This window comes from Streptomyces sp. CA-250714 (assembly GCF_050936705.1).
Lineage (GTDB): Bacteria > Actinomycetota > Actinomycetes > Streptomycetales > Streptomycetaceae > Streptomyces.
Genome location: NZ_JBNJMI010000002.1, coordinates 1356929 through 1412715 on the forward strand (window position 1 = coordinate 1356929; position 55787 = coordinate 1412715).

At 71.5% G+C, this 55787-nt stretch carries 48 protein-coding genes (2 of these 48 running past the window's edge); 18 read left to right on the forward strand and 30 right to left on the reverse strand.

Annotated elements, in window-relative coordinates; all coding sequences use genetic code 11:
- On the forward strand, positions 1–1385 hold the 3' portion of the coding sequence (locus tag ACQEU8_RS24985) for a glycoside hydrolase family 65 protein (protein ID WP_433104777.1). The gene continues 967 nt to the left of window position 1, outside the view; the window shows 1385 of its 2352 coding nt (coding positions 968–2352); the start codon falls outside the window, past its left edge; its stop codon occupies positions 1383–1385.
- 82 nt (positions 1386–1467) lie between these two features.
- On the opposite strand, the gene ACQEU8_RS24990 is transcribed toward ACQEU8_RS24985, so the two are convergent.
- Positions 1468–2730, reverse strand: coding sequence for an acyl-CoA dehydrogenase family protein (locus ACQEU8_RS24990; protein WP_433104779.1), 1263 nt, complete (start codon positions 2728–2730; stop codon positions 1468–1470).
- Positions 2731–2737: 7 nt separating this feature from the next.
- Positions 2738–3760: a phosphotransferase family protein gene (locus tag ACQEU8_RS24995; protein WP_433104781.1), complete on the reverse strand. Its 1023-nt coding sequence runs from the start codon at positions 3758–3760 to the stop codon at positions 2738–2740.
- 233 nt (positions 3761–3993) lie between these two features.
- Between ACQEU8_RS24995 and ACQEU8_RS25000 the strand changes: the two genes are divergently transcribed.
- Entirely contained in the window at positions 3994–4143 is a 150-nt protein-coding gene (locus ACQEU8_RS25000; RefSeq protein ID WP_433104783.1) for a hypothetical protein, read from the forward strand.
- Positions 4144–4179: 36 nt separating this feature from the next.
- Here the strand turns inward: ACQEU8_RS25000 and ACQEU8_RS25005 are convergent, their stop codons facing one another.
- The 4 genes from ACQEU8_RS25005 to ACQEU8_RS25020 all read right to left on the reverse strand — a co-directional run bounded on the left by ACQEU8_RS25005 (position 4180) and on the right by ACQEU8_RS25020 (position 6054).
- Positions 4180–4707, reverse strand: coding sequence for a gluconokinase (locus ACQEU8_RS25005; RefSeq protein WP_433104785.1), 528 nt, complete (start codon positions 4705–4707; stop codon positions 4180–4182).
- A complete protein-coding gene (locus tag ACQEU8_RS25010) occupies positions 4704–5033 on the reverse strand; it encodes a DUF202 domain-containing protein (RefSeq protein ID WP_433104787.1) in 330 nt (109 codons plus the stop codon). The genes ACQEU8_RS25005 and ACQEU8_RS25010 overlap by 4 nt, the downstream gene beginning before the upstream one ends.
- 29 nt (positions 5034–5062) lie before the next feature.
- The gene (locus ACQEU8_RS25015) at positions 5063–5461 is read right to left on the reverse strand and encodes a YidH family protein (protein ID WP_433104789.1); all 399 of its coding nucleotides are present in this window, start codon (positions 5459–5461) and stop codon (positions 5063–5065) included.
- Positions 5462–5529: 68 nt separating this feature from the next.
- Positions 5530–6054, reverse strand: a complete 525-nt coding sequence (locus ACQEU8_RS25020) for an NUDIX domain-containing protein (protein WP_433104791.1) — start codon at positions 6052–6054, stop codon at positions 5530–5532.
- Positions 6055–6168: 114 nt separating this feature from the next.
- Here ACQEU8_RS25020 and ACQEU8_RS25025 point away from each other — a divergent pair, with 114 nt between their 5' ends.
- The gene (locus tag ACQEU8_RS25025) at positions 6169–7824 is read left to right on the forward strand and encodes an FAD-binding dehydrogenase (RefSeq protein WP_433104793.1); all 1656 of its coding nucleotides are present in this window, start codon (positions 6169–6171) and stop codon (positions 7822–7824) included.
- Between the two features lie 31 nt (positions 7825–7855).
- On the opposite strand, the gene ACQEU8_RS25030 is transcribed toward ACQEU8_RS25025, so the two are convergent.
- The 4 genes from ACQEU8_RS25030 to ACQEU8_RS25045 form a co-directional block, all read right to left on the reverse strand.
- Entirely contained in the window at positions 7856–8824 is a 969-nt protein-coding gene (locus ACQEU8_RS25030; RefSeq protein ID WP_433108693.1) for an NADPH:quinone oxidoreductase family protein, read from the reverse strand.
- Between the two features lie 109 nt (positions 8825–8933).
- The gene (locus tag ACQEU8_RS25035; RefSeq protein ID WP_433108695.1) at positions 8934–9539 is read right to left on the reverse strand and encodes a TetR/AcrR family transcriptional regulator; all 606 of its coding nucleotides are present in this window, start codon (positions 9537–9539) and stop codon (positions 8934–8936) included.
- Positions 9540–9623: 84 nt separating this feature from the next.
- Positions 9624–11327, reverse strand: a complete 1704-nt coding sequence (locus ACQEU8_RS25040) for an AMP-binding protein (protein ID WP_433104795.1) — start codon at positions 11325–11327, stop codon at positions 9624–9626.
- The gene (locus ACQEU8_RS25045) at positions 11324–12145 is read right to left on the reverse strand and encodes an SDR family oxidoreductase (protein ID WP_433104797.1); all 822 of its coding nucleotides are present in this window, start codon (positions 12143–12145) and stop codon (positions 11324–11326) included. Before ACQEU8_RS25045 ends, ACQEU8_RS25040 begins: the two co-directional genes overlap by 4 nt.
- 446 nt (positions 12146–12591) lie before the next feature.
- Between ACQEU8_RS25045 and ACQEU8_RS25050 the strand changes: the two genes are divergently transcribed.
- Together ACQEU8_RS25050 and ACQEU8_RS25055 are read left to right on the forward strand one after the other, a co-directional pair.
- Entirely contained in the window at positions 12592–13164 is a 573-nt protein-coding gene (locus tag ACQEU8_RS25050; protein ID WP_433104799.1) for a hypothetical protein, read from the forward strand.
- 240 nt (positions 13165–13404) lie between these two features.
- Positions 13405–13869, forward strand: coding sequence for a MaoC family dehydratase (locus tag ACQEU8_RS25055; protein WP_433104801.1), 465 nt, complete (start codon positions 13405–13407; stop codon positions 13867–13869).
- Here ACQEU8_RS25055 and ACQEU8_RS25060 read toward each other — a convergent pair.
- From ACQEU8_RS25060 to ACQEU8_RS25080, 5 genes are all read right to left on the reverse strand, one after another.
- Positions 13850–14485 (reverse strand): TetR/AcrR family transcriptional regulator, encoded by a 636-nt coding sequence (locus ACQEU8_RS25060; RefSeq protein WP_433104803.1) that lies wholly within the window; start codon positions 14483–14485, stop codon positions 13850–13852. The two genes, ACQEU8_RS25055 and ACQEU8_RS25060, sit on opposite strands and share 20 nt — an antisense overlap.
- Positions 14486–14576: 91 nt before the next feature.
- A complete protein-coding gene (locus tag ACQEU8_RS25065; protein WP_433104805.1) occupies positions 14577–15662 on the reverse strand; it encodes a zinc-binding dehydrogenase in 1086 nt (361 codons plus the stop codon).
- A gap of 58 nt (positions 15663–15720) precedes the next feature.
- Positions 15721–17139 carry an aldehyde dehydrogenase family protein gene (locus tag ACQEU8_RS25070; RefSeq protein ID WP_433104807.1) on the reverse strand — a complete coding sequence of 473 codons (1419 nt, stop codon included), beginning with the start codon at positions 17137–17139 and terminating at the stop codon, positions 15721–15723.
- A 189-nt stretch (positions 17140–17328) separates the two neighbouring features.
- Positions 17329–18576: an IS110 family transposase gene (locus tag ACQEU8_RS25075; protein ID WP_433104809.1), complete on the reverse strand. Its 1248-nt coding sequence runs from the start codon at positions 18574–18576 to the stop codon at positions 17329–17331.
- Positions 18577–19144: 568 nt separating this feature from the next.
- Positions 19145–20293 carry an RNA-guided endonuclease InsQ/TnpB family protein gene (locus ACQEU8_RS25080; RefSeq protein ID WP_433104811.1) on the reverse strand — a complete coding sequence of 383 codons (1149 nt, stop codon included), beginning with the start codon at positions 20291–20293 and terminating at the stop codon, positions 19145–19147.
- A 304-nt stretch (positions 20294–20597) separates the two neighbouring features.
- Between ACQEU8_RS25080 and hmgA the strand changes: the two genes are divergently transcribed.
- Positions 20598–21968: a homogentisate 1,2-dioxygenase gene (gene hmgA / locus ACQEU8_RS25085; protein ID WP_433104813.1), complete on the forward strand. Its 1371-nt coding sequence runs from the start codon at positions 20598–20600 to the stop codon at positions 21966–21968.
- An 82-nt stretch (positions 21969–22050) separates the two neighbouring features.
- Complete coding sequence (locus ACQEU8_RS25090) at positions 22051–22812, forward strand: GntR family transcriptional regulator (RefSeq protein WP_433104815.1); 762 nt, start codon at positions 22051–22053, stop codon at positions 22810–22812.
- 124 nt (positions 22813–22936) lie between these two features.
- Here ACQEU8_RS25090 and ACQEU8_RS25095 read toward each other — a convergent pair whose 3' ends face one another.
- Positions 22937–23203: a hypothetical protein gene (locus ACQEU8_RS25095; RefSeq protein WP_433104817.1), complete on the reverse strand. Its 267-nt coding sequence runs from the start codon at positions 23201–23203 to the stop codon at positions 22937–22939.
- Positions 23204–23499: 296 nt separating this feature from the next.
- Between ACQEU8_RS25095 and ACQEU8_RS25100 the strand changes: the two genes are divergently transcribed.
- Complete coding sequence (locus tag ACQEU8_RS25100; protein ID WP_433104819.1) at positions 23500–24714, forward strand: DUF5925 domain-containing protein; 1215 nt, start codon at positions 23500–23502, stop codon at positions 24712–24714.
- A gap of 131 nt (positions 24715–24845) precedes the next feature.
- Complete coding sequence (locus ACQEU8_RS25105; protein ID WP_433104821.1) at positions 24846–25472, forward strand: hypothetical protein; 627 nt, start codon at positions 24846–24848, stop codon at positions 25470–25472.
- 94 nt (positions 25473–25566) lie between these two features.
- Here ACQEU8_RS25105 and ACQEU8_RS25110 read toward each other — a convergent pair whose 3' ends face one another.
- Positions 25567–25959: a GntR family transcriptional regulator gene (locus tag ACQEU8_RS25110; RefSeq protein ID WP_433104823.1), complete on the reverse strand. Its 393-nt coding sequence runs from the start codon at positions 25957–25959 to the stop codon at positions 25567–25569.
- A 95-nt stretch (positions 25960–26054) separates the two neighbouring features.
- Between ACQEU8_RS25110 and ACQEU8_RS25115 the strand changes: the two genes are divergently transcribed.
- A complete protein-coding gene (locus ACQEU8_RS25115) occupies positions 26055–26987 on the forward strand; it encodes a GNAT family N-acetyltransferase (RefSeq protein ID WP_433104825.1) in 933 nt (310 codons plus the stop codon).
- A gap of 62 nt (positions 26988–27049) precedes the next feature.
- Here the strand turns inward: ACQEU8_RS25115 and ACQEU8_RS25120 are convergent, their stop codons facing one another.
- Entirely contained in the window at positions 27050–28246 is a 1197-nt protein-coding gene (locus ACQEU8_RS25120; protein ID WP_433104827.1) for a MarP family serine protease, read from the reverse strand.
- A 469-nt stretch (positions 28247–28715) separates the two neighbouring features.
- Here ACQEU8_RS25120 and ACQEU8_RS25125 point away from each other — a divergent pair, with 469 nt between their 5' ends.
- The gene (locus tag ACQEU8_RS25125; protein WP_433104830.1) at positions 28716–29705 is read left to right on the forward strand and encodes a lytic polysaccharide monooxygenase auxiliary activity family 9 protein; all 990 of its coding nucleotides are present in this window, start codon (positions 28716–28718) and stop codon (positions 29703–29705) included.
- A 156-nt stretch (positions 29706–29861) separates the two neighbouring features.
- Positions 29862–30509 carry a pyridoxamine 5'-phosphate oxidase family protein gene (locus ACQEU8_RS25130; protein WP_433104832.1) on the forward strand — a complete coding sequence of 216 codons (648 nt, stop codon included), beginning with the start codon at positions 29862–29864 and terminating at the stop codon, positions 30507–30509.
- 34 nt (positions 30510–30543) lie between these two features.
- Here ACQEU8_RS25130 and ACQEU8_RS25135 read toward each other — a convergent pair whose 3' ends face one another.
- Entirely contained in the window at positions 30544–31425 is an 882-nt protein-coding gene (locus ACQEU8_RS25135; RefSeq protein ID WP_433104834.1) for an alpha/beta fold hydrolase, read from the reverse strand.
- A gap of 289 nt (positions 31426–31714) precedes the next feature.
- Here ACQEU8_RS25135 and ACQEU8_RS25140 point away from each other — a divergent pair, with 289 nt between their 5' ends.
- Entirely contained in the window at positions 31715–34033 is a 2319-nt protein-coding gene (locus ACQEU8_RS25140) for a heavy metal translocating P-type ATPase (protein WP_433104836.1), read from the forward strand.
- A gap of 107 nt (positions 34034–34140) precedes the next feature.
- Here ACQEU8_RS25140 and ACQEU8_RS25145 read toward each other — a convergent pair whose 3' ends face one another.
- The 4 genes from ACQEU8_RS25145 to ACQEU8_RS25160 form a co-directional block, all read right to left on the reverse strand.
- A complete protein-coding gene (locus tag ACQEU8_RS25145; RefSeq protein WP_433104838.1) occupies positions 34141–35916 on the reverse strand; it encodes an ankyrin repeat domain-containing protein in 1776 nt (591 codons plus the stop codon).
- Positions 35917–35980: 64 nt separating this feature from the next.
- Positions 35981–37000 (reverse strand): DNA polymerase Y family protein, encoded by a 1020-nt coding sequence (locus ACQEU8_RS25150; RefSeq protein ID WP_433104840.1) that lies wholly within the window; start codon positions 36998–37000, stop codon positions 35981–35983.
- Positions 36997–40482: a DNA polymerase III subunit alpha gene (locus ACQEU8_RS25155; protein WP_433104842.1), complete on the reverse strand. Its 3486-nt coding sequence runs from the start codon at positions 40480–40482 to the stop codon at positions 36997–36999. The genes ACQEU8_RS25150 and ACQEU8_RS25155 overlap by 4 nt, the downstream gene beginning before the upstream one ends.
- Positions 40483–41116: 634 nt before the next feature.
- Entirely contained in the window at positions 41117–41881 is a 765-nt protein-coding gene (locus ACQEU8_RS25160) for an SDR family NAD(P)-dependent oxidoreductase (protein ID WP_433104844.1), read from the reverse strand.
- A gap of 128 nt (positions 41882–42009) precedes the next feature.
- Between ACQEU8_RS25160 and ACQEU8_RS25165 the strand changes: the two genes are divergently transcribed.
- Together ACQEU8_RS25165 and ACQEU8_RS25170 are read left to right on the forward strand one after the other, a co-directional pair.
- Positions 42010–42720 (forward strand): TetR/AcrR family transcriptional regulator, encoded by a 711-nt coding sequence (locus tag ACQEU8_RS25165; RefSeq protein WP_433104846.1) that lies wholly within the window; start codon positions 42010–42012, stop codon positions 42718–42720.
- A gap of 125 nt (positions 42721–42845) precedes the next feature.
- Positions 42846–43874, forward strand: coding sequence for an aspartate-semialdehyde dehydrogenase (locus ACQEU8_RS25170; RefSeq protein WP_433104848.1), 1029 nt, complete (start codon positions 42846–42848; stop codon positions 43872–43874).
- 187 nt (positions 43875–44061) lie between these two features.
- On the opposite strand, the gene ACQEU8_RS25175 is transcribed toward ACQEU8_RS25170, so the two are convergent.
- Positions 44062–45105 carry a S1 family peptidase gene (locus tag ACQEU8_RS25175; protein WP_433108697.1) on the reverse strand — a complete coding sequence of 348 codons (1044 nt, stop codon included), beginning with the start codon at positions 45103–45105 and terminating at the stop codon, positions 44062–44064.
- 597 nt (positions 45106–45702) lie between these two features.
- On the reverse strand, positions 45703–46617 hold the full coding sequence (locus ACQEU8_RS25180) for a S1 family peptidase (RefSeq protein WP_433104850.1): 915 nt from the start codon (positions 46615–46617) through the stop codon (positions 45703–45705).
- Positions 46618–47094: 477 nt separating this feature from the next.
- Between ACQEU8_RS25180 and ACQEU8_RS25185 the strand changes: the two genes are divergently transcribed.
- Positions 47095–47553, forward strand: coding sequence for a cell division protein SepF (locus ACQEU8_RS25185; protein ID WP_433104852.1), 459 nt, complete (start codon positions 47095–47097; stop codon positions 47551–47553).
- A gap of 57 nt (positions 47554–47610) precedes the next feature.
- On the opposite strand, the gene ACQEU8_RS25190 is transcribed toward ACQEU8_RS25185, so the two are convergent.
- Positions 47611–48795 carry an acyl-CoA dehydrogenase family protein gene (locus ACQEU8_RS25190; protein ID WP_433104854.1) on the reverse strand — a complete coding sequence of 395 codons (1185 nt, stop codon included), beginning with the start codon at positions 48793–48795 and terminating at the stop codon, positions 47611–47613.
- Positions 48796–48875: 80 nt separating this feature from the next.
- On the reverse strand, positions 48876–50516 hold the full coding sequence (locus tag ACQEU8_RS25195; RefSeq protein WP_433104856.1) for an MFS transporter: 1641 nt from the start codon (positions 50514–50516) through the stop codon (positions 48876–48878).
- Positions 50517–50844: 328 nt separating this feature from the next.
- On the opposite strand from ACQEU8_RS25195, the gene ACQEU8_RS25200 reads away from it, so the two are divergent.
- Complete coding sequence (locus tag ACQEU8_RS25200; RefSeq protein WP_433104858.1) at positions 50845–52008, forward strand: glycosyltransferase family 39 protein; 1164 nt, start codon at positions 50845–50847, stop codon at positions 52006–52008.
- 268 nt (positions 52009–52276) lie between these two features.
- Complete coding sequence (locus ACQEU8_RS25205) at positions 52277–53185, forward strand: phosphatase PAP2 family protein (protein WP_433104860.1); 909 nt, start codon at positions 52277–52279, stop codon at positions 53183–53185.
- 42 nt (positions 53186–53227) lie between these two features.
- On the opposite strand, the gene ACQEU8_RS25210 is transcribed toward ACQEU8_RS25205, so the two are convergent.
- The 3 genes from ACQEU8_RS25210 to ACQEU8_RS25220 form a co-directional block, all read right to left on the reverse strand.
- Complete coding sequence (locus ACQEU8_RS25210; RefSeq protein WP_433104862.1) at positions 53228–53443, reverse strand: I78 family peptidase inhibitor; 216 nt, start codon at positions 53441–53443, stop codon at positions 53228–53230.
- Positions 53444–53716: 273 nt separating this feature from the next.
- Positions 53717–54703 (reverse strand): helix-turn-helix transcriptional regulator, encoded by a 987-nt coding sequence (locus ACQEU8_RS25215; protein WP_433104864.1) that lies wholly within the window; start codon positions 54701–54703, stop codon positions 53717–53719.
- A gap of 95 nt (positions 54704–54798) precedes the next feature.
- Positions 54799–55787, reverse strand: partial view of a hypothetical protein gene (locus ACQEU8_RS25220; protein WP_433104866.1) — the 3' portion only. Its footprint extends 13 nt past the window's final position; the window shows 989 of its 1002 coding nt (coding positions 14–1002); the start codon falls outside the window, past its right edge; its stop codon occupies positions 54799–54801.

Sequence of the window (55787 nt, forward strand, 5' to 3'; positions counted from 1 at the left end):
TCCAGCAGGCGGTGCGTTTCGCGCTCTTCCACGTCCTTCAGGCGGGCGCGCGGGCCGAGAAACGCGCCATCCCCTCCAAGGGCCTGACCGGTTCCGGCTACGACGGCCACTCCTTCTGGGACAGCGAGCAGTTCGTGCTGCCGGTGCTCACCTACACCTCGCCCGACTCGGTCGCCGAGGCGCTGCGCTGGCGGCAGGAGACACTGCCCGCCGCACGCGACCGGGCACGCCAACTCGGCCTGCGCGGGGCTGCCTTCCCCTGGCGGACCATCGACGGCTCGGAATGCTCCGCGTACTGGCCTGCCGGTACCGCGGCCTTCCATGTCAACGCGGACATCGCGGACGCCGTCGTACGGTACGTGGCGGCCACCGACGACGTGGAGTTCGAGCGGGAGACGGCGGTGGAGATCCTGGTGGAGACCGCCCGGCTGTGGCACTCGCTGGGCCACCACGACCACCACGGCACCTTCCACTTCGACGGCGTCACGGGCCCTGACGAGTACAGCGCCGTCGCGGACGACAACCTCTACACCAATCTGATGGCGCAGCAGAACCTGCGCGCCGCCGCCGAGGTCGTGGAGCGGTACACCGAGGAGGCGGCCGCGCTGGGGGTGGACGACGAGGAGGCGGCAGCCTGGCGGGACGCGGCGGACGCGGTGGCCATACCGTTCAACGAGACGCTGCAGGTCCACGAGCAGTCGGCCGGCTTCACCGGGCACCAGATGTGGGACTTCGCCTCGACGGGGCCCGACCAGTATCCGCTGATGCTGCACTACCCGTACTTCGATCTGTACCGCAAGCAGGTCATCAAACAGGCCGACCTGGTGCTGGCCCTCTACAAGCGCGGTGACGCCTTCGACGCGGAGGAGAAGGCCCGCAACTTCGCCTACTACGAGCAGATGACCGTCCGCGACTCCTCCCTCTCCGCGTGCTGCCAGGCCGTGATGGCCGCCGAGGTCGGCCATCTGCGGCTCGCCTACGACTATGTGGGCGAGGCCGCGCTGATGGACCTGGAGGATCTGGAGAGCAACACCAGGGACGGGCTGCACATTGCCTCGCTGGCCGGCGCCTGGATCGCGCTGGTCGCCGGGTTCGGCGGGATGCGGCTGCGGCGCGGCATTCTGGACTTCTCCCCCTTGCTGCCGGAACAGCTGAGCCGGCTGGCCTTCACGGTGCAGGTGCGGGGGCGGCGGCTGCGGGTGGAGCTGGAGGGCACGACGGCCACCTACACGTTGCTGGAGGGCGAGGCGCTGGAGCTGTGCCATTGCGGGAGGCGCTTCACGGTGTCCTGCGGGGCGCCGCAGTCGCACCAGATGCGCCGCCCGCCGCCCCGCCCCGAGCCGTCCCCGCCGCCCGGCCGCCGGCCCGTTCGTCGCCCCGAGTAACGGCTGCGCTTGGGCAGTCTGCTCCCCCAAGCTCTTCGAGCAGGGGGTACCCCCAGGGCGCAGGGTGGGCAAGCGCAGCCCTCTATGCCGGGTACCCGGAATGGCGCTTCAGCTCGCGGCGGGCCAGCGAACGCTGGTGGACCTCGTCCGGGCCGTCGGCCAGTCGCAGCGTCCGCGCTGAGGCCCACAGGTGGGCGAGGGGGAAGTCCTGGGAGACTCCACCGGCGCCGTGCAGCTGGATCGCGTCATCGATGATCCGCACCACCGCGCGGGGGGTGGCGATCTTGATGGCCTGGATCTCGGTGTGCGCGCCCCGGTTGCCGACGGTGTCCATCAGCCACGCCGTCTTCAGCACCAGCAGCCGCAACTGCTCGACCTGCACCCGCGCGTCGGCGATCCACTCCTGCACCACGCCCTGCCGGGCCAGCGGCTTGCCGAAGGCCGTACGGTCCAGCGCCCGCCGGCACATCAGCTCAATGGCCCGCTCGGCCATCCCGATCAGCCTCATGCAGTGGTGGATCCGGCCGGGGCCGAGCCGGGCCTGTGCGATGGCGAAGCCGCCGCCCTCCTCGCCGACGAGGTTGGCCACCGGAACGCGTACGTCGTGGAAGACCACCTCGGCGTGGCCGCCGTGGCTGTGATCCTCGTAGCCGTAGACGGACATCGCGCGGCGCACCTCCACGCCGGGTGTGTCGCGTGGGACCAGCACCATGGACTGCTGGCGGCGCACGTCGTCGCCGTCCGGGTCGGTCTTCCCCATGACGATGAAGATGGCGCAATCCGGGTGCATGGCGCCGGAGATGTACCACTTGCGGCCGGTGATGACATAGGATCCCCCACTCTCGGCTCCGCTCGAGCGGGAGGTGCCCCCACCGTCCCGCCGGATACGGGTACCGATGTTGGTGGCGTCCGAGGAGGCCACCTCCGGCTCGGTCATCGCGAAGGCCGACCGGATCTCGCCCGCCAGCAGCGGCTCCAGCCAGCGCGCACGCTGCTCGGCCGAGCCGAACTGGGCCAGCACCTCCATGTTCCCGGTGTCCGGGGCCGCGCAGTTGAGCGCGGTCGGCGCCAACTCCGGGCTGCGCCCGGTGATCTCGGCCAGCGGCGCGTACTGGAGGTTGGTGAGCCCGGCGCCGTACTCCTCGTCCGGCAAGAAGAGATTCCACAGCCCCAACTTCCTTGCCGTGGCCTTCAGTTCCTCAAGCACCGGCACGGTGGACCAGGGCGAGTCCTGCGCGGCGCGCTGCTCCTCGGCCACCTGCTCGGCCGGGTACACGTGCTCGTCCATGAAGGCGAGCAGCCGCTCGCGCAGTTCCTCGGTACGCGCGTCGTATGCGAAGTCCATCTGCTGCTCAGCCCTTCCGCAAAGTGGTGAGTCCGTTGTCGATGAAGACCGGCACCAGCTCGCCGATCCGGTCGAAGCCCGCGCCGACGGTCTGGCCGAGCGTGAAGCGGTAGTGGATGCCCTCGAGGATCACGGCGAGCTTGAAGTAGGCGAACGCGGTGTACCAGTTGATCCGCGACACATCGCGGCCCGACAGCTCGGCGTACCGCTCGATCAGCTCGGCCGCCGTGGGGTGGCCGGGCGCCCCGCTGGTGGTGCTGACCGGTGAGTCGGGCACGTCCTGGCGCTCGCTGTACATCGCCAGCAGCCCGAGGTCGGTCAGCGGGTCGCCGAGGGTGGACATCTCCCAGTCCAGCACCGCCGCGACCTGGTCGTCCGCGTCCACCAGTACGTTGTCCAGGCGGAAGTCGCCGTGCACGACAGTGGGCCGCCCGGAGTCGGGCAGCGTCTCGCCGAGCGCGGTGCGCAACTCGTCGATACCGGACAGCTCCCGGCTGCGGGACGCCTCCAACTGCTTGCTCCAGCGCCGCAACTGCCGCTCCAGAAACCCTTCCGGCCGCCCGAAATCGCCCAGCCCCACCGCCTCCGGATCGACAGCGTGCAGCGCCACCAGCGTGTCGGGCAGCGCCAGTACGACCTCGCGGGTGCGCTCAGGGCCGAGCGGGGCCAGCTCCTCGGCCGTGCGGTACGGGGTGCCGTCGACGTGCTCCATCACATAGAACGGGGCACCGATCACGTCCGGGTCCTGGCACAGCAGCACGGTTCCCGGCACCGGCACGGCGGTGTCGCGCAGCGCGCTGATGACGCGGTGCTCGCGGGCCATGTCGTGCGCGGTGGCCAGTACGTGACCCAGCGGCGGACGCCGCACCACCCACCGTCCGGCCCCATCCGTGACCCGGTATGTCAGATTCGACCGGCCCCCTTGCACGACCTGGGCGCTCAGCGGTCCCCGTATCAGCCCCGGACACTCCCGCTCCAGGTGCGCGGCCAGCCGCGCCAGATCGAGACCGGGCGGATTCTGTTCGCTCATCGTGCGCGCTCCTTCGCCATCCATCGCCCTGATCATGCCGACTAGTCGGTATGCGCGTCCAGGGGTTGCCCCCGCCCCTTTCCGCGCGGACCTCTTTCCCGCCATGCCCCGCGTTTCCGGGCGCCCCGCTCTCCGTCCGGATTGACCCGTATGCGGCGGGCTCGATGTGCGATGCACCGCTTTCCGCCCGAAGTCCGATGACACATCTGCCGGTCGCGCCCTAGCCTCGGGGCATGCCCATGGGTGACAACGAGCCGCTGTTCGTACGCGACGAGCGCTCCAGGAACGGCTATGTCCTCAACCACCGCAACCCCTCAGCCCTCGCACTGATCATCGTTCTCACGGTCGGCGTGCTGATCCTGACCGCCGTCGCGCTCGGCTGACCCGGCCCGTGCGCCCGCGCCCTCCCGGCGCAGCCCTCAGCGGACCCCCGCGTGCGCCAGCGCGCTCCGCACCGTGGCGCGGGTCTCGTCCGGCGTTCCCGCGACGGAAACGGTGACCCCCCGCTCGTCCCGGCCGAGCGGCTCCAGTGCGTCGAACTGCGAACGCAGCAGACTCGGCGGCATGAAGTGTCCCTTGCGCCGGGCCAGTCGTGCGGCGATCAGCTCGTAGGAGCCCTCCAGATGTACGAAGAACAGCAGCGGGGACGCCCGGCGCAGCCGCTCGCGGTAGCGGTGCTTGAGCGCCGAGCAGACCAGCACGGCACCGCTGTCGGCTGACCGGTCCAGCCAGTCGGCCATCGCGTCCAGCCAGGGCGCCCGGTCCTCGTCGTCCAGCGGGACACCGGCGGACATCTTCTCGATGTTCCGCTCGGGGTGGAAGTCGTCAGCGTCGGCGAACGGCAGGTCCAGCACCTCCGCCAGCCACTCGCCGACGGTGCTCTTGCCGGACCCGGAGACGCCCATCACGACGACGAGCGGACCCGGAGCGCTCCCCCGGCTGTTCACAGCAGCATCATCCCTCCCACGCCGATCAGAACCAGCACACAGACCAGCGTCCCGATGGTCTCGGCAGCACCCATCGTCTCCGGCCGGGCCCGCGAGAGCAGACCGATCCGCCGGTGGGCCGTGATCAGCAGGCCGACCCAGGCCAGCGCTCCGAGACCGGCGGCCACCCGGGCGAGGCCCGACGGCTCAGCGAGCGCCACCCGCGCCGCCAGCGCCACGGAGACGGCGCAGGTCAGAGTCGTACGGCGCCAGGCCAGCCAGGTTCGCTCCGGCTGCGCGCCCGGATCGCGGGGCGTACCGTCCGGGTCGCACGGCGGCCCGCCCACGCTCGCCCCGCCGGCCGTCGACCGGCCCGTCACCGGCCCGCCAGGCCGAGCACGACGAGGGCGATGACCAGCAGCGCCGCGAACGCAGTGCCGCTCGCCAGCAGCACCGGGAAGCGCGATGCCGGCAGGTCCTCACCGCGGCGCATGGCACGCTCACAGCGCACCCAGTGGTTCACGGCGCGGAAGGCGCACAGCGCCGCACCGGCCAGCAGCACGATCGCGACGCCCGTCCGCACGCCCCAGCGCAGGTCCGTCAGGAACTGGTCGACCGCGATCCCGCCCGCCACCAGGGCCAGTGCGGTGCGGATCCAGGCGAGGAAGGTGCGCTCGTTGGCCAGCGAGAAGCGGTAGTCGGGCGTAGTGCCCTCGTCCCTGAGCCGCTGGGGGGCGAACCACAGCCGTAGGGTCGCCGAGATCCGGTCGAGCATGGCTCAACCGTACGCCGTGACCTGCGGCGCTCTTCCGGTGGGACACCGAGGCGCCGTCCGGTGGGCCCTCACAGCGCCGAGAGGCGGCGATGGCATTCCAACCCGTCCGGGACGACCTTTCCCTCCGCCGCCCAGCCGTCCAGCCGCCGCTCCAGCTCGTCCTCCGGGAGGAAGTCCCACCACTCGACCTCCTCGGGCTGCGGCTGGACTGGCAGCGTGCACACCACCTCGTACACCTGGAGAAACCAGGAGAACTCCGGCGTCTCGAAGAGGAACTTCAGCCGCCGCTCGGGCTGCGGCAGCCCGCTCACGCCCAGCTCCTCCTCGGCCTCCCGGAGCGCCGCCGTGTCGTACTGCTCGCCCGCGCCCACCACACCGCCCACCACGACGTCGTACATCCCGGGGAAGATCAGCTTGGTGGGGGTACGGCGGTGTACGAAGATCCGGCCCGTTGCGTCGCGCACCCGGATGGAGGTGCTGCGGTGCCGCAGCCGCTTCGCGTAGACCTCGCCGCGCAGCCGCTGTCCGACGACCCGGTCCTGCTCGTCCACGATGTCCAGCAGCTCGTCCGCCGAACGCCCCTGATCCGTCATACGCCCATCCAAGCACCACCGTTGACACGGACGGCTCCGCAGGGGTGTCCGACGGCCCGGCCGAAGGTTACTCTCCGGTCACCGGTCGGGTGCAGCTGTACGAAAGGTGGGAGCATGGCGTACGACGCCGATGTGATCGTGGTCGGAGCCGGGCTGGCGGGCCTCGCCGCGACGGCCGAACTCGCCGACGCCGGGCGGCGCGTCATCCTCCTCGACCAGGAGCCCGAGCAGGCACTCGGCGGCCAGGCGCACTGGTCCTTCGGCGGCCTCTTCTTCGTCGACTCCCCCGAACAGCGCCGACTGCGCATCAAGGACAGCCACGAGCTGGCCTGGCAGGACTGGCTCGGCACGGCCGGCTTCGACCGCCCGGAGGACCACTGGCCGCGCCGCTGGGCCGAGGCGTATGTGAACTTCGCCGCCGGGGAGAAGCGGTCCTGGCTGCGCTCGCAGGGGCTGAAGCTGTTCCCCGTGGTCGGCTGGGCCGAGCGCGGCGGCTACGACGCGGGCGGCCACGGCAACTCGGTGCCCCGCTTCCACATCACCTGGGGCACCGGGCCAGGGCTCGTCGAGCCGTTCGAGCGCCGGGTGCGCGCGGGCGTGGCGCGGGGCCTGGTGGAGCTGCGCTTCCGGCACCGCGTCACCGGGCTGTCGCGTACGGCCGGGGCGGTGGACACCGTCACCGGCGAGGTGCTGGTGCCCAGCGACGCGCGGCGCGGTACGGCCAGCAGCCGGGAGGCCACCAGCGCTTTCGAACTCCGCGCGCAGGCCGTGATCGTCACCTCCGGAGGTATCGGCGGCAATCACGAACTGGTCCGCGCAAACTGGCCCGAACGGCTGGGCACTCCGCCCCGGAAGCTGCTCTCCGGCGTCCCGGCACATGTGGACGGGCTGATGCTCGGCATCACGGAGCAGGCGGGCGGCCGGCTCATCAACCGCGACCGGATGTGGCACTACACCGAGGGCATCGAGAACTGGAACCCCATCTGGGACCGGCACGGCATCCGCATCCTGCCCGGCCCCTCCTCGCTGTGGCTGGATGCCACCGGACAGCGGCTGCCGGTCCCGCTCTTCCCCGGCTTCGACACGCTGGGCACCCTCGACCACATCATGCGGACCGGCCACGGCTACACCTGGTTCGTACTGAGCCAGAAGATCATCGAGAAGGAGTTCACGCTCTCCGGGTCCGAGCAGAATCCGGATCTGACCGGACGGTCGGTACGGGATGTTCTCGGCCGGGCACGCAAGGGCGCGCCAGGGCCGGTACAGGCGTTCATGGACAACGGCGTCGACTTCGTGATCGAGCGCGATGTCGCCGCGCTGGCCCGCCGGATGAACGAACTGACCGGGGACAAGCTGATCGAGGCCGACGCGCTGCGGCGGGAGATCGCCGCGCGGGACCGCGAGATCCGCAACCCGTTCGGCAAGGACCTCCAGATCACCGCGATCCACGGCGCCCGGCGCTATCTGGGCGACCGGCTGATCCGCGTCGCGACCCCGCACCGCCTGCTCGACCCCGCCGCCGGTCCGCTGATCGCCGTACGCCTCAACATCCTGACCCGGAAGACGCTGGGCGGGCTGGAGACGGATCTGTCCTCCCGCGTACTCACGGAAGGCGGGGAGCCTCTGCCCGGCGTCTACGCGGCAGGCGAGGCCGCCGGTTTCGGCGGCGGTGGCGTGCACGGCTACCGCTCCCTGGAGGGCACCTTCCTGGGCGGCTGCCTCTTCTCGGGCCGCACGGCGGGGAGGGCGGCGGCGCGGGCGGTCGCCTGACGTATCAGCCGACCGCCGGGCTGAGCCCCTGTCAGCCCACCGTCACCACCACGCGCCCCGTGGTCACCCCGTCGAAGACCCGCTGGACGGCGTCCGCTGCGCCGTCCAGCGCCACCCGCTCGCTCACCAGCGGCCTGACAGCGCCTTCCGCGGCGAGTCGGGTCAGCTCCTCATGGCAGCGGTCCACAGCCGACGGCTCCTTCTGCGCGTAGAGCCCCCAATGCAGCCCGAGGATCGAGTAGTTCTTCACCAGCGCGTGGTTGAGCCCCGGCGTGGGCACCGCGCCACTGGCGAAGCCGACGACCACGATGCGTCCCTCGAAGGCGACGCACTTGGCGGACGCCGCGTAGGCGTCACCCCCCACCGGGTCGTACACCACGTCGGCGCCCTTGCCGCCGGTGGCCTCCTTCACGGCGGCGACGACATCGTCGCTGCGCCGGTCGATGACCACGTCGCAGCCCAGTTCGCGGGCGACCCGCGCCTTCGCCTCGCCGCCGACGACGCCCAGCACCCGCGCTCCGGCGGCCTTGCCGAGCTGGACAGCGGCGCTGCCGACGCCGCCCGCCGCGGCGTGCACCAGCAGGGTCTCGCCCTTCTGCAGGCGGGCGCGCCGGTGCAGCCCGAACCAGCCGGTCTGGTAGCCGATGTGCAGCGCGGCGGCCTCCGCGTCGTCCAGTGCCTCCGGGGCGGGCCGCGCGCTCTCCTCGCTGATGACGGCCAGTTCGCCGAAGGCGCCGCAGGGCAGCACGGGCTGCCCCAGCACCCGCTCCCCCGCGCGGGGTCCGCCGACGATCTCGCCGCACAGCTCCACTCCGGGGGTGAACGGCAGCGGCGGGCGGATCTGGTACTCGCCCCGGCACAGCATGGCGTCCGGATAGTTGACGTTTCCGGCCCGCACCCGCACCAGCAGCTGCCCGGGGCCCTGCTCAGGCTCGGGTATCTCCTCCAGCCGCATCACGTCACGCGGTTCGCCGTTGGTATGAACACGCCATGCCTGCACGGGGGTTCCTTTCATGCCGAACGTTGTGGTTGAGCTTGTCGCTGATTCCGCCGGACCCTCGCCGTCGTGCTTGCGCGCCGTCGCGGCGGGATTGGATGCGGGAGCGGGCTCATGGCCGGAGCGCCCGCAGCAGCAGGTCGGCCAGGTGGTCGGCTACTTGTTGGGGGGTGAGTGGGCCATCGGGTCGGTACCAGCTGCTGAGGTGGTGGACGGAGCCGAAGTGGTAGTCCACGACGAGATCGGCGGGCGTGGCGTCGCTGAACACCCCGGCGCGCTGGCCCTCTTCGATCAGGGCGCGGAACCTCTCGTGGTAGCGGCGCCGCTCCGCGCGCACCTGCTTCTGCTTCTCGGACGAGAGCTGGTGCATGGAGCGGAGGAAGATCATGGCGTCGTCGAGGTTGTCGATGGTCGTCACGACGACGTCGGCGGCGGCCGCGCGCAGCCGCTCCTCGACGGGTGCCTCGCGCTCGGCGAACAGATCGAGGCGTTCCTGCTGGAGCCGCAGCAGGCGGCCGTAGATCTCGTGCAGCAGATCGTCCTTGGAGCCGAAGTAGTGGTAGAGGGCGCCCTTGGTGACGCCTGCCGCCTCCACGATGTCCTGTACGGACGTGCGGTCGTAGCCCCGCTCGGCGAACAGGCGGGTGGCGGCCGCCAGCAGCCGCTGCGGTACGGGCGCGGGGGTGTCGCCGCCCCAGCCGTCGTCCTGACGGCTCATCATGCCCGGCATGTCCCAACGCGTCCCATGTCCCGCCGAATCGGCCTTGGTCGTCATGGCCGCCACCTGCCTCTCACTCCTCGTTCATCGGCCGACGTCGCCCGGCCGACTCCGATCCTCGTTCATCTGCCGGGAACGTAGCTCCCGTCGCAGGATCTTCCCACTGGTGGTCTTGGGGAGCTCCCGGAGGATCTCCACCTCGCGGGGGTATTTGTAGGCGGCCAGCCGCTCCTCGCAGTACGCGCTCAGTTCGTGAGGCGCGGCATCGGTGCCCTCGCGCAGGCTGACGTACGCCTTGACGGTCTCGCCCCGGTACTCGTGCGGGACGCCGACCACCGCGGCCTCGCGGACGGCGGGGTGCGCGTACAGCACGTCCTCGACCTCGCGGGGCCAGACCTTGAACCCGGAGGCGTTGATCATGTCCTTCTTGCGGTCGACGACATACAGCCAGCCGTCCTCGTCCATGAACCCGATGTCGCCGGTGCGCAGTTCACCGTCGGGCAGCGCGGCGGCCGTCTCCGCGGGCCGCCGCCAGTAGCCGGGCACGACCTGCGGGCCGCGTACCGCGATCTCGCCCTGCTCTCCGAGGGGCACCGGCACCCCCGCCTCGTCCAGGATGCGCACGACCGTGTCCGGGCCCGGCACACCCACCGCGAGGGTGCCGGACTCCGGGTCGACCGGCGCCTGTCTCCCGGGCGGTACGGAGGCACACGGCGCCGAGCACTCGGTGAGCCCGTAGCCGTTGCCGATGTAAGGGCCGAAGGCGGCGCGGAACTTCTCCACCAGCGCGGGCGGCAGCGGTGCGCCGCCGGAGGAGATGTGCCGGAACGAGGCGAAGTGCTCGCGGGTCGCACCCGGGTGTGCGGCCAGCGCCATGAACGCGGTGGACGGGCCGACGGTGTAGGCGGGGCGGTGCTCCAGGAAGGCGTCGAGGACGACGCCCGCCTCGAAGCGGTAGGCGAGCGCCAACGTGCCCTTGTTGACGATGCATCCGCACAGCTGCACCACCATCCCGGTGATGTGGAACAGCGGCGCCAGCGCGAAGATGCAGGAGCCCTCCGGCAGGCCGTGGCCGACGCGCTGCCGCTCGGCGTTGAAGGCGAGGTTGGCGTGCGTGTTCATGGCGCCCTTGGGGGAGCCGCTGGTGCCGGAGGTGTAGCTGATCAGCGCGATCTCCTCGGCAGCGGGCTCACGTCCGGCGGGGGCCGGTGCGCCGGTGCGTGCGACGGCGAGCAGATCCTGCGCGTCGTGGGCGGGCGCACACCGCTCGAATCCGAGTACGCGGGCGTCGTCGCGGTTCTGCAGGTCGAGTTCACAGGCCGTCAGTACGGTGTGCACGGTGCTGCCGGCCACAGTGGCGCGCAGCCGGTCCTCCCAAGCTCGGTCGGAGCACACCAGGACGGCGACTTCCGCGTCCTCGAGGACGTGCGCGACCTCGCGTTCCTTGTACATCGGGTTGACGGGCACCACCGTGGCCCCCGCCTTCCACGCGCCCAGCAGCGCGAGCACGTAGTGCGGCGTGTTCTGGAGCATGAGGGCGAGCCGGTCGCCCTTCTCCAGGCCCCGTTCGGCGAGATGGGCGGCGACGGCGTCGGAGAGCGCGTCGGTCTCGGCGTAGCTGAGCCGGCCGTCGAAGTAGGCGAGCGCCGTGCGGTCCGGCACCTCACGGGCAGCGGCGCGGAAGGCGTGCAGCACCGTCTCGGGCGGTGTGACGGGCGCGCGTTGGGCTGCGTTGAGCTGGGCCAGCCAGGGCTTGTCCTCGTACGTGACCGCGGCTGCCGACGTCATGCCGGCTCCCCCTCCCGCGCACCCTCCGGGCCGGGCCGTGCGCCTTCGAGCCCGTCGTGCGCCCGGCGCTCGACCTTCTGCTGGAGGTGGTTCATGGCGCTCAGCCAGTTGTCCGTGCCGCTGGCGCGCGCCGTGTAGTGGCCCTGGGTGGTGGCGTGCGGCAGAACGAGGAAACGCCCCTCGGCGAACGCGGCGAACAGCGCGTCGGCAACAGCCTCGGGGGCGATGGCGCCCGGCCGCAGCACCACGTCACCCGCGGTGCCGGTGGCCTCCAGCATGTCGGTCCGTACGCCCTCCGGGCAGATGGCGTGCACGTCCACGCCACGGTGCCGGTAGGTGACCGACAGCCACTCGGCGAAGGCGAGTGCCGCGTGCTTGGTGACGCTGTAGGACGCAGCGCCGACCATCGTCAGCAGCCCGGCCGCCGAGACGGTGGACACGAAACGGCCCCGCCCGCGCTCCAGCCAGCCGGGCAGCAGTGCACGCGCCGCGCGTACGTGTGCCATGACGTTGACGTCCCAGGCCGCGTTCCACTGGGCGTCGGGGCTCTCGGGACCGCCCTGGGTGCCGACGCCGGCGTTGGCGCAGAACGTGTCGACAGCGCCGCCCAGCGCCTCGCTCGCGGGGGCCACGACGGTTGCGGCGTCGCCCGGTACGGCGATGCCGCCGATCTCCTCGGCCACGGCGCGGGCCCGGCCGGGGTCGAGGTCGTTGACGACGACCCGCGCGCCCTCGGCGGCGAATCTGCGGGCGAGGGCCGCCCCTATGCCACCACCGGCTCCGGTGACGACAACGGCACTGTCGCGCAAGGACTCCATCAGCTGCGCCTCCACTCTCGGGTTCGTGCGGCTGCGTCCCCGTTCGGTGCGTACGGCGGAACGGCCCCGCCGGATCCAGCACCCGCCCGGCAGACTAACCAGTCGGTATGTCATTTCGGAAGGGGTGGCGGAGGAACCCCGGAACCGCCCCGACGCCCCCCAGGACCGGGGCCCGGGAACGCGTGCGGCGCGAGGCTCGTTCCTCTGTTGTGTGCGGCGCGCGGCGTCGCGTATGCGTGACAGGTGGAGAGCCCGGAAGCGACTGCGGCCGATGAGGCGTGAAACCGACCCTTACAGGAATAGAGGGCCACATCCGGGGTAATCCGCCACGCCGAAGCAAGTGCGCGCTCGCCGCGCGAAAAAGCATCGCCGGAGACGGATCCGAAGTGCGGGGTGGTACGTCACATCCCCGACGACACGGGTCCTCTCCGCCGGAGGTGGGATGATTGGCCGGTTTCAGAGCGCTCGCCCGACAAGTCCGTGACCCAGACAGAGACCCGTCCCAACGACGACAGGCACTGCGCAAGTGCCTGGAGCGGTTCGCCCCTTACGGCCACCGCGCAACCTGGCAACACCTGTGCAGGAACGCCGGGTTCCATCCCGACGACCGCGAACCCGACCCCGCGCTGCTCGTCTCGGCGCTCGAAGAGCTGGAGGAGGCACGCGCGGTCTGGCTCGACTACGAGTCCGAAGTCGCGGCCCGCCGCAAACGGGAGAAGCGCAAGGGGATCAGACAGCCGACCGCGCTCGACGAATGGCACCGCAGAACGTGGGGCGGCAGGTCGCTGATGCACTGCGATCCGGCCCAACCGCCGACCCCCCGGCTGGCCGAGGTGCTGCGCCGCATGATCGCCATGACGGACGACGCGTACGAGACCCCACCGCAACGCCGCGGTCTGCGGATGGACCGGGGCGTACGGACGGAGATCCGTACCGACGGCACCGGCCGCCGCAACCCACACCGCCAAGGCACAGGCTCCCGCCTGGGCTTCAGCAACCCACTCCCCTCCCAGGGCTGAGACCAAGCCCCGAAAGGGGCGCGGGGAACTGCGCGCCAAGCCACAACGAACGTGCAAACGGCCGCCGGGCAGCAACCCCTACGGCGGGCTGCCGCTCCCAGGCGGGGCCCGCACGAACTCAGGGGTGGCGCAGCGCCGCAGGCAACTGGCATGCTGACGGACACATGCTGAGCAGTCGCTTAGCCGAGGCCCACACATCGGCTGCCCACTCCACGGCACCCCGCATAGGAGGAAATTCGCATGGCGGAACCCCGGGTCTTCACCTCGGCCGACGAGCTGCGTGCCGCGGTCGGCCAGGAGCTGGGCCACAGCGACTGGCTGGAGGTGGACCAGAAGCGGATCGACCTGTTCGCCGACGCGACGGGTGACCACCAGTGGATCCACGTCGACCCGGAGCGTGCCGCCGGGGGCCCCTTCGGCGGCACCATCGCGCACGGCTATCTGACGCTTTCGCTGCTGCCCGCCCTCGTCCCGCAGATCCTGCGCGTCGAGGGCATGAAGATGGGCGTCAACTACGGCACCAACAAGGTGCGCTTCCCCGCCCCCGTGCCCGTCGGCTCCCGACTGCGCGCCAGGGCGACCCTGGTGGACGTCGGGGAGACGTCCGACGGCGGGGTGCAGGTCGCCGCACAGGTGACCGTGGAGCGAGAGGGCGGCGACAAGCCGGTGTGCGTCGCGGAGAGCCTCAGCCGCTACTACTGGTGACACCGGCGGCCCGGTACCCGGCCATCCGCAGGGCGAGATCTGCGTACAGCTCACCGATCTCGTCCGGCGTCCTGCGGCCTCCCGGACTGAACCAGCGGGCGACGTCGATGCACAGCGACATCACCGCGAGCGCCGTACCCCGAATGTCCGGGATGTCGAACTCGCCCGCCGCGACTCCCGCTTCGAGGACCCCGCGCAGAATCTCCTCGCTGCGGCGGCGCAGCACCACGATATGGGCGTAGTGCTCCTCGCCGAGCGCCGCGAGCTCGTACTGGACGACGCGGGCCGTGGTGTGGTGCTCCGCGTGCCAGCGTACGAACGCACGGACGGCGCGGGCGAGGCGTTCCGCGCTGTCGGCCGCGCCGGCCACGGCCTCCTCCAGCACCGCCACGGAGCGCTCGTGGCCGACCCTGCTGATGTGGAAGAGCAGTTCTTCCTTGGTCTTGTAGTGGATGTAGAGCGCCGCGGGGCTCATCCCCGCTCGGCCGGCGATGTCGCGGGTGGTGGTGGCATGGAAACCCCGCTCCGCGAATGCCTGGACAGCGCCCAGCAGGAGGCGGCGGGCGGCGTCCGGGGTGACACCGCCAAACGATTCGTCGATCTCGCCCGTCGTCATTCGGCCAGCTTACTGTGCGCTGAGCGACTGCTTAGCCACCCGCCCCCTGCCGGACAGGCCGGGCAGACCGGGCAGGACGGACAGGCCCAACTCAGAACACCACCAGGGTGCGCCCGCCCCGACCGGCCCGCATGGCGTCGAAAGCGGCACCGACCCCCTCCAGCCCCACCCGGTCGGTCACCAGCGCCCCGAGCTCCAGTCGCCCGTCCCGCACATGCTGGGCCAGCACCGGAACGTCCCGTACCGGGTCGGAGTCCCCGTACACACAGCCTCGCAGCCCTCGCGCGAAGTGGAAGATCTCCAGTGCGGAGAACGTGACGCGCTCGTCCTTGCCGCCGATGCCGACGACGGTGGTGCGCCCGCCGCGCCGGGTGGAGTCCCAGGCCGCCCGGACGGTCTCGGCGCGGCCCACGCATTCGATGGCCACGTCGGCGCCGTATCCGCCCTCCGTCAGTGCGCGTACGGCCTTGGCGGTCTTCTCACCGGCCACGACGAAGTCCGTGGCGCCGGCGGCCCGCGCCATGTCCTCCTTCTCCGCGGAGACATCCACCGCGATGATCTGTCCGGCGCCCGCGAGCCGTGCCGACTGCAACGTGGCCAGGCCCACCCCGCCCACGCCGTACACCGCGACCGACTCCCCCACCCGCACCCGGGCGCTGTGGTGCACGGCGCCGTACCCGGTGAGCATGGCGCAGCCCAGCAGCGCCGCGTCCTCCAGCGGCACACCGGGCGGCAGCGGGAGGACGGCGCGCCGGGGGACGACCGTCTCCTCGGCGAAAGCGGCGACGCTCAGCCCGGGGTAGAGGCCGTCGCCGCTGCGGGTGCTCGCGTAGGGCGTGGTGGTGGCCTCGTTGGCGCGGGTGCACAGCCACGGCTCGGACAGCTGGACGCAGAAGTGGCATTCGCCGCAGTTCGGCGCCCAGTTGAGCACGACGCGGTCCCCTGGCGCGACGTCCAGTACGTCCTCGCCGACGGCCACGACGGTGCCCGCGCCCTCGTGGCCGAGCACGGCCGGTACGGGCTGGCGCAGGGTGCCGTTGGCGAGGGAGAGGTCGGAGTGGCAGACGCCGGCCGCGGCGAGCCGCACCCGCACCTGGCCGGGACCGGGGTCCGGCAGGGCTATCGAGGTGACCTCCAGCGGTGCCGAGACGGCGGGCAGTACGGCGGCGCGAACCATGCGAGCTCCAAGCGGCGTGCGGGGACGGGGGTGGCCTCGGTAGAGCGGCGGAATCGGGTCAGAACTGGAGGGACTTGGTCTGCACGTACTCCTCCAGGCCGTGGACGCCCAGCTCCCGCCCGACGCCGGACTGCTTGTAACCGCCGAAGGGCGCCAGGGGGTTGAACCGGCCACCGTTGATGTCGACCTGTCCGGTCTCCATCCGGCGCGCGAAGGCGACGGCCTCGGCCTCGTCCTCGGACCACACGGCGCCCGCGAGCCCGTAGACGGTGCCGTTGGCGATGCGCAGCGCGTCCTCGGTGTCCGCGTACTCGATGATGGACAGCACGGGGCCGAAGATCTCCTCCTGGGCGATGGTCATCTCGGGGGTGACGTCGGCGAACACGGTGGGCCGCACATAATGGCCGCGCTCCAGGCCCTCCGGAGGCTCGGCGCCGCCCACCACCAGCCGGGCCCCCTCCTCCTGGCCGCGCCGTATGTACCCGGTGACCCGCTCGCGCTGCTCGGCGTTGACGACGGGGCCGATGCGGGTGGTCTCCTCCAGAGGGTTTCCGGCCACGTACTTGGCCGCGGCTTCGGCGGCGAGCCGTACGGCTTCGTCGTAGCGTTCGGAGTCGACCAGCATCCGGGTCCAGGCGCTGCATGTCTGGCCGGAGTTGGACATCACGTTGGCGACACCGACCTTGACGGCCTTGGCCAGATCGGCGCCGGGCAGGATGACGTTGGCCGACTTGCCGCCGAGCTCCAGCGCGACGCGTTTGACGCCGGAAGCCGCCACCGCACCGATACGGCGGCCGACGGCGGTGGAGCCGGTGAAGGAGAGCAGGTCGATGCCGTCGTGCTCGGCCAGCGCCTGCCCGGCGACCGGCCCGAGCCCGGTGACGAGGTTGAAGACACCGGCGGGTACGCCCGCGTCGTGGGCGGCCTCCGCGAACAGTTGGGCGACCAGCGGGGTGTCCTCGGCCGGTTTGAGCACCATGGTGCAGCCAGCGGCGAGAGCGGGTGCCGCCTTGGCGACGATCTGGTGCAGCGGATAGTTCCACGGCGTGATGGCGCCGACGACGCCGACGGGTTCGCGCAGCACCCGGGAGTTGCCGACCTCCTCCTCGAAGGCGTACTCGGCGGCCAGCTTCGCGTAGCCGGCGCAGACCGCGACCGGCACGGCGGCGTGCACCTTCCGCGAGAGGGTCAGCGGCGAGCCGAGCTCCGCGGTGACGGTCTCGGCGATCTCCTCGCTCCGGTCGGCCAGGATCTGCCGGAGCGCTTCGAGACGCGCGGCCCGCTCGGCGGGCGGAGTGGCGGCCCAGCCGGGGAGCGCCGCACGGGCGGCGCGCACGGCCGCCTCGACGTCCTCGGGACCGCCCGCTGGAACGGTGGCTAGGAGGGTTCCGTCGGCGGGGTTGGTGACCTCGATCGTCCCGGTGCCCGCGGCGGGACGCCAGGTTCCGTCGATGTACATGCCGTCGTGTGCCTTCATGGGGCAAACCTACTGTCGGGTCAGCAAGGTGTCAGCACGGCCTCGTAGTGCCCTGGTTGACTTCCTCCTCCTCGTAGACGAGGGGGATTCCCCTACGAGGGGGTTCGGCCGGTCGCCCGGCTTACGGGTTCCTGCTTCACGGACCGCCTGACGGCGAGGTCTCCACAGACACCTCGGGGCGGTAACTCGTCAAGCGGCTCCGGCAAGTTGGGTGGGGAAGGCAATGTCCTCTTCGAACAGCTTGTTGTGATGGAGACAGTAGAAGAGCTGGCCGATCATACGGTTAAAGAGGTTCCTCTGGGCGGCAGCGTGCCAGTCTCCGTGGTCGTCACGCCGCCGCCGGTAGTGCGCCTTGGCGCCGGGTGAAGCGGTGATCGCAGAGAACGCCCACAGGTAGCCGACATGGTTAAGCCGGTCGTTCTTCACCCACCGCCTGGTGATCGACGACTTCTTCCCAGAGGCTCTGGTGATGGGCGAGGAGCCGGCGTAGGCCTTGAGACCGCGGGCGTCGGCGAACCGGGTGCGGTCGTCTCCGATCTCGGCGAGGACCCGGGCGCCGAGTTGGACACCGAGGCCCGGGAAGCTAAGGATCACTTCGGCGTCCGGGTGCTGAGGGAAAGCCTCCTCCACCGCCTCGGCCAGGTCATCGGCGGCTTGGGAGGCGGCTTCGAGCTGGATGAGCAGGGCGAGCATCTGCTTGCCGAGAGCGTCCTCGACCAGCGGCTTCTGGTGGGCCCAATCGGAACGGAAGACCTCGCGGATCCTCTCGGCTTCCACCTCGATACCGCGCTTGCGGCCAGCGCGCTTGAGCGCGGCCTGGAGCTGTGTCCGGGTGAGCTTGGCAGCCCGGGTTGGCGTCGGAGCGAGGCGGAGAAGTTCGTGCGCTTCGGGGCGACACAGGCCGTTCTTCCACGTCTCGACAGCCGTCAGGGCGGCCGGGTAGTACTCCCGTAGCAACGAGCGCAGCTGGTTGGCGATCATCTGCCGGTTCCATGTCGCGTCCTGTTGGGCGCGGGCCAGGACGGCGATCGCACGGCCGAGGTCGCTGTCGTTGGGTAGCGGCCGGTGAGCGTGCATGTCGGTGCGCAGGATGTTCGCCAGGACCAGGGCGTCGCCGGGGTCGGACTTCTTGCGCGAGACGCTATGCCGGTCACGGTATCGGGCTGCTGCCATGGGGTTGATCGCGAACACCTGGCGCTTCCCGGTCCGCAGCACCGCTACGAGCAAGCCACGGGAGGTTTCGATCGCGACCGGAATCGGGCTCTCCTCGCTGTCCCCGTACTCAGCAAGCAGGTCCAGCAAGATCTTGTAACCGGCCGCGCCGTCGGTGATGTGGCGTTTGGCTAACAGCTGGCCGGTGTCGTCGACCAGGGCGACGTCGTGGCTGCGTTCCGCCCAGTCGATGCCGCAGTAGATCAAGACGGATTTCCTCCCCATAATGTGTGTTTGTGCTGGTCACGAGCTCATGCGGGACCACGCGGCGCCCTAATCCCAGGCCTCAACCACGACGGGCCGGGCCGACACCTCGGTAGCCGTTCGTGGCACCAGCTCACCCCACGGGCCTCGGTCTATGCGGGAGCTCAGACGGCTCGGGCTTCACAAGAGGTCACCATGCAGCGGGCTCGCACCACTAACACCAACGAGTGATCAAGGTTCGAGTGTTGACGCGCGACGGACGCCGGGTACTGCGCGATCTGTTCTGAGGCATCGCTTGCCTTGATGTCAGAAGGCATCCACCCGGTGCCGACGCGCGCCGGCACCGGAGTCGGAGTGGTGGCGGCCGCGAGGACACCGAACGCCGCACGGTCTGTGGAGAGGCATTACAGCCCGGCTGACACAAGGCATCCGTTCGGCGCCTACGCGACCGCCACCACCATGAGCACCAGGGCCGCGCACCGATCTACGGGGAGGCATCGAGTGCCCGGGTGGTCGTGAGTGTCACGGCCCCGCTGCTCGAACAGCCCGTAACGAACTCTGATCTCGCCCGGACTGTCTTACCTACGGATTAGGCTGACACGGCATGCCCTGCCGCGTGTTTGATGTTGATGGCCGCGTTCACGTCGGCGTGTTGGGTGTGTCCGCAGTCTGGGGCTTTGCATCGGAAGACCGCTTGGCTTTCGCGGTTGTTTTCCGAGGCGAATCCGCAGGCGGAGCACCGCTGCGACGTGTAGGCGGGGTTGACCTTCACCACAGCCGTGCCCGTGTACCGGGCCGCATTGGTGAGGGCGAGTCCGAGGCGATGCCATCCCTTGTCGAGGATGGCGCGGTTCAGGCCTCGCTTGTGGGCCACGCGCGTGCCTGGCTCCTCGCGGGTGCCGGACGCCGACCTGGACATGTTGCGGGTCTTGAGGTCTTCCAGCACGACCACAGCGTTCTTGCCCACGAAGTGGGCAGCGGTCCGGGCGCAGAAGTCGCCGCGCCGGTCGGTGACCCGGGCCATGATCCGGTTCAGCTTGTCCCGGGTCTTGGCCCGGTTGGCGCTGCCCTTGCGGGTGCGGGCGAGCTTCTGCTGAAGCATGCGGTACCGCACGGTTTCGCAGGCGGTGATGAACGATCGGTCGAAGAACTCGCCATCGGACGTGACGGCCGCCGTCTTCACTCCGCGGTCGACACCGACCGCCGCATCCGGCATGGCATGCCGGCTGGGCGTGACCGTCTGGTCGTCCACGAGGAACGATATGTACCATCGTCCGGCCTTGCGGCTGAGGGTCGCCGAGCGGATCTCACCCCCGAGGGGCCGTGACCAGCGGAAGCGGACCCATCCCAGCTTCGGCAGTTTGACCCGGCCCCACTTGCGGCCCAGGCGTTCCACCCGGATGAGGTTCCCGGCCGGGAACCGGAACGAGGGCGACCAGCGGACCTTCGACCGCCACCGCACCTTGAACGTGCCGTGCTCCCGGCAAGCCTTGTCCAGATCCCTCAGCGTCTGCTGAAGCACGTGCGCGGGAGCGGCCTTGAGCCACGGGTGCTCGTGCTTGGCTTCGGCCAGCTCGGCGGCCTGCGGAACGTAGTTCATCCACGCGCCGCGCCGCCGGTACTCGCGCCGCTGCTCAAGGCCTGTGTTCCACACTGCCCGGCAGATGTTCCCGAACTCCTCGCACATCTCCTCTTGCTCAAGCGACAGCGCGAGCAGATACCGGCGACCGGACAGCATGAAACAACACCTCCTCAAACATGAGCAGTTGACCTGATCTAACCGTATCAGTGCAGGTCAGAACGGATATGGGACTTCGCTGCTGCGCGGCTCCGGCGCGAGAATCGCCTGTCCCCGGCCTGAAGGCCGGGGTCTGCGGCGAAGAATTCAGCTGATCACCGCGCGGGCTGCGGCGGAGCCCGGTGCGCCGGGCGGCCGGGCCAAGAGCGGAAGTCGCCCGGCACCCGGCGCGTGGTGCGTTGACGGGGGCCCTCGGTTATTCCTATGGTCCTACACAGGAATTCATGAGGCGGCGGGAGTTGGCATGGGCCAGGGCACCGACAGCACCACCAGCACGACCAGCACCTCCACCGGCGGGGCACGGGAGCAGGCACGCGGAACGGCCGAGCGCCTGAGCTATCTGTCCGGGTTCGGCAACGAGCACAGCAGCGAGGCCGAGCCGGGCGCGCTCCCCGTCGGCCGCAACTCCCCCCAGCGCGCGCCCCTCGGCCTGTACGCGGAGCAGTTGAGCGGCAGCGCCTTCACCGAGCCCAGGGCGCACAACCGGCGCTCGTGGCTCTATCGGATCCGCCCCTCCGCGGCGCACCCCCGTTTCGTCCGTACGGACAACGGCAATCTGCGGGGCGCGCCCTTCGAGGAGACGGTCCCCGACCCGAACCGGCTGCGCTGGGGCCCGCTGCCCGATGCGCCCGCGGGCACCGACTTCCTGGCGGGCCTGTGGACGCTGGGCGGCAACGGCGACGCACGGCAGCGCTGCGGAATGGCCGTCCACCTGTACGCCGCCAACGCGTCGATGACCGACCGGGTCTTCAGCGACGCCGACGGCGAACTGCTGATCGTCCCCGAGCGCGGCGGTCTGCTGCTGCGCACCGAGTTCGGTCTGCTGCGGGCCGAGCCGGGCCATGTGGCGCTGATTCCGCGCGGGGTGCGCTTCCGCGTCGAACTGCTGGCGGAGAGCGCGCGCGGCTACGTCTGCGAGAACTACGGCCGCCCTTTCGCGCTGCCCGACCTGGGCCCGATCGGCGCCAACGGGCTCGCCAACCCCCGGGACTTCCTGGCGCCCACCGCCGCGTACGAGGACGTGGAGGGCCCGGTCGAGGTCGTCAACAAGTTCTGCGGGAACCTCTGGAGCGCCGTCTACGACCACTCGCCGCTGGATGTGGTCGCCTGGCACGGCAACCATCTGCCCTACGTCTACGACCTGCGGCGCTTCAATGTGCTGGGCAGCATCAGCTACGACCATCCGGACCCGTCGATCTTCACCGTGCTGACCTCGCCCTCGGACACCCCGGGGCTGGCGGGCGTGGACTTCGTGGTCTTCGCGCCGCGCTGGCTGGTGGGCGAGGACACCTTCCGGCCGCCGTACTTCCACCGGAACGTGATGAGCGAGTACATGGGCCTGATCGAGGGTGCCTACGACGCCAAGGCCGAGGGTTTCGTCCCCGGTGGCGGCTCGCTGCACAACATGATGTCGGCGCACGGCCCCGACCGGGAGACCTTCGAGCGTGCCTCGGCCGCCGAGCTGAAGCCGCAGAAGATCGACGACGGGCTGGCCTTCATGTTCGAGACCCGCTGGCCCGTCTCGCTCACCGAGCAGGCGGCCGGCGCCGCCCACCTGCAATCGGACTACGACGCGGTGTGGCAGGGTCTTCAGCGTCATTTCCCGGCCCCCTGACGTCCCCCCGCGACGTCCCTCCCCGCCCGCCCGGCCGGGAGGGACCGCCGGAGGGCCGACCTCACCCGTGGAGGCACGTCCCATGACGCCGCTGTTCACCCCGGATTCCGTCGAGCTGAACCGGAAGCTGCCGCTCTGGTACCAGGTCTCGCAGTCGCTGCGTGCCTCCATACTGGGCCGCCCGCCGCAGGCACCGGACCGGCTGCCGCCCGAGGACCAGCTGGCCGGGCACTACGGCGTCAGTGTGCTGACCATGCGTCAGGCGCTCAAGGAGCTGGAGGCGGAGGGGCTGATCAGCAGGCACCGGCGGCGCGGCACCTTCATCGAGCCGGACGCACGCCGCTCCCGCCCGGTGCGGCTGCTGGGCTCGGTGGACACGATCGTGGCCCAGCAGTCCGGGGAGCCCACCACGCTGCTTGCCCACGGCCCCGAGCCGGTCCCCGCCGAGCTGGCCGAGCACTTCCCCGGCCAGCCGGAGGCGATGGCCTATCGCAGGCTGCGCTGCGAGCGGGAGAGCGGCGAGCCGACCAACTGGGCGCTCAACCTCATCCGCCCGGACGTGGCCGAGAACATCGACCCCGCGGATCTGCGCCGCGGCTGGCCGATGACGAAGGTGCTGCGGGATCGCGTGGGGGTACGCATCAGCAGGATCACGGACACGGTGGAGGCACGGCTGGCCGATCCGGAGACGGCCCGGCTGCTTCAGGTGCCGCTGCTGAGCCCGATCCTGCACTACACGGGGGTGACCTACGACGGGGAGGGGCGGGTGGTGGACGTGGTCCGTATCCACTACCGGGGCGATCGGTTCGCCTTCTCGGTCACGCTGGAGAATGTGACGGACTGAATACCGCCTGCTGGTCCGCCGAGGCGGCGGGCCGGCGAGCGCAGCCCATGGGCGGGGTGGGCGGATTCACGGGCGGGCGGGGACGAGCGGGACGGCCGCCGGGACGACAGTCCGGCGGCCGCCTTCAGCCGCGCCCGCCGAAGAGCGTGCGGCGCAGCTTGCGCAGCGGGGCGAAGAGCGAGACCCGCGCACTGCGGTTGCTCGCCCGGCTCCGTACCGCGTCACGCTGCGTTATTTCACGCATCAGCGTGGTCGCGTCCTCCGTCTCGCCCTGTGGGACAGCGGGTCCTGCGAGCACGGAGAGGTGCCGGTCGAGGCGCGAACTCGTCGCGCCGGTACCGCATTTGATCGCGGGCACACGCGCCCTGCTGCCGACTGTTATCTGTTCCATGTCACTCCCCACCCGTACGAGGGCACCCGGCCCGGGCAGAGTAACCCTATCTCCCGACTACGACATGCGTGTATCCCGGCCACAGCATTCACCTGCCCCACAAGGCTGTTGGGGAACACGGTACGCCGTCCCGGGACCTCCCGGGCACCCCGGGAAACGCCGCAAATACGGACACATCTACCGGAGTTCGGAAGCCGACCGGCGCACAGAGGGGGCGGACGACCCCTTACGGTGCGCTGGTGGCACGCCGCGAAACCCGCGTGCGAGTGGAGCCGTCATGCCGGATCATGGCGGTCATGTGTACCGACCGCCGTCCCGACGACAGGAGTGCGGCCCTGGCTTCCGAGACCCCGACGACGCCCCCGACCACCCCCGCCCCGAGCCCCGACCAGGCCGCGTCGCAGGCCGTGCCGCCGGCTGCGACCCCGCCCGAGCGGGCTGTGGCCTCCCGGCTGCACATCGACGACAGCGACTCCGCCAGCGACATCATCGACGCCCTCTTCCTGGGCCGCTTCACCGTGGGGGAACAGCCGTACTCGCGCAGCCACACCGTGGACCGCATCAAGAAGGGGCACACCCTGCTGCCCCCGGGCGCGCATGTGCTGCGCGAGGCGCAGGACGACAACTCCGGCTCGGTGCTCGCCGAGGGGGACGGCTGGACGGTACGGGTCTCGCGTTGGAACCGGGGCGCCGAGGTCACGGTCACGGCGGTCACCGACGAGCTGGCCGAGCAGCGGCTGAAGCAGGCCGTGGACGGCGCGGAGGACGAGCCCGAACCCCAGGAGGACCAGGTCTCCATGGGGTTCTGGTACCACTCCCCCATGCGGGGCCCGCGCCGTACGTCGCGCACCATCAGCGCCGGCTCCTGGGCCGATGTGCGGCAGAACTACACCGCGCGGGTGGCCACCGCCATGGACGATCTGATGAAGGTCACCCCCGATGAGATCTCCGGGCGCCTCCTGCTGCTGCACGGCCCGCCCGGCACCGGCAAGACGTCGGCGCTGCGTACGCTGGCCCGCTCGTGGAGCCAGTGGTGCCAGGTCGACTGCGTCCTCGACCCCGAGCATCTGTTCAACAACATCGGCTATCTGATGGACATCGCCATCGGCGCGGACGACTCCGACCCGGAGTCCGGCCGCTGGCGGCTGCTGCTCCTGGAGGACTGCGACGAACTGATCCGCGGCGAGGCCAAGTACGCGGCGGGCCAGGCGCTCTCCCGGCTGCTGAACCTCACGGACGGGCTGCTCGGCCAGGGCCGTAACGTGCTGGTGGGAGTCACCACGAACGAGGACCTGGAGCGGCTGCACCCGGCCGTGGTCCGGCCCGGGCGCTGTCTGGCCCGGATCGAGGTGGGCTCGCTCAGCCGCGCCGAGGCCGTCTCCTGGCTCGGCACCGAGGAGGGCATCGGCCGCGACGGCGCCACCCTGGCGGAGCTCTACGCGCTGAAGAAGGGCAAGCGTCCCGCCGACGTCCCCCACCAGGAGAGGGAGAGTTCGGGCCTGTATCTGTGACAGTGCTGTATCTGTGACGGTCCGGCGGGGTCCGGCCGGTGCCGGTGACCGGTAGGCCCCGTTCCGGACAACCATCGACCGCGCTCGCGGGTCTCTTCCCACAACAGCCCGTTCAGGGGGAGGACCCGCCCATGCGCTCTCGCTCCATCGTCGGCACGGCCACCGCCACCGCCGCCGTGACCGTCGCCCTGCTCACTGCCGCGACAGCCACCGCCACCGCGGCCCCAGTTGCGCCCAGGACCACGGCGCCCGGCTTCCTGACCGCCGACGACCTGCCCCCGCACCCCACCTCACCGTGGCACGAGGGGCCGGTCAGCAAGGGCCTGCCGGATCCGGAGCCCTTCTGCATGGCCGGTGCGATCCCCGCCCAGGCCGGGACCTACCACCGGATCTTCAGCACCGAATACGACACCCACGCTTCCCAGGTCAGCGTCCGGGCCGCGTCCGCCAAGGCGGCCGGGAAGCTGGCGGCCAAGCTCGAGAAGCGCGCGGCGAACTGCGCAGCCGACTGGCTGCGCAAAAACCCGGGCAGCTCGGCGTCCTGGGACGACTACGGCACCGTCGACGCGGGCGACAGCGCCCACATCTACGGCGTGCACACCGCGCCCCCCGAGTCGGAGCACGGCGTGAATCTGTTCGCGGTGGTCCGCAAGGGCGCCAAGGTCAGCGTGGTCCGGTGGGCTCAGATGGGCACGCTGGAGGACGCCCCGGTGGCGTCGTTCCGCACCACGACCACCATGGCGGCGGCCCGCCTCTGACGCCGACCCGCCTGCCGGCCCGGGCCGCTTCGCTGAGCGCCCCGCCTGCCGGATCGGGGGAGCGCGGATCGGGGGGAGCGCGGTTCGGGGATCGCTACGCGCCGTACTGCGCGCGTAGCGCATCCCGGGCGGCGGCCAGCGCCGCGTCCTGGTCCGCGCCCAGTCGCCGTGCGCGGGCCGCGAAGGTCTGTGCGGCTTCGGCCAGTTCCCGCTCGGTGACACCGCCCGTGGCGGCGATGAAGGTCCCGTTGCGGCCCCTGGTCTCGATGACTCCGTCGGTCTCCAGCGCGCGGTACGCCTTGGCGACCGTGTTCGCCGCGAGTCCCAGTTCCTCCGCGAGCCCCCGCACGGTCGGCAGCTTGTAGCCCGTGGGCAGGTCGCCGCCGCGGGCGAGCGCGGCGATGCGCGCCCGCACCTGCTCGTACGGCGCCTCGGGCGCGTCGGCGTCCAGGGTGATACGCAGGGCGTTCGATGGGTTCCGCGGCACGGGTCCTCCGGGGAGCGAGGGGCAACGGGCCGATTCTCCCCCACCATGCGAAAACCGGGAGCGGCGCGGCACGCCGCCGTCGTAGCCTCCGCGCCATGACGCTCACAGTCCGCGCCCTGCGCGCCGACGATCCGCGGGACGCCGAGGCAGTCGCCGCCGTCCGCCGGGCAACCGTCCCGTATCTCGTCTGCACCGCCGCGACGCTCGGCTGGGAGGTGGCGCACACTCCGGCCAGCCAGCGGCTGTGCTGGTTCGTCGCCGAACGGCCGGACGGCACGGTCGTCGGCTGCGCGGACGCCGGGCTGGTCGCGGGGAGCACCGAGCCGGGGCAGGGTTTTCTGCACACTGCGGTCCCGCCGGGAGCCACCGGACGGGGTGTGGGCTCCGCGCTGGTGGCCGCGGGTGAGGCGTATCTCATGGGGCTGGGGGCGCGGCGGGTGCACAGCTGGGTGGCCGACGACGACCGTGCCGGAGGCTTCGCCGAGCGCCGCGGATACGCCCGCTCCCGGCAGGCGCGCTTCCTCGGGCTCGAACTCCGCGGCGCGGCCCTGCCCCGGCTGCCCGATCCGCTGCCCGTGGGCGTCACACTGCGCCGGGTGGCCGAGTTCGCCGACGATCTGCGGCCGCTGTACGAGGCGGACACGGAGTGCGCGGCGGACGAGCCGGGCGATGTGAGCGTGGGCCGCACACCGTACGAGGAGTGGCTGCGGCACAACTGGCGGCGGCCCGACTGGGACGCGGAACTGAGCAGTGTGGCGCTGGTGGACGGCCAGGTCGCGGCGTACAGCGTCGCGCAGACGGACGGGGTGGACCGCTACTGGTCGGGGATGACGGGCACCCGGCGTGCCTTCCGGGGCCGGGGGCTGGCGCGGCTGGCGAAGCTGGCCGCGCTGCGCCGTGCCCGCGCGGCCGGATACGCCCACGCCTACACCGGCAACGACGCGGCCAACGCGCCCATGCTGGCCGTCAACCGGCGGCTGGGTTATGCGCAGGTCGGCACGGAGTGGCGCTGCGTCAAGGAGCTGTGAGGGGGCGCTGTTGGGCGGCCTTCCGGCTTCACAGCGTTTCCGGCTTCACAGATTTTCCGGCTTCACAGCGCCGAGCGGTCCCCGGTGTCCACCGCGGCAGTGGCATCCGCGGCCTGCTGTGCGGCGTCCCGTACCTGGTCGGCCGTGAGCGCGTATCCGGTTCCGGCGTCCGTGGTGGAGCGGGCGAAGATGACCCCGTACACCCGGCCGCCGGGCGTCAGCAGCGGGCCGCCGGAGTTGCCCGGCCGGACCTGGGAGCGTATGGCGTAGATGTCGCGGGTGGTCAGCGCGCCCCCGTAGATGTCCTGGCCGCGTGCCGGGGTGCGCGCTGCCACGGCCGCCGCCCGCAGGTCGAGGCCGCCGTTCTCCGGGTATCCGGCGACCACGCCCTGGTCGCCGCGGGTGGCGTCGCCGGCGAACTGGAGCGCGGGGGCGGTCAGGCCCGGTACGTTGAGGACCGCGATGTCCTTCTCGGCGTCGAAGAGGACGACCTGCGCGGCGTACGGACGTCCGACGCCGCCCACGCGGACGGTCGGCGCGTCGACACCGGCGACGACGTGCGCGTTGGTCATCACATGGCCGCGGGCGTAGACGAAGCCGCTGCCCTCCTGCCCCTGCTCACCGCCGTCCACGTCGGCGACGCCCTCGACCTTGACCGTGCTGCGCTGGGCCGCGGCCGTCGCCGCCTTGGTGACGGCGTCGCCCGACGGCTGGGGCACCGAGGCGCCCGGTTCCTGCTCGAACGGGTTGAAGACCGGGGGAAAGCCGGCGGTGGTGAGTGCGCCGGTGGCGCGGTTGAACCACGTCGCCGCGCTGCCGGGCATCCGCTCGTGCACGCCCTCCAGCAGGGAGGAGCCTCGTATGGCCTGGTTGAGCGCGGGTGAGGGCGAGGCCGCGAGCGCGCTGCCCGCCACCCACCCGACGACGAGCACCGCCACGATGTTGACGAGGGCGCCGCCCACTCCGTCCACCCAGCGTGCGGGGGTGCGGCTGAGCGCATGGCGTATCCGCCAGGCGAGCTGGGAGGCGAGGGCGTGCCCGGCGAGTGCGGGTGCCAGCACGGTGAGCAGCGCGAGCACGGTGGCGGTGGTCGTACCGCGCTCGGCGAGGTCGAGGACGAACGGCAGCAGCCAGACGCCGAGGATGGCGCCCCCGACGAAACCGGCCAGCGAGACGAGTCCCGCGACCAGCCCGCGGCGGAATCCGGATCCGGCGTAGGCGAGCGCGGCGAAGATCAGGAGCAGATCCAGCAGATTCACGGCCTCGCTCCCTCCCTTCGCTCTCGTTGCCCAGCGCTTGTCCGCTGCGCCCGTTTTGCCACTTTTGACCCCACCTGTCCGCTGTACGCGCGTACAGCCAGGCGGAGCGTTCAGGGAGAAAAACGCATAACCACAGCTAGCGGTTCCCCTGTGCGGGGTTCGCCCGGCGCCGTGGGCGCGGTCGTGCGTCCGGCGAGGCGGGTTTCCGGCCGAGTCTGTTCGGGCGCTTAGACCCGCCTTAAGTGAACCCTAAAGATCGCCGGACCAGGCGTCTCGGGGCGGTTTTCGGCCTTCGTCGTGGCTAACGTGCTGGTCGCCGGGGCGGGTTCGGCGCGGGCCGCAGGGGAGGCGGCAGTTGGACCCGGCCCGGACCGCCGGCGTGGTGCGAGTGCACGTCGACGCCGCTCGGGAGGCCGCCGTCGTACGTGGCCGCCCGCCACCCCCACATCCGTGACAAGGAGCCACTCACATGACCGTTCGCCGCCAGGCAGCCGGCCGCAAGGCCGCAGGGATCGTCGCACTGGGCTTCGCCCCGCTCGCGCTCACCGTGCTGACCGCCGGGCCCGCCGCCGCGCACGGTTCCATGGAGGACCCCGTCAGCCGGGTCTCCGCCTGCTTCGCCGAGGGGCCGGAGAGCCCGAAGTCGAAGGCCTGCAAGGCCGCGGTCGCCGCCAGCGGGGCGCAGGCGTTCTACGACTGGAACGAGGTCAACATCCCCGACGCGGCGGGCAAGCACCGGGAGATCATCCCGGACGGGAAGCTGTGCAGCGCGGGCCGCGACAAGTACAAGGGGCTGGACCTGCCCCGCGCGGACTGGCAGGCCACGGCGATGAAGCCGGGCAAGCACACCTTCCGGTACAAGGCCACGGCGCCGCACAAGGGCACCTTCGAGCTGTACGTCACCAAGGACGGCTACGACCCGGCCAAGCCGCTCAAGTGGTCCGACCTGGAGGCCGAGCCGTTCGCCAAGGTGACCAACCCGACGCTGAAGGACGGCAGTTACATCATCGACGGCACCGTGCCGAAGAAGTCGGGGCGCCATCTGATCTACAGCATCTGGCAGCGCTCGGACAGCCCCGAGGCGTTCTACACCTGCTCGGACGTGACCTTCGGCGGGAAGAGCGACCCCGCGCCCGAGAGTGCGCCCCCGGCCCCCGACGAGAAGCAGATCGAAGCGGGCATGGAAAAGTCGACCGTGGACCACGACGGCCACGGCGGCGACCACCACCCCGCCGGACACCAGGGGGCGCCGCACGACAAGCAGGCGCCCGAGCCCAGCGATGAGCCGGAGCCCAACGCGCCCGAGCCCAACGGCGGTTCGGACAAGACGAAGCTCGCCGAGACCGGCGGCAGCGACAACACCGCACCACTCGCCATCGGCGGCGCCGCCGTCCTCGCGGCGGGTGCCGGGGTGCTGTTCGCCACGGCCCGCCGCCGGGCCACCAAGTCCCGCGGCTGACCGGAGCCCGCCGCGGTCGGCGCCGCTTTCCCCGTCGCACAGGGGAAAGCGGCGCCGTACGCTCGATCCCCGTAGAGCGGCGGCCGCACGCTCGATCCCCGTACAGCGGCGGCCGTACGCTCGTTCCCCGTACAGCGGCGAAAGAGCGGAGTGCTCATGACGGCACCGGAAGCGGCGAGAGCCATGGTGGAGGTCACCAGTGAGGAGGAGCTGCGCGCCCTCGTCGGGGAGCCGGCCTCCCACGCGGTGAACAAGGCCCGCACCGCACTGCATCCACTGGACCGCGAATGGCTGGCCCATTCGCCGTTCTGCCTCGTCGCCACCTCGGCGGCCGACGGAAGCTGCGACGTCTCCCCCAAGGGCGACCCGCCCGGCTTCACCAAGGTCCTGGACGACCGTACGATCGCCATCCCCGACCGGCCGGGCAACAAGCGCATCGACGGGCTGCGCAACATCCTGTCCAACCCGCACGTCGGCCTGATCTTCTTCCTGCCGGGCCGGGGCGACACCCTGCGGATCAACGGCCGGGCGCGGATCGTGCGCGAGGCGCCGTTCTTCGACGACATGGTGGTGCGGCGCAACCGGCCCAAGCTGGCGCTGGTGGTGGAGATCGACGAGGTCTTCCACCACTGCTCCAAGGCGTTTCTTCGCTCCGGCACCTGGCAGCCGGAGACCTGGCGGCCGGACGCGCTGCCGAACCGCGCCCGGCTGGCCAAGACCCTCGACCGGACCGAGGACTCCCTGGAGTTCCTGGAGGAGTACTACGGCCCGCGGTACGCCGAGAAGATCTACACCGAAGGCTGAGCCCCGGGGCCGGGCCCCGGTGCGGGCCCTGCTCTCAGGAGAGGCAGGTCGTGGGGGTGGCGTTGGTCGGGTCGAGCGCGTTCGCCGTCTCGTGCCACGCCATCCGGTCGGCGAGCGCGATGGCCAGATGCTCGGAGATATTGACCGGGCACAGGTCCTGGAGCGTCACGTTCTTCACGTTCGGACCGTCGAGGAACTGCGTCTTGTAGGGCGTGACGACCTGGTCGTACTTGGTGGCGATCACGGTGTACTTGACGCCGGGCACCGTGTCGCCGCCCGCGTTGAGCTTCTTGAGGAACTCGGAGCCCTCTTTCTGCTGGAGCAGCGAGGGGCCGATCTCGTCGACCACATCACCGGCGGGCGGGAACTGGTCGACCAGCTTGGTCAGTCCGCTGAGGGTGGTGCCGTGGTTGCTGGGGGCGATACCGACGAGCGCGTTCACCTTCGGGGCGCCGCCGAGGAACTTGAGGTACTGGCGGGGCATCATGCCGCCCTGTGAGTGGCCGACGATGTCGACCTTGTCGGTGCCGGTGGCGGCAAGCACCTTGTCGACGTAGGCGTCCAGTTGCTTGGCGGAGTCCTCGATGGGGCCGAGCCCGTGGAAGAACGGCTTGCCCGGCAGCTGTCCGTAGTCCAGTGAGAACACGCAGTAGCCGCGCTTGACCAGGTAGGGCGCGAGCCCGACCCAGTTGTCCACGGAGTTGCCGAGGGTTCCGTGGACCAGGACGACGGGTCGGGGATGCGCGGCGGAGGGTTTGCAGGAGTAGTCGTTCCAGCCGCCGGCGGTTTGCGCCTCCTCCGCGGAGGCGGTGGCCGTGGCACCGGGCAGGGCCACGACGGCAACCGTCATGGCAGCGGCGGTGGCTGCCGCTCTGCGTATGCGCTTCGCTGACGACGCTGACAGCTTCGGCTTCATGTCCGGCTCCTCGCGCTGTGAGGGATGTGGGGGGGTGGGAGCGGAGCTGTTGAATCGCCGTCAACTTACGCGTGAGTAGGGTCACTGACCAGTAGTTGTACGGGGGAAATTCGGCGCGGACACCGGCCGGATTCCGCGCCCTGCGCACTTTCCCTGCTCCTCGCACAGCCGTGGAGTGGCACCACCGCTTGAAATTAATACCCCCTAGGGGTATACAGAACTCGTGCACTACCAATACCCCAGGCGGGTATGGCAGAGTGGGCACGCGAACTGTTGACCTGGAGGGACCATGTCCGCGACGCATCAGAGCACGGAAAGCACCACGGGCGCCGGAAGCCCGGCCGCCGGCACCGAGGTCGAGCTGGCGATCGGCGGTATGACCTGCGCCTCCTGCGCCGCCCGCGTCGAGAAGAAGCTCAACCGGATGGACGGCGTCACGGCCAGCGTCAACTACGCGACGGAAAAGGCCAAGGTCAGCATGGGCGAGGGCGTCCAGGTCGCCGATCTGATCGCCACCGTCGAGGCCACCGGCTACACGGCGGCCCCGCCCGAGCCGCCGCGGACGGAACCGGGGCCGGCAGCGGGCGGCGCCGACGCATCCGCCGACGCCTCCGCCGCAGCGGACGCCGAGCTGCGCCCCTTGCGGCAGCGGCTGATCGGCTCGGTGATCCTCGCCGTGCCGGTCATCGCGATGGCAATGGTGCCCGCCCTCCAGTTCGAGTACTGGCAGTGGCTCTCCCTCACCCTCGCCGCGCCCGTCGTCGTCTGGGGCGCCTGGCCCTTCCACCGCGCCGCGTGGACGAACGCGCGGCACGGCGCGGCCACCATGGACACCCTCATCTCGCTCGGCACCTCGGCCGCGATGCTGTGGTCACTGTGGGCGCTGTTCTTCGGTACGGCGGGGATGCCCGGGATGACGCACCCCTTCGAGCTGTCGATCGAACGGAGCGACGGCGCGGGCAACATCTATCTGGAAGCCGCCGCCGGCGTCACCGCCTTCATCCTCGCCGGGCGGTACTTCGAGGCCCGCTCCAAGCGCAAGGCGGGCGCGGCCCTCAGGGCGCTGCTGGAACTGGGCGCCAAGGAGGTGACCGTCCTGCGGGACGGCCGCGAGGTGCTGATCCGCACCGAGGAGCTGGCCGTCGGTGACCGCTTCGTCGTACGCCCCGGCGAGAAGATCGCCACCGACGGCACCGTGGTCGAGGGCAGCTCCGCCGTGGACGCCTCGATGCTCACCGGCGAGTCCGTGCCCGTCGAGGTCGCCGCCGGCGACAGCGTCACCGGCGCGACGCTCAACGCGGGCGGCCGACTGGTGGTCGAGGCCACCCGCGTCGGCTCCGACACCCAACTGGCGCGGATGGCCAAGCTGGTCGAGGACGCGCAGAACGGCAAGGCGGCGGCGCAGCGGCTCGCCGACCGGATCTCCGCGGTCTTCGTACCCGTGGTGATCGGCCTCGCCCTGGCCACCCTCGGCTTCTGGCTCGGCAACGGCGTGGGGCTGACCGCGGCCTTCACCGCCGCCGTCGCCGTACTGATCATCGCCTGCCCCTGCGCGCTGGGGCTGGCCACCCCGACCGCGCTGATGGTCGGCACCGGACGCGGCGCCCAGCTCGGCATCCTGATCAAGGGCCCGGAGGTGCTGGAGACGACCCGCAAGGCCGACACCGTCGTCCTGGACAAGACCGGCACCGTGACCACCGGCGCGATGACACTGCTGGCCACGCATGTGGCGGACGGGACCACCCAGGAGCAGGCCCTGCGGCTCGCGGGCGCCCTGGAGAACGCCTCCGAGCACCCCATCGCCCAGGCCGTGGCCAAGGGCGCCGAGCGGGAGTACGGCACGCTGCCCGTCCCCGAGGACTTCGCCAACGTCCCCGGGCTCGGCGTCCAGGGCGTCGTCGAGGGCCACGCGGTGCTGGTCGGTCGCGAAAAGCTGCTCTCCGACTGGGCATTGGAGCTGCCGGCCGGGCTGGCGGCCGCCAAGGAGGAGGCCGAGCGGGCAGGTCGTACGGCCATCGCGGTCGCCTGGGACGGCGAGGCCCGCGCCGTCCTGGAGGTCGCCGACGCGGTCAAGCCGAGCAGCGCCGAGGCCATCCGGCGGCTGCGCGAGCTGGGCCTGAGGCCGATGCTGCTCACCGGCGACAACCGGGCCGTCGCCGAGTCGGTGGCCGCCGAGGTCGGCATCCCCGCAGAGGACGTCATCGCCGAGGTCATGCCCGAGGACAAGGTCGGCGTCGTCAAGCGGCTCCAGGACGAGGGGCGTTCGGTCGCCATGGTCGGCGACGGCGTCAACGATGCGGCGGCGCTGGCCCAGGCCGATCTGGGCCTGGCGATGGGCACCGGCACCGACGCGGCGATCGAGGCCGGTGACCTCACCCTGGTACGGGGCGACCTACGGGTGGCGGCCGACGCCATCCGGCTCTCGCGGCGCACCCTCGGCACCATCAAGGGCAACCTCTTCTGGGCCTTCGCCTACAACGTCGCCGCGCTGCCGCTCGCCGCGGCGGGCCTGCTGAACCCGATGATCGCCGGTGCCGCGATGGCCTTCTCCTCGGTCTTCGTGGTGGGCAACAGCCTGCGGCTGCGGAGGTTCCGCGCGGCGGAGTGAGGGCTTCGGACGCCGGAGTGGAGGCCGTCACCGTCATGGGTGACGGCCTCTCGGCATGGGTTACGGCCCCGCGGCGTGGTGACGGCCTCACTTCATGGCTGACGGCCTCACGGCTCGAACGGCACCCGGACCCAGCGGCGGGGCGGCCCGGTCAAGGGCTCCGCGTCGCGCAGGCTCATGCCCGCCATGGCGCAGGCGTAGGCGAGCTCCGCCGCGCGGTAGGGGGCGTCTTCGCCGGTCTGCCAGAACCGGAAGCGGTAGAACTCCGGTGGGTCGCCCTCGAAGGGTGAGAGCCCGAGCTCCTCGTGCCGCACCATCCGGCCGTCCCGCGCGAGATCCCCGAAGGTGCCGCCCTTGGCGTTGAAGTAGAGCCCGTACGCCGTGGTGCCCGCCGAAACCCTCCTCAGGAATTCCGGAGTGGCGGGCAGACTGCAGATCGGCTGGATGACGACACAGCCGTCCTCGACACCGGTCACCCCGACCCAACGCCCGCTCTCCTCGTAGTCGTCCGGGTCGAAGCCGCCCGGGCCCGTGCCGTACGGGCCCGGCTCGCGGTCCAGGTCGAGCACCGGGCACTTGTCAGGGGAGGAGCCCAGTCGGCGGATCAACTCCTCCTCGTCGACGCCCGCGACGAAAGCGGCGCTGAACCCCTCCGTCTCGACCTCCCGGAAGAGGTCGATGAGCCGGTCGGCCTCCTCCTGCGCGGCGCGCTCCTCGGGGGTGAGCGGCACCGCCCCGGGCAGGTTCTCGAAGAGCGGGGCCAGGGAGGGCAGGGTGAGCGCCAGCCGCCCGGGCGTCCAGCCGTCGATACAGGGGCGCCATCCGTCGGCGCCCGCCTCCAGCAGCGCGGCGACGGTCTCCGCTTCGTTCTCGCAGACGGCCTGCCACAGCGGGGTCACACCCCACTCGTCCGCCGCGTCCGGGTCGGCGCCGCGCCGCACCAGTTCGAGAAGGACCTCGGCCGGGGCGCCGGCCTCCGCGGCCGCGTGCAGCGGAGTCTGTCCCTCCTCCGCCGCGTTCCCGCCCAGCGAGCAGGGGTCGGCCCCGCCGTCCAGCCCGGCCCGTACCAGGGCGATGTCGCTCCAGCCGCCGAGCGGCATGTCGTCCCAGTCGGACCGGGGGGCGTGGCGACGCGGGTCGGGCTCGGGCTCGGGCCGGGGCCGACCGCGCCGGGCAGCGTCGGTGAACCGCTCGTCGGGCACGGAGGCCAGGATGTCGGCGGGCCCGCTGGAGGCGAAGCCGAAGCTGGTGACCTCGTCCTCCTCCGGGTCCGGATCGGGCACGGTGGTGCCCAGCCCGGGCCAAATCTCCACCGCCTCGGAAGCCGCGGCGCGTATCTCCGCCGCGTCCAGCTCGGTCCTGGTCTCGGGCACGTCCTGGTCGGGCCACTCGATCACCAGCGTCAGCGGCCCCTCGGGGGGCAGCGCGGAGAGCAGGAGGTCCACCTCGGTCCGGAAACCGGCGCCGCTCCCGCCGTAGCTGGTCAGGGTGTACCGCCGCCGGCCGCTGCCCGCCGGAGGGCAGGGCCACGGGTCGCCGTCCAGCGTGGTCACCCGGATCCCACCGGCGAGCAGCAGCCCGACCCTGAGCCCGCCGGAGCGATCGCACTCCGGATCGAGGAAACCCCCGGTCTTCATACGGCGCAGAAAGGCGACCAGATGGAGCGTCACCGCGTCGGGCCACACGGAAAAGCCGGTGAGCATCACCCGGGCCTGCGGCCCCGCGCCGACCTGCGTACGGCGCGGCAGCACGGCGGGCAGAAACCAGTCCTCCGGCGGCCGGTCCACCAGCGACTCCGGTGTGGGCGGCCCCAGTTCGAGAACCAGGGGCCGTTGCTCCTCCGGCTCTTCGTCCGCTACGACGAGATCATCAAAGAAACCCATGCCCCGGATGCTGACACGCCCCACTGACACCGGAGTTGATCGAGCTCCGGTACTCCGCGCAGGCTCAGGCGGCCCGCGGCGGGTCCGAGCCGGCCGGGCGTACCGCGTATGGGCCGAAGCGGCGGCGGGCGCGGTCGGCCGCCGCCTCCGCGCGGCGGGCCTTGTCGTCGCGTACGTCGAACGACAGCTGCCGCGCGGCCAGTTCGGCGGCGATCAGCTCCTCGGCGCGCAGGGAGACACCGCGTACCCGGGCGCGCTGGAGGGCCAGTGCGTCGTGCAGGGCGTAGGCCACGGTGGCCAGTGCGGGGGTGTGGGCCGTGGGTTCGGAGAGGGTGCGGGTGCGGGTGGTGGCGGAGCGGTCGGCGTAGCGGACGGTGAGGGTGAGGGCCCGGGCCACCTGCCCCTCGGCGCGCAGCCCGAAGCCCAGTTCGTCGGCGAGGGTGAGCAGCGCGCCGCGGCGGCGTTCGGCATCGAGTTCGTCCCGCTCGAAGTGGTGCTCGGCGCTCACCGAGCGCGACGGTGCCGTAGGGGTGACGGGCGTGGGGTCGATACCCCGTGCCCGCTCGTGCAGCCGGCGGCCCGGCGCGGCGCCGAGGATGCGCTGGAGCGTGCCGAGCGGTGCGGCGGCGAGCCGGCCGACGCTGTCGAGTCCGTACGCGCACAGCGCCCGCGCCGTCGCCGGGCCGACCCCGTGCAGCGCGGCCACCGGTCTGCGGTCGAGGAACTCGGCGGCCTCCTCGGGGCGTACCTCGCGTACCTGTCCCGGCGCGCCCGCCTGGGCGGCCATCCGGGCGAGCAGCGGACTGTCCGCGACGCCGATGGTGCAGTCGACGCCGTACAGCGCGAGTGCGCGCAACCGTACGAGCCGCGCCAGTTCGGCGGCGTCCCGCTCGAAGTACCGCAGCGCGCCCCGGACATCGGCGAGCGCCGCGTCCGGCGGGAGGGCCTGGACGACGGGGGTGATGTCGGTGAGCAGGGCGAGCAGCGCGTCGTACCGTTCGGGCGCGAGGCCACCCGCGGGGTCACCGAAGTGCACGTAGAGCACATGCGGTTCGCCCGGTGCGTTCGCGGATCTGTCGTTCATCCCGCGCTCCCCGGGCTGGAGTGCCACATCTTGCGGAGTGCCTTGCTGGAGGCCGCCGTCTCGCCCGCGGGGCGGAGGTCGGCCCAGGGGTGCATCTCGTAGCCGGGGGCGACCTCGATGGTGCGGCCGGGTGCGGGTTCCCCGCCGTCCTCCGGGCGTTCCTCCCCCAGCCGCGCGGTGACCGCCTCCAGGCCGCCCGTACGGCGCAGTTCGACCAGTTCGGCCAGGTCCCAGGCCGCGGAGCCGACGACGGTGAGGCTGCGCGGGCCGCGCCGCTGGACCACGCCGCGCACCAGCAGCAGCCAGGAGTGGAAGACGGTATGGGCGCAGGCCGCGTGCGAGTCCTCGAAGAAAGCGAGGTCGGACAGCCCTGTGCCGTCGTCCAGGGTGGTGAAGATGACGCGCTTGCCCGAGGCGAGCGGCGGGGTCTGGGTGGCGGCCTTGGCGCCCGCGATCAGCACCGTCTCGCCGTGCCGTGCCGAGCGCAGGGAGCGGGCCGAGTGGGCGCCCAGCTCCCGCAGGAAAGCGACATGATCGGCCATCAGATGGCGGGAGGTGTCCATGCCGAGGACATCGAGTTCGGCACCGAGGCGTTCGCTGCTGTCCAGGTCGGGCAGTTGGACGGGCTCGGCCTGCTGCGTCGTACCCGCTGTGCTGCCCGATCCAGCGGACTCCCCCAGCGCGAGCTGCCCCTCGCGCGCGCCGGCCGCGCGCTGGGCGCGGTGCAGTTCGGAGATGTGCAGCAGCAGGTCACGGCGGTTGCCGCCGGGCGCGAAGGCGTCCAACGCGCCGACCTGGGCGAGACGTTCGGCCACCGGGCGGGAGGGGCGGGCCCGGCGCCAGAAGTCGCCGAGCGAGTCATAGGGCCGGCCGGCCTCGATACGGGCGGCGTCGGCCTCGCTGATGCCGTGCACCTCGGCGAGCGCGAGCCGCAGCCCCCACACCCCGGATTCGGACTCCAGTTCGATCCGATAGGAAACCGAGGACCGGTTCACATCCAGCGGCAGCACCGGTACCCCGCGCCGCCGTGCGTCCGCCAGCAGCAGCCGCTTGGGATACATGCCCGGGTCGTGCTCCAGGATCCCGGCGTAGAAAGCCGCGGGGCGGTGGGCCTTGAGCCATGCCGACTGGTAGGTCGGTACGGCGAACGCCACGGCGTGCGCCTTGCAGAAGCCGTACGAGCCGAAGGACTCCACGACCTCCCAGGCGTGGGCGATCACCCCGGCCGGGTATCCCCGCCGCGCTGCCGCGCGTTCGAACCAGAGCTTCGCGGCCGGACGCTGCTCGTCGTCCTTGAGGACCCGCCGCACCTCGTCGGCCCGGCCCCGGTCGCAGCCGGTCAGCCGGGAGAGGATGCGGATCACCTGTTCGTGGAAGATCGCCACTCCGTACGTCTCGGCCAGCGGCTCCTCCAGGTCGCGGTGCGGATGCCGGATGCGGCGCCGCCCGTGCCGGGCCTCGATGAAGGGGCGGACCATGTCGGCGCCGACCGGCCCAGGGCGGAAGAGGGAGATGTCGACGACCAGATCGTGGAAGGTCTCCGGCTGGAGCCGCCCGATCAGTTCTCGCTGACCCGGTGACTCGATCTGGAAGCAGCCCAGCGTCTCGGAGGCCCGGATCAGCTCGTAGGTGGGCCCGTCGCCCTCCGGAACGGCGTCCAGCTCGATCCGCTCCCCCGTCGCACGCTCGACCTCGGCAACCGCGTGCGCCATCGCCGACTGGAGCCGGACGCCCAGTACGTCCAGCTTGAGCAGCCCGAGATCCTCCACATCGTCCTTGTCGAACTGCGCCATCGCGAAGCCCTCACCGCTGGTGGGCACCACAGGCGTACGGGCACGCAGCGACGAGTCCGAGAGCAGCACCCCGCACGGGTGCATCGCCACCCCGCGCGGCAGCCCGTCCAGCGCCTCCACCAGCTCCCAGAACCGCTCCCCGTGCTCCGCGGGCGCCCCCTCCTGCCGCAGCTTCTCCAGCTCCGGCAGCTCGGCCAGCGCGGCGCGCGCGTCCCGCGCCCTGATGTGCGGGAACGCCTTGGCGAGCCGGTCGGTCTCGGCCGGGTCCAGCGCCAGGGCAGCGCCCACGTCGCGGATGGCGTGCCGTACCCGGTAGGTCTCGGGCATGGCGACGGTGGCCACCCGCTCCTCGCCGAAGCGTTCGAAGATGGCCCGGTAGACCTCCAGCCGCCGGGCCGACTCCACGTCGATGTCGATATCCGGCAGCTCGGCCCGGCGTGCCGAGAGGAACCGCTCCATCAGCAGCCCGTGCTCGACCGGGTCGGCGTGCGCGATGCCCAGCAGATGATTGACGAACGACCCGGCACCCGACCCGCGCGCGGCAACCCGGATCCCCATCTCCCGCACGTCCGCCACGATGCGCGCCACGGTCAGGAAGTACGAGGAGTAACCAAGCTCTTCGATGACAGCCAGCTCTTCGTCCAGCCGCCGCCAGCGTGCGGAGTCCTTGCCGTAACGGCGGGTGACCATCGCGGCGGCGCAGTGCGAGCGCAGGGCACGCGCCGCCGTACGACCGCCGGTCCCGGCCAGCCGCGGCTCGGGAAAGTGCACCCGCCCCAGCCCCAGGTCCTCCTCCGGATCGACCCGGCAGGCTTCCGCGGTCTCCTCGGTGAGGGCGAGCAGGCGGTGTGCGGTGCTGTGCCGGTACCCGGCGGCCTCGGCGATCCGCTCCGCCGCCTCGGCCATCTCCTTCGGCCCCTTCAGCCAGCGCTCGCCGTTGTCCAGGCCCTTGCGCGGGTCGACGGGTACGAGACGGCGTGCGGCGTCCAGCACATCGGCGACGCCCACCTCGCCGGCCGGGGCAGCCGGATCGGCGTAGCGCACGGCGTTGGTCAGTACGGGCTTCACCCCCTCCCGGGCCGCCAGCCCCAGCGCCCTGGCCGCCTCGCGCAGCGGCCCGGAGCCGGAGACGGCCAGCCGGAGCGCGTCCCCGTAGATCTCCCGCCACCTGGCGAGGAGGGCGGCGGCACGGTCGGGGCGCCCTGCCGCGAGAGCCCGGCCGACGTCGGAGTCGGCGCCCAGCAACACGGTCACGGCTTCGCCCCGCAGCGCCGCCCATGGGAGGAGGGGCTTGTCCTGGCCGCGCTGCCCTTCGGCGTGCGCCGCGGTGATCATCCGGCACAGTTCGGCCCAGCCGTGGGCGCCGTCACGGGCGAGGAAGACGACCCGCTGGGCCGACTCGTCGACAAAGCTTCCGCCTCGGACCGGGGTACGGCGCCGGCCCCCGGCCCGCGCGCCGTCCCGGTCCACCGGCTGTTCGACGGCGAGGTCGACCCCGTACACCGGGCGCACCCCCGCCCTGGTGCAGGCCTTCGTGAAGCGGACGGCGCCCGCGACGGTGTCGCGGTCGGTGAGGGCGACCGCTTCCATCCCTCTCTCGGCGGTGCGCTCCGCGAGGGTTTCGGGGTGGGAGGCGCCGTAGCGCATGGAGAACCCGGAGGCTACGTGCAGGTGTGTGAAGCCCGCCATCTGTGTCACCTCCCGCCTTCGTGCCCCCCTCTCTGTCCCGAGCCACCACAATAAACCAGCCATCGAACCTTTATTCGATTCGCCGGGGGCGGGTGGGCGAGGGCCGCGGGTGGGTGGGCTGCGGGTGGGTGGGGGTGGTGGTGGGTTGAGGGCCCCACCCCGGGGCCCCTCCTGTGTTGGGGGCGCTGCCCCCAAACCCCCGGTCCTCGCCGGACAGGCGTTGGGGCGGCTCCGCCCCCCAACTGCCCCCCGCTACGGGGGCTCCGCCCCCCTAGGAGCCCCCCCGAACCCATGCCCCCGTCTGGACAATCAGTCCCCCGCCCCCGCTCCAGGACTATTCGCTGCGGGTGGCGCCCATATCTGGGGTGGATAACAGCCCCCATTGCTCCAACCCCAGATATGGGCGCCACCCGCAGACAAAAGGCAGTAGCCCTGAAGCGGACGGCTCTTACGTCAATAGGTGGCGGTCTTGCGGAAGGGGGGGCCTAGGGGGCGAAGCCCACCTAGCGGGGGGCCGTTGGGGGGCGGAGCCCCCCGACACGACCCCTCGGCGGCAGCCGAAAAACAAAGGAGGCGTGCCCCCACAAGCAGCCATCCCGGCGGCAGGCGGGAGGAGCCGCCACAACGCGGCCCCTCACATGTGGGTGCCGCCGTCTATGCGGAGCTCGGTGCCAGTGATGAAGCCCCCATCATCGGAGGCCAACATCGCAATCGCCCCGGCCACGACCTCCGGACCAGCGAACCCCTCCCCAATCGCAGGCACCAACTTCGCGAAAAGCTCGAAATCGGCATCCTCCGGCAACCCCGGATTCCGGGTCATACCGGAGTCGATGGAACCCGGCGCCACACACACGGCCCGCAACCCCCGCTTGCTGTACTCGGCCGCGATGGCATGCGTAAAGGCCTGAATGCCCCCCTTCGTCGCGGCGTACGCCGCCATATAGGGATGCGCAAAACTCGCCGAGGTCGAACTGAAATTGACGACGACCCCCTGCCCGCCGGCCAGCAACGCGGGCAGCGCCTGCCGCGTCACCAGAAAGGTGCCGGTGAGATTGACGCCGATGATCCGGTTCCAGAACTCCAGGGTCATGCTCTCGGTGTGCCGCGAATCGAGCACACCCGCGGCGTTGACCAGCACATCCAGCCCACCGAGACGCTCGATCGCGGCGCCGACCCGCTCCCGTACGGAGCCCTCGTCGGCGATGTCGACGAGGGCGGTGCTCAGCCGCCCGTCCGTACCGGCCTCGGCGGCCAGTGAGCGGGTCTTCTCCAGCCCGGCCTCGGCGATGTCCGCCGCGGCGACGCTGCCGCCCTCCGCGAGTATCCGCAGCGCGGTGGCCTGGCCGATGCCGGAGCCCGCGCCGGTGACAAGGACCTTGCGGTCGGTGAAGCGGTTCATGACTGCTCCTCACAAGCTCGATTCCATGGCGAGCAGGACCTGCCCTGCAACCGTACGCCGTAATGGCACACAGTGCCGTAAAGGCTTATCGTGCAGCCCGGACAGCCCGGCGGCATACGCTTTCGTCCATGACCTCGCAGCCCTCCCCCCGTCCCGTCAGGCCCTCCCCCCGCCCCTCCCTCACCGAGCGCCGTAAGGCCGAGACCCAGCGGGAGATCGCGCGGCACGCCGCCGAGCTGTTCTCCGAGCACGGCGCGGCGGGCGTCACCGCGGAGGGCATCGCGCAGGCGGCGGGCGTCTCGCTGCGCACCTTCTACCGCTACTTCCGCACCAAGGAGGAGGCGGTCACCCCACTGCTGACCGGCGGGGTACGCCAGTGGCTGGCCGACCTGGCCGCCGCGCCCGCCGAGCTGTCCGTGGCGCAGGCGCTGGAGCACGCCGTCCGGGCGGCGCTCACTCCGGACGGGCCGTACGCGGATCTCCAGGCCGAGGCCCTGGAGAGCACCCGCGGCCTGCTGCGTGCCGTCCCCGGCGACCCGGCGCTGCGCTCGGTGTGGCTGCGGGTGCACGCGGAGACGGAGGAGGCGCTGGTGCCCGTACTGACCCGGCTCGCGCGCGAGGGCACCGATCCGCTGGAGCTGCGGCTGACGGCCGCCGCGGCCAACGCCGCGATGCGGATCGCGATGGAGACCTGGGCGACCACAGAGGCGGAGCCCGACGATCCGGAGCAGGGTCCCGCCGCACTCGCCGTACGCTGTCTGCGGGGGCTGACCGAGGGACTGCGCACCCCCCGCGCACAGGCCTCCGCACGTCAGCCCGCTCCCGGTGCCGGGCTGTGACCGAAATCAAAGTACTGGCACCCCGTACCCGGCACCGTGCAGGGTAGGGGCACGCACGACACCAGCGCGGCGAAAGGCGCAAGCCTCGCAAAGCCGCGCGCTCAGCGAAAGGCAGAAGGAGCCCCATGAAGGTCGGGATTGTCGGAGCCACCGGTCAGGTCGGCACAGTGATGCGCGAGATTCTGGCCGAGCGTGATTTCCCGGTCGACGAGCTGCGCCTGTTCGCCTCCGCGCGCTCCGCGGGCCGGACGCTGCCCTGGAAGGACGGCGAGGTGACCGTCGAGGACGCGGCCGCCGCCGACTACACCGGGCTGGACATCGTCCTGTTCTCCGCGGGCGGCGCCACCTCGAAGGCGATCGCCGAGAAGGTCGCGGCGCAGGGGCCGGTCGTCATCGACAACTCCTCGGCCTGGCGGATGGACCCCGAGGTACCGCTGGTCGTCTCCGAGGTGAACCCGGAAGCGGCCAAGCGCCGCCCCAAGGGCATCATCGCCAACCCGAACTGCACCACCATGGCCGCGATGCCGGTGCTGCGCCCGCTGCACGCGGAGGCGGAGCTGACCGCGCTGGTCGTCGCCACCTACCAGGCGGTGTCCGGCAGCGGTCTGGCGGGCGTCGCCGAGCTGGAGACCCAGGCCCGTAAGGCGGTGGAGAACGACGCCGCTCGGCTGACCTTCGACGGCGAGGCGGTGGACTTCCCGGAGCCGGACAAGTTCAAGCGACCCATTGCCTTCAACGTGCTGCCGCTGGCCGGTTCGATCGTCGACGACGGCCTGGCCGAGACGGACGAGGAGCAGAAGCTCCGCAACGAGAGCCGCAAGATCCTGGACATCCCCGGGCTGAAGGTCTCCGGCACCTGTGTGCGCGTCCCCGTCTTCACCGGCCACTCGCTCCAGGTCAACGCCCGCTTCGCGGGCCCGCTCAGCCCGGAGCGCGCCGCCGAACTGCTCGCCGACGCGCCGGGCGTGGAGCTGTCGCCGATCCCCACCCCGCTCCAGGCGGCGGGCAGGGACGTCAGCTATGTGGGCCGTATCCGCGCCGACGAGACGGTGGAGCACGGTCTGTCGCTCTTCCTGTCCAACGACAACCTGCGCAAGGGCGCCGCGCTCAACGCCGTTCAGATCGCCGAGCTGGTCGCGGCCGAGCTGAGCTGACACTCCATAAGCGGCACTACTCCGTAAGCGGCACTGAAGCGGCACGAAGGCCGCACAGCACCACGGAACCCCCCGGACCGAGTCCGGGGGGTTCCGCTGTGGGGGGGTTGGAGCCCCTCCGCGTAAGGGGCTCACCAGGATCCCGCGTGGTGGCCGGGTACTGCGATCGGCCGGTGGGGGGTCAGGGTCAGCCGATCTTGGCGCCCAGCGCGTCGAGCGCGGCGGGCACCGGCTGGAAGTAGGTCTCGCCGCCGGAGGAGCAGTCACCGCTGCCGCCGGAGGTCAGACCCAGCGCCTTGTCGCCCGCGAAGAGCGAACCGCCGCTGTCACCGGGCTCGGCGCACACGTCGGTCTGGATCAGCCCGTCGACGGTGCCCTCCGGGTAGGAGACCGAGGCGTCCAGCGCCTTGACCGTGCCGTCGTGCACCTTGGTGGTGCTGCCGCTACGGGTGACCTTCTGGCCGACTTCAGCTTCGCCGGGGCCGGAGATGGCCTGCTTGCCGCCGTCGTAGAGGTTGACCTCGCTCGGGTGCTCGGTCTCGCCGGTGTAGGTGGCGATGCCGTAGTCGGCGCCCGGGAACTTGCCGTCGCCGCTCTCGGCGATCGGCTCGCCGCCCTGCTTGTCGGACCAGGAGGAGATCGCGGTGGTGCAGTGGCCCGCGGTCAGGAAGCCGGGCTTGCCGTCCTTGGTGGTGACGTTGAAGCCGAGCGAACAGCGGCTCCCGTCACCCCAGATGGCGTCGCCACCGGCGATCTTGGTGGTGTACTTGCCGTTGGTGCGCTTCAGTTCGACCTTGCTGCCATGGGCCTTGAGCTGCTTCTTCAGCTTGTCGAGCTTGGCGCCCTTGACCGTGCTGTCGGCGGTGACGACAACCTTGTTGCTCTTCACGTCGACGGCGCGGGCCGTGCCCGTGACGTCGTTCTCGGTGAGGGCGTCCTTGGCGGAGCTGAGCTGGGAGAGCGTGTGCTCGACGACCCGAGCCTTGGCGCCCGCCGCCTCGACCTTCTCCTTGGCCGCGTCGTCGGTGACGTTGACGACCAGTTTCTTGGCCTTGGCGTCGTAGTAGGAGCCCGCGTCACCCTTGATGTCCGAGGTGAGCTTGGAAGCGAGCTTGGCCGCCGAGGTTGCCGAGAGGGTCTTGGCCGTGGGTGCTTCGGGGGCGGCGTTGGCGGTGGTGACAGTGAGGGCGCCGGCCGCGAGGGCCACGGCTCCCGCACCGGCCACCAGCATCCGCCGCTTGGGTACGCGTCGGTGGTTGGACAACGTGATACCTCCAGTGGGGGGTTGGGCCCGCCCGAGGTGTGGGCGGTCCCGGAGGATGTACGGACACGAGCCTCTTACCCAAGAGGAAGTCGCGTCCATGCCAACTTGTGCGCCGAGTATTGCGATCCACCGATGGCCGCACAAGGCTCAGATCGCGTCAGCCGACCGGAAGTTCGGTCTGCCTGTCAAGGTGCCGAACGTCCCTTCCTGTCCCTGACGTCCGGTAGAACGAACACGCGGGGCGACGCGGCGTGTTCGCGATGTAAGGAGTGGACCTGTCCGGTATTCATCCCCCAACAGCCGGATTCCGGCAACGAATCGGAGCACCTCACAGCCCCCTGCGCCCGCTCGTACGGCGCGTTCGTACGTGCGCGCACGAACACACCCGCGCACTCACGCACAAAGCCGCGCTCGCCACCCGCAAGCGCCTGTACACGGGATCGCCCGCGCACGAGGCCCGCACACGGAAGTGCCCGTACACACACCCAGGGCGCGTGTACGGGCACAAGGCCGCGCTGTATCAGTGCAGGTGCTGGTGGAACCGACGTGCCCGGAGGCTGTACGTCAGTAGATGCTCACGCCGTACGCGCTGAGCGCTTCGGGCACCGGCTGGAAGAACGTCGTCCCGCCGCTGCTGCAGTTGCCGCTGCCGCCGGAGGTCAGACCGAGCGCGGTGCTGCCCCGGTAGAGGGGGCCGCCGCTGTCGCCGGGCTCGGCACACACGGTGGTGCGGATGAGGCCGGAGACGATGTCGCCGCCACCGTAGTTGACGGTCGCGTTGAGCCCGGTCACCTGACCGCTGTGGGTGCCGGTGGTGCTGCCGCGCCGGGTCACCGACTGGCCGACGGACGCGTTGCCCGCGCCGGTGATGTCGACGCTGCCCACGGTGCCGGGGTGCGGGACGGAGGAGTTGCTGTAGCGCACGAGCCCGTAGTCGTTGCCGGGGAAGCTGGATCCGGCGGTGGGGCCGATGAGGGTGGTGCGGCTGGAGTTGGTGTACCAGTTGCCGCCGAGGTCGGTGCAGTGTCCCGCGGTCAGCAGGTAGTAGGTGCTTCCGCTGCGGACGTTGAAGCCGGCCGAACAGCGGCCGCCACCGGTGTAGATGGCGTCGCCGCCCGAGAGGAACTTCTTGAACGTGCCTTTGACGCGCTCGATCTCCACCGCGCCCGCGTTGTTGCCCGCGGCGCGCTGGATCTTGGCGATCTCTCCACGTGAGACCCGGCTGTCGACCGCGACGACGAGCTTGTTGCTCTCCTTGTCGACGTGCCACGCCGTGCCCGCCACATCTGCGGCCCGCACGGCGTCACTTGCCGAGCTGAGCTGACTCGCGGTGTAGGTGTGGGGGGACGGAGCTTCTGCGGAGGCCGTGGCCGGTGCGATGAGTGCGCCTGCCGCTGCCATGCCCGACGCGGCGGCGATCAGCCGGTTGCGTCTGCGGCGTGCCATGCTGTCGATGGCTTTTGTGCGTTTGATCCTCACTTTTCCTCCCGTTCAGGGAAAACCAAGCGTGCTCCTGACAAACGCTGAATGGAGTATTCGCAGTGGTTTTCCGGACCCGCAAGGGCGTCTTTCGGACTCCTTGAGTCCAGTTCGCGTGCGGCGCACGCCGTTTGACGCCGGGCGGAGTGGGGAGGAGACGGGCCTGGCCAATCCCTGGCCGGCCCCTGGGTCAACCTGGGAGCACGGCGGGGCGGTCGCTCACTCGGATGTCACCGGCGACCATCCGTCCGGGGGCGGAACGGGACAATGGGGAGCATCCTGCACGCCGTCACCAGCCGTGCAACGCAACCGACCTGACCGAGCGCCACCCTTTTGTGCACCAGAACCGTCACGAATGCCGTGCTGGACGGGTAACCGCTTGGCGCATCATCAGCATCATGGACGACCATAGGGGTTGCGGACCCGCGGCGGAGCGCTGAGAACGGTGGGACACCGCGCAGAGGAGAGGAGGCGTCCATGGGATCGGTGCGCAAGGCGAGTGCCTGGCTGGGCCTCGTCGACGACAGCGAGATGCGGTACTACGACTATGCCGACGGAACGGACGGCCCCGCCGACGGTCCGGAGCCCGGGGACGCCGCACGCGAGCCGTGGGTCACCGACCCCAGAGTCCGCGTCACGGCCGAGACGGCGCAGGACCAGGGCACCAAGATCGCAACGGTCAGCCCGGACTGCTTCCGTGACGCCCGCGGTATCGGCGAACTCTTCCGGGACGGGGTCCCGGTGATCGTGAACCTCACCGCCATGGAATCCGCGGACGCCAAGCGGGTCGTCGACTTCGCGGCGGGGCTGACCTTCGGTCTGCGCGGCTCCATCGAGCGGGTCGCCAACCGCGTCTTCCTGCTGACGCCGCCCGACTACAGCGTCGTCACGAACGAGGACCGCCGCGACCCCGGCGGCTTCTTCAACCAGAGCTGACCGCCGGAGGGGCCACCACGTGGCCCCTCCGGTGCGTCGGCCATCCCCGGGAGGCGGCTATCCCCGGAAGGCGTCCACCCCGGTCAACGCCTTGCCCAGCACCAACTGGTGCATCTCCACGGTCCCCTCGTAGGTGAGCACCGACTCCAGGTTCGTGCTGTGCCGCATCACGGGATACTCCAACGAGATCCCGTTCGCCCCCAGTACGGTCCGCGCGGTGCGGCAGATCTCGATGGCTTCCCGTGTGTTGTTGAGCTTGCCGAAGCTGATCTGCTCCGGCCGCAGCCGCCCCGCGTCCATCCGCCGTCCCAAGTGGTGTGCGAGCAGCACCCCCTTGTGCAGCTCGACCGCCATATCGGCCAGCTTCGCCTGGGTGAGCTGGAAGGCCGCCAGCGGCTTGCCGAACTGCTCCCGCTCGGTGGCGTAGGACAGCGCGGTCTCGAAGCAGGTGCGCGCGGCGCCCATGGAGCCCCACACGATCCCGTACCTGGCATGGCTCAGACAGCTCAGCGGGCCACGCAGCCCCTGCGCGCCGGGCAGTACGGCGTCCGCCGGCAACCGCACCTCGTCGAGTACGAGTTCGCTGGTGACCGAGGCGCGCAGCGACCACTTGTGCTTGATCTCGGGCGCCGAGAAGCCCGGCGTGTCGGTCGGTACGACAAACCCGCGAACGCCCTCGTCGGTACGGGCCCAGACCACGGCGACCCCGGCCACCGAACCGTTGGTGATCCACATCTTGCGGCCGGTGAGCACCCAGTCCGTGCCGTCGCGCTTGGCGTAGGTGCGCATACCGCCCGGGTCGGAGCCGTGGTCGGGCTCGGTCAGCCCGAAGCAGCCGATCACCTCGCCCGTGGCCATGGACGGCAGCCAGCGCTGCTTGTGTTCCTCGCTGCCGAACCGGTGGATGGCGTACATCGCCAGCGACCCCTGTACGGAGACCAGGGAGCGGATACCGGAGTCGGCGGCCTCCAGCTCCAGACAGGCGAGGCCGTACTGCACCGCACTGGCGCCCGCGCAGCCGTAGCCGGTCAGCGACATCCCGAGGGCACCGAGGGAGCCCAGTTCGCGGGCCAGGTCCCGGATACCGGGCAGCTCGCCGCGCTCGTACCAATCGGCGACGTACGGCAGGACGCGGTCGGCCGCCCAGGAGCGCACGGTGTCGCGCACGGCGCGGTCCTCGTCGTCGAGCAGATCGTCGAGTCCCAGCGGGTCGTGCGCGTCGAACGCGGGCAGCGAGCTCATGGGCGGCGCCTTTCGGTGGACAGCTCACGCGAGGTGGAACGCTCACGCGAAGCGGAACGATCACGGCTACCCAGCTGACGCTACGGCTGGGTAACGCCCTGCGACAAGGGGTGCCCGGAGCGTCCCTGCTCTCCCTCGGCCGTGCTGCCGGCGCTGTCCATCCTGCGGGGCAGCCGCAGCGCCGCCAGCGCGCCGAGCAGCAGCAGGCAGGCGCTGACCAGCAACGTCACATGCAGCCCCGTGACGAACGAGGAGCGGGCCGCGGACCGCAGCGCCTCACCGTGGGCGCCGCCGAGCTGACCGGCGACCTCATACGCCTCGCCCAGCGAATGGCCGGCGTCCGCGCCGGTGTCGCCGGGCAGTCCGAGGCGCTGGGCGGCGGCGCGTACGCCCGGGCCGTACGCGGCGTTCATCACGCTGCCCAGCAAGGCGATGCCGATCCCGGCGCCGAGCTGGTAGGCGGTCTCGCCAACGGCGGCCGCGCCGCCGGACTGGCCGGGCGGGGCCTCGCTCAGCATGGACTCGTAACAGCCGAACAGGGTCGTCTCCAGACCGAAGCCCAGCAGCACGAAGCCGCCGATCAGCAGCCCTGGCCGGTCGTGCTGGCCCACACCGGTCAGACACAGCACGGCCAGCGCCGTGACCACGAAGCCGAGCGCGACCATGACACGCGGCCCCAGCAGCGCCAGCAGCCTGGAGCCGATGAGCCCGGCGGCAATCGCGGCGACGGACAGCGGCAGCAGCCGCAGCCCGGTCTCCAGCGGGGAGAGCCCGAGGACGAGCTGGAGGTACTGGGCCGCGATCAGCGCGAGCCCGACCAGGGCCAGCACCGTCAGCACGATGCAGCCGACCGACGTGCCGAAAGCGGCGCGGGTGAGGGTGCCGAAGTCGATCAGCGGGTGGGGGCGCCGCTGCTGGCGGCGTACGAACAGTGTGATCAGTACGGCACCGGCCAGCAGCGGCAGCCAGCACAGCGGCGAGAGCAGTTCGCCGCCGCCGGCCTTCTTGACGCCGAGTATCACCCCGAAGAGGCCGAAGGCGGCCATCATGGCGCCCAGTACGTCCCACGGGCCGTCGCTGCCCTTGGCGGACTCGGGCAGCAGCCACCGCCCCACCGGGAGGCTGGCGGCCATCAGCGGGATGTTGATCAGGAAGACCGAGCCCCACCAGAAGTGCTCCAGCAGCGCCCCGCCCACCAGCGGCCCGACAGCCGCGCCCACCGCGGCGACGGCGCTCCAGATACCGACGGCCAGCGCACGCTCCCGGCGGTCGGGAAAGACCTCCCGGAGTATCGAGAGCGTCGCCGGCATGATCATGGCGCCGCCGACCCCGAGCAGCCCCCGCGCGGCGATCAGTACGGCCGGGGTGTGCGCGTACGCGGCGACGGCGGAGGCCGCGGCGAACAGCGCGTAGCCGAACAGCAGCACCCGGCGGGTGCCGATCCGGTCGCCGAGCGTGCCGAAGAGGATCAGCAGCGAGGCGCACACCAGCGGATAGGTGTCCACGATCCACAGCAGCTCGATCGAGCCGGGCCGCAGATCCTCGGAGACGGCGGGCACGGCGACGTGCAGCACGGTGGCGTCGACGGCCACCAGGAGCAGGCTCGTGCACAGCACGACGAGCACGATCCACCGGTTCACATCGCCCGGCCGCCGCACTCCCGCTCCGCCTTCGGGGACGTCCGCCGCCTGCCGCGATATGGCCGTGGTCGTCCCGGACATGTACGCACCTCCTGTTGCTCTCGCACCCGCGGGGCGGACCGTGGGGGTGGGGGACGGCTGCCCGGGTCGCGGCGACCTGCCCGCGCGCGGCCCGATCGGCGTCGACGTCCGGCCCCGGTGAAGAGGGGCGAGTGCCGGTCAGCGTACGCGAACCGGCGCGGGCGTCCAGCGCTCCCCCATTCAACGGGTGGATCGTCGCCCGTGCATCTGCCCGAGGCACCGCCAACTATGACCGCGATTTTCCAGCGGTTTCCTGGCACAGGCCGTAGCGTCGCGGGTTTCCGGCCCGCTGCCCGCCGCGTCGGGCCGGTGGCCAATAATCGTCCGAATGACTGACCTCGCCGATCCCGGCAAGCCCCAGCCGCGGACCGCCACCGCGCATGCCCGTACGCGAGCCTGGCGGCGGCCCGCCGCCGCGCTGCTGGCGTACGCGGGCGTGCGCGCGCTGGGTCTGGTCGTGCTGGCGGTCTGGAGCGCGGCGCGGGACACGAGCGCGCACAAACTGCTCACGGCCCGCTGGGACTCGCTGTGGTACCTCAGGGTCGCCGACGGCTGGTACGGCTACCAGGTACGGCTGCCGGACGGCGGGGTCCACTCGGATCTGGCGTTCTTCCCGCTGCTGCCGGCGCTGGAGCGCGGGCTGGCCGAGCTCTCGCCGCTGACGGCGCCGGACGCCGGACTGGCGGTGAGCTGGCTCTCCTCGCTGGCGGCGGCCTGGGCGCTGTATCTGACCGGCGCACGGCTGCACGGGCATCGCGCGGGGCTGTGTCTGGCGGTGCTGTGGGCGGCGGTGCCGGTCGGTGTGGTGCAGTCGATGGCCTACAGCGAGTCGCTGTTCACGGCGCTTGCCGCGTGGGCCCTGTGGTCGGTGCTGACCGGTCGCTGGGTGTGGGCCGGAACGCTGGCGGCGCTGGCGGGGCTGACCCGGCCTGTGGGGGCCGCGGTGGTCGCCGCGGTGTGGATCGCGGCACTGCTGGAGCTGCGGCGGGAGCGCCGGGGGCCCGGCGCGCGGATGGCGCTGGGGCTGCTGCTGGCACCGGCAGGCTGGCTCGGGTACGTCGTGTGGGTGGGATTCCGCACCGGAAGCGTCACGGGGTATCTGGACATCCAGGGCCAGTGGGGCAACGGCTTCGACGGCGGCTGGGCGTTCGCCGGGTTCATCTGGGAGAACCTGACGGGCACCGTCGTCGGCGGCCTCGGACTGCTCGCGGGCGTCGCCCTGGTGATCTGGCTGTACGTGCTGTGCGTACGGCAGCGGCAGCCCGCCGCGCTGCTGGTGTACGCGGGCGTCGTGGTGGCCCTCGCGCTGTGCGCCAAGGGGTACTTCGGCTCCAAACCGCGGCTGCTGCTGCCCGCCTATCCGCTGCTGCTCCCCGCGGCGGCCGGGCTGGCCCGGTGGAGTACGGCACGTACGACGGCGACGCTGTGCGCGCTGGCGGCGGCGTCGGCCTGTTACGGGGCGTGGTGGCTCAACGGCACGGGCCCGCCGTGAGATCCGGCGCACGGCGGGCGTACGCGGGTGCACGGGTGCACGGTGCGCGGGGAAAACCGGTCGCGCGACCGGGGAATGGCGGAAATTCGCGCCAACCCACCTGTGACCGAAGTCGCTTCACGGTCCCGTCCGGACAATCAATCGGCCCCGGAATCGTGGGAGATAAACAGAACCTAAGCTTGCGCGGGGCGCTTTTGCACATCACATCGCCATCACAAACGGGCCGCCATCGCCGAACCGGCTCTTCACGCCCGGTAATCTCGATTAGGTGCGTACCGACCGAATCTTCTCCCGGCTGGAGCAGGAGCCTCATCGCCCCCGCGGGCCCTTCCCGCGGATGAGCCCTGTCCGGCTGGGCCTGTTCAGTGCCACGGTCGCCTTCTATCTGGCGATCGTGGTCGCCGTGCTGGGCACGACGTGGCTGGTGCAGCTCGACTGGCAGGTCATGCTCTTCCGCCCGTACAAGCAGTGGCCCGCCATCCACGGCTTCCTGGACGCCTTCGTGGTGCTGGGCCAGCGTGGCCCCACGGCGGTGCTGGTCGCGGCCTGGCTGGGCTGGCGCTCCTGGCGGCAGCGCACGCTGCGGCCGCTGTTGGCGCTGGGACTCGCGCTACTGCTGCTCAATGTGTCGGTCGGCGCCGTCAAGATCGGCCTGGGCCGTCTGGGGCCGCACTACGCGACGGAGGTCGGCTCGGCCGAACTGTGGGCAGGCGGCGATATATTCCCCTCGGGTCACACCGCCAACGCCGTGGTGACCTGGGGCATCCTCGCCTATCTGGCCACCACGCCGCGGGCCCGCCGCTGGCTGTCCGTCGTCGCCGCCGTCTTCGCGCTCGGTGTGGGCGCGACCACCGTCTACCTCGGTACGCACTGGGTGAGCGACGTCCTTCTCGGCTGGGCCGCCGGGCTGCTGATCCTTCTCGGGCTCCCGTGGTGCGAGCCGGCGATCGCACGGGTGGAGGCCCTCGTCTTCGCGCTGCGTGAACGGTTCAGCACGGCGGGCTCGTCGCTGGCGCCCTGCCCCAGCCCCGCCGCCCCGCCCGCCGGGCAGCCGGTCTCCGCGCGGCAGCCACTGGTCGGCGCGCGGGTGCCGGCGCAGGACTCCGGGGGCGGGACGCGTACGGCGCTGCCGCGTACGGCCGACGAGGCACGCGCCCCGGCCTCCTCGCGCTACTGACGCGCGACGGACTCGCACCGCTGACGGCGCCGTCGACGGCCGTCAGCCGGGCCAGCAGCGCACCACCTGGCCGTCCTTGACCGCCAGGTTCAGCCGCCCCGTGACGTACTCCATGGTGATGATCGCGTCCGGATCCAGTTGACGCACACTGGTCCAGCCGCGTTCCCGGGCACGCCGCTCGGCCTCCTGTGCGGCGAGGCCCACATAGCTGTCGGGGTCGTCGTCGGGGGGTCGCGGTACTGCGGATTCCGGTGCCATGGGGCCCACCGTATGCGGACGGCCGCAACAGCCGGAAGTCCCGCCTTCGCTGCGGCGGCGTCACGCTTGCGTCACAACGCTCGGTGCACGCTCCCCCGTTGCCCGCTTCACTCGTACGTGGCTTCCGCACCCCGCCCCGCACGCAATTGAAAAGAATTCCGCATTCCGCTGCCACCGCCGGAATCAACGGCGTTGACGACTGTCTTATGAATTCCGGAACTGCGCGGGAAGAACACCTTAATTCTTTCCGAAGAGTTCTCTCCGGAGAGTGCATTACAGCCCCTCCGGCTCCCGTGCCGCCGGGGGCAGCGAGCGGCCCAGCCGGTCCCGCAGCACACCGACCCACTCGGTCAGCTCCGCCGGTTCGCGTACCTCGAAGTCGAAGCCCAGCATGAGCACATGGACCAGCACCGCGTCCAACGAGACGGCGCCGGTGCGCAGCAGGCAGCTGTGCTCGTCCAGCGGCTCCAGCGTCCCGGCCGACATCGATATCCGCTCCGCCGCCTGCTCCATCGGCGCGTGCAGCAGAAACGTGGCCCGAGCAGGATAGACGCGTGTGGACACGCCCTCCGACACCCATGCGGCCAGATCCTCGGCCGGCGGCGTACGGGGCTCGAAGCGGGGACCGTGCGGCGGGGTGAGCGTGATGCGGTCGGCCCGGAAAGTGCGCCAGTCGTCGCGGTCGGTGTCCCAGCCGACCAGATACCAGCGGCGGTGGGTGGTCACCAGCCGGTGCGGCTCCACGATACGGCGGGAGGGGGAGCCGTCGTTCTTCTCGTACCGGAAGCGCAGCCGTTCGTGGTCGCGGCAGGCGTGGGCGAGCTCGGCCAGCGTGCCGGCGTCGACGGCGGGTCCGCGGTGGGCGCCGACCATCGGGACGGTGAACTCGCTGAGCGCGCCCACCCTGCGGCGCAGCCGGTGCGGGAGGACCTGTTCGAGTTTGACGAGGGCGCGCGCCGACGCGTCGCTGATGCCCTCGACGCCGCCGAGGGCCGCGCCGCGCAGCCCCACGGCGACGGCGACCGCCTCCTCGTCGTCCAGCAGCAGCGGCGGCAGCTGGGCTCCCGCGCCGAGTTGGTAGCCGCCCGCCGTGCCGCTGGTGGAGTGCACGGGGTAGCCCAGCTCGCGCAGCCGGTCGACGTCCCTGCGGACGGTGCGGGGGCTGACGCCGAGCCGCTGGGCGAGGTCGTTGCCCGACCAGTCGCGGTGGGTCTGCAACAGTGAGAGCAGCCGTAGCAGGCGTGCCGAGGTCTCCAGCATGAGCCGAGTCTGGCACTGCTCGCGGACAGCCCGTGTCCGCGAGCGCCGGTCCCATCTCCGCGAGCGCCGGTCCCCCGCCCGCGAGGCCCTCGCCTTCAGGGGCGCGCGGCTGCGTTCCTGTGGTCGATCCGTACGGCCAGATCGTTGTTGAGCGTGTAATAGGGCTTCGCGGTGGCGGTGGGCGACTCGGTCTCCGGTGTCTGCGCGGTGCGCGGTTCGACGGAGTGCGCGGGGTAGGTGAAGATCCGTTTCTTGTCGGGGATGTCGTCCAGGATGCGCGCGATCCGCACCGCCTCCGCCCCCTCCGCGGGGCGCAGCCACAGGTCCCACAACCGGTTCGCGGCCAGCGGCGGGTAGGGCAGTACTGCGGTGAACTCCCGCTGGTCGGGCCTCTCCGCGGCCGCCTCCACGACGACCGGCGCGGTCTCGCCGCGCCGGGGCCACGCCTCCAGCCGTGCGGTGTCCGCCACCTCGGCCCCGTACAGCCGTCCGCTCAGCGTCAGCAGTCCGTCGCTCACCCGCAGCGCGCCCGCCTCGGCGTGCGGCCAGCGCGTCCAGGCACGGATGCTGAGGTTGCCGTGCTTGGTGGCGTACGGGATGCGGACGCCGAGCCTGCCGCGGGTCGCGTGCGGGACGCGGTCGACCAGCGAGCGCAGGTCGTTGACGCCGGGGGACAGTCGGCGCGGGGCGCGGCCGGCGAGCACGAGGAAGACGTTCCAGCGGCCCTCGGGCAGCCGCACGGTGCTGGGCAGCGCGGCGCGCAGCGTGCCGGGTTCGGCCTCCTGCACCGGGGACAGCGGCAGCCGGACCTCCTCCGTCTCGCCCGAGGGGCCCGGACGGCGGCGCAGCAGCAACCCCGCGTCCCCGCCCTGTGCTTCGGCTGCCGGGAGTCTCAGATCGAAGGTGAGGCCCCCTGCGCTGTCGGCGGTGCAGTCGGCTGCCGGGCCGCGCCGGTCGGGCTTGGGGCGCACGGGTTCTCCGGGGTCTGCAGCGGTTCTGTCGTGCTGCTCCCCCGCGGCGGTGGGGAGCGGGGCGAGCGGGCTGTCCGCGGTGCCGGTCGCCCTGGGTGTGGCCTTCTCGGTGG

What these genes read in the sequence shown, in the direction of transcription:
- ACQEU8_RS24990 (WP_433104779.1), bottom strand. Translation starts at nt 2,730, where the DNA reads ATGGACTTCGCATACGACGCGCGTACCGAGGAACTGCGCGAGCGGCTG.
- ACQEU8_RS24995 (WP_433104781.1), bottom strand. Translation starts at nt 3,760, where the DNA reads ATGAGCGAACAGAATCCGCCCGGTCTCGATCTGGCGCGGCTGGCCGCG.
- ACQEU8_RS25000 (WP_433104783.1), top strand. Translation starts at nt 3,994, where the DNA reads ATGCCCATGGGTGACAACGAGCCGCTGTTCGTACGCGACGAGCGCTCC.
- ACQEU8_RS25015 (WP_433104789.1), bottom strand. Translation starts at nt 5,461, where the DNA reads ATGCTCGACCGGATCTCGGCGACCCTACGGCTGTGGTTCGCCCCCCAG.
- ACQEU8_RS25020 (WP_433104791.1), bottom strand. Translation starts at nt 6,054, where the DNA reads ATGACGGATCAGGGGCGTTCGGCGGACGAGCTGCTGGACATCGTGGAC.
- ACQEU8_RS25025 (WP_433104793.1), top strand. Translation starts at nt 6,169, where the DNA reads ATGGCGTACGACGCCGATGTGATCGTGGTCGGAGCCGGGCTGGCGGGC.
- ACQEU8_RS25035 (WP_433108695.1), bottom strand. Translation starts at nt 9,539, where the DNA reads ATGAGCCGTCAGGACGACGGCTGGGGCGGCGACACCCCCGCGCCCGTA.
- ACQEU8_RS25040 (WP_433104795.1), bottom strand. Translation starts at nt 11,327, where the DNA reads ATGACGTCGGCAGCCGCGGTCACGTACGAGGACAAGCCCTGGCTGGCC.
- ACQEU8_RS25045 (WP_433104797.1), bottom strand. Translation starts at nt 12,145, where the DNA reads ATGGAGTCCTTGCGCGACAGTGCCGTTGTCGTCACCGGAGCCGGTGGT.
- ACQEU8_RS25055 (WP_433104801.1), top strand. Translation starts at nt 13,405, where the DNA reads ATGGCGGAACCCCGGGTCTTCACCTCGGCCGACGAGCTGCGTGCCGCG.
- ACQEU8_RS25060 (WP_433104803.1), bottom strand. Translation starts at nt 14,485, where the DNA reads ATGACGACGGGCGAGATCGACGAATCGTTTGGCGGTGTCACCCCGGAC.
- ACQEU8_RS25065 (WP_433104805.1), bottom strand. Translation starts at nt 15,662, where the DNA reads ATGGTTCGCGCCGCCGTACTGCCCGCCGTCTCGGCACCGCTGGAGGTC.
- ACQEU8_RS25070 (WP_433104807.1), bottom strand. Translation starts at nt 17,139, where the DNA reads ATGAAGGCACACGACGGCATGTACATCGACGGAACCTGGCGTCCCGCC.
- ACQEU8_RS25075 (WP_433104809.1), bottom strand. Translation starts at nt 18,576, where the DNA reads ATGGGGAGGAAATCCGTCTTGATCTACTGCGGCATCGACTGGGCGGAA.
- ACQEU8_RS25080 (WP_433104811.1), bottom strand. Translation starts at nt 20,293, where the DNA reads ATGCTGTCCGGTCGCCGGTATCTGCTCGCGCTGTCGCTTGAGCAAGAG.
- hmgA (WP_433104813.1), top strand. Translation starts at nt 20,598, where the DNA reads ATGGGCCAGGGCACCGACAGCACCACCAGCACGACCAGCACCTCCACC.
- ACQEU8_RS25090 (WP_433104815.1), top strand. Translation starts at nt 22,051, where the DNA reads ATGACGCCGCTGTTCACCCCGGATTCCGTCGAGCTGAACCGGAAGCTG.
- ACQEU8_RS25095 (WP_433104817.1), bottom strand. Translation starts at nt 23,203, where the DNA reads ATGGAACAGATAACAGTCGGCAGCAGGGCGCGTGTGCCCGCGATCAAA.
- ACQEU8_RS25100 (WP_433104819.1), top strand. Translation starts at nt 23,500, where the DNA reads ATGTGTACCGACCGCCGTCCCGACGACAGGAGTGCGGCCCTGGCTTCC.
- ACQEU8_RS25105 (WP_433104821.1), top strand. Translation starts at nt 24,846, where the DNA reads ATGCGCTCTCGCTCCATCGTCGGCACGGCCACCGCCACCGCCGCCGTG.
- ACQEU8_RS25115 (WP_433104825.1), top strand. Translation starts at nt 26,055, where the DNA reads ATGACGCTCACAGTCCGCGCCCTGCGCGCCGACGATCCGCGGGACGCC.
- ACQEU8_RS25125 (WP_433104830.1), top strand. Translation starts at nt 28,716, where the DNA reads ATGACCGTTCGCCGCCAGGCAGCCGGCCGCAAGGCCGCAGGGATCGTC.
- ACQEU8_RS25130 (WP_433104832.1), top strand. Translation starts at nt 29,862, where the DNA reads ATGACGGCACCGGAAGCGGCGAGAGCCATGGTGGAGGTCACCAGTGAG.
- ACQEU8_RS25135 (WP_433104834.1), bottom strand. Translation starts at nt 31,425, where the DNA reads ATGAAGCCGAAGCTGTCAGCGTCGTCAGCGAAGCGCATACGCAGAGCG.
- ACQEU8_RS25140 (WP_433104836.1), top strand. Translation starts at nt 31,715, where the DNA reads ATGTCCGCGACGCATCAGAGCACGGAAAGCACCACGGGCGCCGGAAGC.
- ACQEU8_RS25145 (WP_433104838.1), bottom strand. Translation starts at nt 35,916, where the DNA reads ATGGGTTTCTTTGATGATCTCGTCGTAGCGGACGAAGAGCCGGAGGAG.
- ACQEU8_RS25150 (WP_433104840.1), bottom strand. Translation starts at nt 37,000, where the DNA reads ATGAACGACAGATCCGCGAACGCACCGGGCGAACCGCATGTGCTCTAC.
- ACQEU8_RS25155 (WP_433104842.1), bottom strand. Translation starts at nt 40,482, where the DNA reads ATGGCGGGCTTCACACACCTGCACGTAGCCTCCGGGTTCTCCATGCGC.
- ACQEU8_RS25160 (WP_433104844.1), bottom strand. Translation starts at nt 41,881, where the DNA reads ATGAACCGCTTCACCGACCGCAAGGTCCTTGTCACCGGCGCGGGCTCC.
- ACQEU8_RS25165 (WP_433104846.1), top strand. Translation starts at nt 42,010, where the DNA reads ATGACCTCGCAGCCCTCCCCCCGTCCCGTCAGGCCCTCCCCCCGCCCC.
- ACQEU8_RS25170 (WP_433104848.1), top strand. Translation starts at nt 42,846, where the DNA reads ATGAAGGTCGGGATTGTCGGAGCCACCGGTCAGGTCGGCACAGTGATG.
- ACQEU8_RS25175 (WP_433108697.1), bottom strand. Translation starts at nt 45,105, where the DNA reads ATGCTGGTGGCCGGTGCGGGAGCCGTGGCCCTCGCGGCCGGCGCCCTC.
- ACQEU8_RS25185 (WP_433104852.1), top strand. Translation starts at nt 47,095, where the DNA reads ATGGGATCGGTGCGCAAGGCGAGTGCCTGGCTGGGCCTCGTCGACGAC.
- ACQEU8_RS25190 (WP_433104854.1), bottom strand. Translation starts at nt 48,795, where the DNA reads ATGAGCTCGCTGCCCGCGTTCGACGCGCACGACCCGCTGGGACTCGAC.
- ACQEU8_RS25195 (WP_433104856.1), bottom strand. Translation starts at nt 50,516, where the DNA reads ATGTCCGGGACGACCACGGCCATATCGCGGCAGGCGGCGGACGTCCCC.
- ACQEU8_RS25200 (WP_433104858.1), top strand. Translation starts at nt 50,845, where the DNA reads ATGACTGACCTCGCCGATCCCGGCAAGCCCCAGCCGCGGACCGCCACC.
- ACQEU8_RS25210 (WP_433104862.1), bottom strand. Translation starts at nt 53,443, where the DNA reads ATGGCACCGGAATCCGCAGTACCGCGACCCCCCGACGACGACCCCGAC.
- ACQEU8_RS25215 (WP_433104864.1), bottom strand. Translation starts at nt 54,703, where the DNA reads ATGCTGGAGACCTCGGCACGCCTGCTACGGCTGCTCTCACTGTTGCAG.